44 protein-coding genes and 1 tRNA gene are annotated in these 45516 nt (G+C 74.1%); 22 read left to right on the forward strand and 23 right to left on the reverse strand.

Features of this window, described 5'->3' with window-relative positions; genetic code table 11:
* Nucleotides 1-216 precede the first annotated feature (216 nt).
* The gene (gene cdgB, locus IH54_RS0135860) at nt 217-1878 is read right to left on the reverse strand and encodes a diguanylate cyclase CdgB (protein ID WP_031525218.1); all 1662 of its coding nucleotides are present in this window, start codon (nt 1876-1878) and stop codon (nt 217-219) included.
* A gap of 322 nt (nt 1879-2200) precedes the next feature.
* Between cdgB and IH54_RS0135865 the strand changes: the two genes are divergently transcribed.
* Nucleotides 2201-2713, forward strand: a complete 513-nt coding sequence (locus IH54_RS0135865; protein ID WP_031525224.1) for a flavin reductase family protein — start codon at nt 2201-2203, stop codon at nt 2711-2713.
* Between the two features lie 60 nt (nt 2714-2773).
* Here the strand turns inward: IH54_RS0135865 and arfB are convergent, their stop codons facing one another.
* The gene (arfB, locus tag IH54_RS0135870) at nt 2774-3211 is read right to left on the reverse strand and encodes an alternative ribosome rescue aminoacyl-tRNA hydrolase ArfB (protein ID WP_043183228.1); all 438 of its coding nucleotides are present in this window, start codon (nt 3209-3211) and stop codon (nt 2774-2776) included.
* 133 nt (nt 3212-3344) lie between these two features.
* On the opposite strand from arfB, the gene IH54_RS0135875 reads away from it, so the two are divergent.
* From IH54_RS0135875 to IH54_RS0135900, 6 genes are all read left to right on the forward strand, one after another.
* A complete protein-coding gene (locus IH54_RS0135875) occupies nt 3345-3920 on the forward strand; it encodes a TerD family protein (RefSeq protein ID WP_031525226.1) in 576 nt (191 codons plus the stop codon).
* A 208-nt stretch (nt 3921-4128) separates the two neighbouring features.
* Entirely contained in the window at nt 4129-4617 is a 489-nt protein-coding gene (locus IH54_RS0135880; protein ID WP_031525227.1) for a hypothetical protein, read from the forward strand.
* A gap of 479 nt (nt 4618-5096) precedes the next feature.
* On the forward strand, nt 5097-6224 hold the full coding sequence (locus IH54_RS0135885; RefSeq protein WP_159012279.1) for a hypothetical protein: 1128 nt from the start codon (nt 5097-5099) through the stop codon (nt 6222-6224).
* A gap of 110 nt (nt 6225-6334) precedes the next feature.
* Complete coding sequence (locus IH54_RS0135890) at nt 6335-7306, forward strand: zinc-binding dehydrogenase (protein WP_031525230.1); 972 nt, start codon at nt 6335-6337, stop codon at nt 7304-7306.
* Nucleotides 7307-7667: 361 nt separating this feature from the next.
* On the forward strand, nt 7668-8123 hold the full coding sequence (locus tag IH54_RS0135895) for a tellurite resistance TerB family protein (RefSeq protein ID WP_031525232.1): 456 nt from the start codon (nt 7668-7670) through the stop codon (nt 8121-8123).
* A gap of 226 nt (nt 8124-8349) precedes the next feature.
* Complete coding sequence (locus IH54_RS0135900) at nt 8350-9429, forward strand: helix-turn-helix transcriptional regulator (protein WP_159012281.1); 1080 nt, start codon at nt 8350-8352, stop codon at nt 9427-9429.
* 40 nt (nt 9430-9469) lie between these two features.
* On the opposite strand, the gene IH54_RS0135905 is transcribed toward IH54_RS0135900, so the two are convergent.
* Both IH54_RS0135905 and IH54_RS0135910 read right to left on the reverse strand, forming a co-directional pair.
* The gene (locus IH54_RS0135905) at nt 9470-10363 is read right to left on the reverse strand and encodes a hypothetical protein (protein WP_031525236.1); all 894 of its coding nucleotides are present in this window, start codon (nt 10361-10363) and stop codon (nt 9470-9472) included.
* A 298-nt stretch (nt 10364-10661) separates the two neighbouring features.
* Nucleotides 10662-11897 (reverse strand): hypothetical protein, encoded by a 1236-nt coding sequence (locus tag IH54_RS0135910; protein WP_052398239.1) that lies wholly within the window; start codon nt 11895-11897, stop codon nt 10662-10664.
* A 795-nt stretch (nt 11898-12692) separates the two neighbouring features.
* Here IH54_RS0135910 and IH54_RS0135915 point away from each other — a divergent pair.
* Nucleotides 12693-13478, forward strand: coding sequence for a helix-turn-helix domain-containing protein (locus IH54_RS0135915; protein WP_031525240.1), 786 nt, complete (start codon nt 12693-12695; stop codon nt 13476-13478).
* Between the two features lie 67 nt (nt 13479-13545).
* On the opposite strand, the gene IH54_RS0135920 is transcribed toward IH54_RS0135915, so the two are convergent.
* The 4 genes from IH54_RS0135920 to IH54_RS0135935 all read right to left on the reverse strand — a co-directional run bounded on the left by IH54_RS0135920 (nt 13546) and on the right by IH54_RS0135935 (nt 16504).
* Entirely contained in the window at nt 13546-14451 is a 906-nt protein-coding gene (locus IH54_RS0135920; protein WP_031525241.1) for a MauE/DoxX family redox-associated membrane protein, read from the reverse strand.
* Nucleotides 14452-14464: 13 nt separating this feature from the next.
* Nucleotides 14465-15085 carry a twin-arginine translocation signal domain-containing protein gene (locus IH54_RS0135925; protein WP_031525243.1) on the reverse strand — a complete coding sequence of 207 codons (621 nt, stop codon included), beginning with the start codon at nt 15083-15085 and terminating at the stop codon, nt 14465-14467.
* Between the two features lie 43 nt (nt 15086-15128).
* On the reverse strand, nt 15129-15551 hold the full coding sequence (locus IH54_RS0135930; protein WP_031525244.1) for a hypothetical protein: 423 nt from the start codon (nt 15549-15551) through the stop codon (nt 15129-15131).
* A 500-nt stretch (nt 15552-16051) separates the two neighbouring features.
* The gene (locus IH54_RS0135935; RefSeq protein WP_031525245.1) at nt 16052-16504 is read right to left on the reverse strand and encodes a hypothetical protein; all 453 of its coding nucleotides are present in this window, start codon (nt 16502-16504) and stop codon (nt 16052-16054) included.
* 673 nt (nt 16505-17177) lie between these two features.
* On the opposite strand from IH54_RS0135935, the gene IH54_RS0135940 reads away from it, so the two are divergent.
* Complete coding sequence (locus IH54_RS0135940) at nt 17178-18764, forward strand: TROVE domain-containing protein (protein WP_031525246.1); 1587 nt, start codon at nt 17178-17180, stop codon at nt 18762-18764.
* Nucleotides 18765-18875: 111 nt separating this feature from the next.
* Here the strand turns inward: IH54_RS0135940 and IH54_RS0135945 are convergent, their stop codons facing one another.
* Both IH54_RS0135945 and IH54_RS0135950 read right to left on the reverse strand, forming a co-directional pair.
* A complete protein-coding gene (locus IH54_RS0135945; RefSeq protein WP_052398240.1) occupies nt 18876-19283 on the reverse strand; it encodes a hypothetical protein in 408 nt (135 codons plus the stop codon).
* Between the two features lie 64 nt (nt 19284-19347).
* Nucleotides 19348-19938, reverse strand: a complete 591-nt coding sequence (locus IH54_RS0135950; protein WP_234344204.1) for a DUF4232 domain-containing protein — start codon at nt 19936-19938, stop codon at nt 19348-19350.
* A gap of 195 nt (nt 19939-20133) precedes the next feature.
* On the opposite strand from IH54_RS0135950, the gene IH54_RS0135955 reads away from it, so the two are divergent.
* From IH54_RS0135955 to IH54_RS0135965, 3 genes are all read left to right on the forward strand, one after another.
* Nucleotides 20134-20751, forward strand: coding sequence for a glyoxalase (locus IH54_RS0135955; protein WP_031525249.1), 618 nt, complete (start codon nt 20134-20136; stop codon nt 20749-20751).
* Between the two features lie 151 nt (nt 20752-20902).
* Nucleotides 20903-21133 carry a CopG family transcriptional regulator gene (locus IH54_RS0135960; RefSeq protein ID WP_420711822.1) on the forward strand — a complete coding sequence of 77 codons (231 nt, stop codon included), beginning with the start codon at nt 20903-20905 and terminating at the stop codon, nt 21131-21133.
* Between the two features lie 3 nt (nt 21134-21136).
* Complete coding sequence (locus IH54_RS0135965) at nt 21137-21538, forward strand: PIN domain-containing protein (RefSeq protein WP_031525251.1); 402 nt, start codon at nt 21137-21139, stop codon at nt 21536-21538.
* A 322-nt stretch (nt 21539-21860) separates the two neighbouring features.
* On the opposite strand, the gene IH54_RS0135970 is transcribed toward IH54_RS0135965, so the two are convergent.
* Both IH54_RS0135970 and IH54_RS0135975 read right to left on the reverse strand, forming a co-directional pair.
* Nucleotides 21861-24740, reverse strand: coding sequence for an AfsR/SARP family transcriptional regulator (locus IH54_RS0135970; RefSeq protein WP_043183229.1), 2880 nt, complete (start codon nt 24738-24740; stop codon nt 21861-21863).
* A gap of 329 nt (nt 24741-25069) precedes the next feature.
* Entirely contained in the window at nt 25070-25426 is a 357-nt protein-coding gene (locus IH54_RS0135975) for a MerR family transcriptional regulator (RefSeq protein WP_031525253.1), read from the reverse strand.
* Nucleotides 25427-25489: 63 nt separating this feature from the next.
* Between IH54_RS0135975 and IH54_RS0135980 the strand changes: the two genes are divergently transcribed.
* Nucleotides 25490-25840: a putative quinol monooxygenase gene (locus IH54_RS0135980; RefSeq protein ID WP_031525254.1), complete on the forward strand. Its 351-nt coding sequence runs from the start codon at nt 25490-25492 to the stop codon at nt 25838-25840.
* Between the two features lie 59 nt (nt 25841-25899).
* Here the strand turns inward: IH54_RS0135980 and IH54_RS0135985 are convergent, their stop codons facing one another.
* Nucleotides 25900-26448, reverse strand: coding sequence for a Uma2 family endonuclease (locus IH54_RS0135985; RefSeq protein WP_031525255.1), 549 nt, complete (start codon nt 26446-26448; stop codon nt 25900-25902).
* Nucleotides 26449-26722: 274 nt separating this feature from the next.
* Between IH54_RS0135985 and IH54_RS0135990 the strand changes: the two genes are divergently transcribed.
* A complete protein-coding gene (locus tag IH54_RS0135990; RefSeq protein ID WP_031525256.1) occupies nt 26723-27910 on the forward strand; it encodes a serine hydrolase domain-containing protein in 1188 nt (395 codons plus the stop codon).
* Between the two features lie 15 nt (nt 27911-27925).
* On the opposite strand, the gene IH54_RS0135995 is transcribed toward IH54_RS0135990, so the two are convergent.
* Complete coding sequence (locus tag IH54_RS0135995; protein ID WP_234344208.1) at nt 27926-28624, reverse strand: TetR/AcrR family transcriptional regulator; 699 nt, start codon at nt 28622-28624, stop codon at nt 27926-27928.
* A 119-nt stretch (nt 28625-28743) separates the two neighbouring features.
* Here IH54_RS0135995 and IH54_RS0136000 point away from each other — a divergent pair, with 119 nt between their 5' ends.
* From IH54_RS0136000 to IH54_RS0136025, 6 genes are all read left to right on the forward strand, one after another.
* A complete protein-coding gene (locus tag IH54_RS0136000) occupies nt 28744-29340 on the forward strand; it encodes an NADPH-dependent FMN reductase (RefSeq protein ID WP_031525258.1) in 597 nt (198 codons plus the stop codon).
* Nucleotides 29337-30551 (forward strand): erythromycin esterase family protein, encoded by a 1215-nt coding sequence (locus IH54_RS0136005; RefSeq protein WP_234344210.1) that lies wholly within the window; start codon nt 29337-29339, stop codon nt 30549-30551. The genes IH54_RS0136000 and IH54_RS0136005 overlap by 4 nt, the downstream gene beginning before the upstream one ends.
* 79 nt (nt 30552-30630) lie before the next feature.
* A tRNA-Thr gene (locus IH54_RS0136010) sits at nt 30631-30704 on the forward strand.
* Between the two features lie 221 nt (nt 30705-30925).
* The gene (locus tag IH54_RS0136015) at nt 30926-32050 is read left to right on the forward strand and encodes an ABC transporter ATP-binding protein (RefSeq protein ID WP_031525260.1); all 1125 of its coding nucleotides are present in this window, start codon (nt 30926-30928) and stop codon (nt 32048-32050) included.
* A gap of 225 nt (nt 32051-32275) precedes the next feature.
* Entirely contained in the window at nt 32276-32704 is a 429-nt protein-coding gene (locus tag IH54_RS0136020; protein ID WP_031525261.1) for a hypothetical protein, read from the forward strand.
* Between the two features lie 115 nt (nt 32705-32819).
* On the forward strand, nt 32820-33563 hold the full coding sequence (locus tag IH54_RS0136025) for a nucleotidyltransferase family protein (protein WP_031525262.1): 744 nt from the start codon (nt 32820-32822) through the stop codon (nt 33561-33563).
* 100 nt (nt 33564-33663) lie between these two features.
* On the opposite strand, the gene IH54_RS0136030 is transcribed toward IH54_RS0136025, so the two are convergent.
* From IH54_RS0136030 to IH54_RS0136060, 7 genes are all read right to left on the reverse strand, one after another.
* On the reverse strand, nt 33664-35214 hold the full coding sequence (locus IH54_RS0136030) for a DoxX family protein (protein ID WP_031525263.1): 1551 nt from the start codon (nt 35212-35214) through the stop codon (nt 33664-33666).
* A gap of 185 nt (nt 35215-35399) precedes the next feature.
* Nucleotides 35400-36356 carry a 23S rRNA (guanosine(2251)-2'-O)-methyltransferase RlmB gene (rlmB, locus tag IH54_RS0136035; RefSeq protein WP_031525264.1) on the reverse strand — a complete coding sequence of 319 codons (957 nt, stop codon included), beginning with the start codon at nt 36354-36356 and terminating at the stop codon, nt 35400-35402.
* A 104-nt stretch (nt 36357-36460) separates the two neighbouring features.
* Complete coding sequence (gene cysS / locus IH54_RS0136040; RefSeq protein ID WP_031525265.1) at nt 36461-37852, reverse strand: cysteine--tRNA ligase; 1392 nt, start codon at nt 37850-37852, stop codon at nt 36461-36463.
* A gap of 60 nt (nt 37853-37912) precedes the next feature.
* Nucleotides 37913-38302: a PPOX class F420-dependent oxidoreductase gene (locus IH54_RS0136045; protein WP_031525266.1), complete on the reverse strand. Its 390-nt coding sequence runs from the start codon at nt 38300-38302 to the stop codon at nt 37913-37915.
* An 852-nt stretch (nt 38303-39154) separates the two neighbouring features.
* Nucleotides 39155-39676, reverse strand: coding sequence for a 2-C-methyl-D-erythritol 2,4-cyclodiphosphate synthase (gene ispF, locus IH54_RS0136050; RefSeq protein ID WP_031525267.1), 522 nt, complete (start codon nt 39674-39676; stop codon nt 39155-39157).
* A complete protein-coding gene (gene ispD / locus IH54_RS0136055; protein ID WP_031525268.1) occupies nt 39666-40394 on the reverse strand; it encodes a 2-C-methyl-D-erythritol 4-phosphate cytidylyltransferase in 729 nt (242 codons plus the stop codon). Before ispD ends, ispF begins: the two co-directional genes overlap by 11 nt.
* 330 nt (nt 40395-40724) lie before the next feature.
* A complete protein-coding gene (locus IH54_RS0136060) occupies nt 40725-41207 on the reverse strand; it encodes a CarD family transcriptional regulator (RefSeq protein ID WP_031525269.1) in 483 nt (160 codons plus the stop codon).
* A 628-nt stretch (nt 41208-41835) separates the two neighbouring features.
* Here IH54_RS0136060 and IH54_RS0136065 point away from each other — a divergent pair.
* On the forward strand, nt 41836-42447 hold the full coding sequence (locus IH54_RS0136065) for a hypothetical protein (RefSeq protein WP_031525270.1): 612 nt from the start codon (nt 41836-41838) through the stop codon (nt 42445-42447).
* Nucleotides 42448-42536: 89 nt separating this feature from the next.
* Here the strand turns inward: IH54_RS0136065 and IH54_RS0136070 are convergent, their stop codons facing one another.
* Together IH54_RS0136070 and IH54_RS0136075 are read right to left on the reverse strand one after the other, a co-directional pair.
* On the reverse strand, nt 42537-43217 hold the full coding sequence (locus tag IH54_RS0136070) for a response regulator transcription factor (protein WP_031525271.1): 681 nt from the start codon (nt 43215-43217) through the stop codon (nt 42537-42539).
* Complete coding sequence (locus IH54_RS0136075) at nt 43214-44527, reverse strand: sensor histidine kinase (protein WP_031525272.1); 1314 nt, start codon at nt 44525-44527, stop codon at nt 43214-43216. Before IH54_RS0136075 ends, IH54_RS0136070 begins: the two co-directional genes overlap by 4 nt.
* A 240-nt stretch (nt 44528-44767) precedes the next feature.
* Here IH54_RS0136075 and phoU point away from each other — a divergent pair, with 240 nt between their 5' ends.
* Nucleotides 44768-45448: a phosphate signaling complex protein PhoU gene (phoU, locus tag IH54_RS0136080; protein WP_031525273.1), complete on the forward strand. Its 681-nt coding sequence runs from the start codon at nt 44768-44770 to the stop codon at nt 45446-45448.
* The last annotated feature ends 68 nt before the right edge of the window (nt 45449-45516 follow it).

The raw sequence follows: 45516 nt of genomic DNA on the forward strand, positions 1-45516 counted from the left end.
ACGCGCATTCCGAGGAGGTACCCCCGGAGTGGCCCCCGACCCCACCCACCGAAGCAGAAGCGCGATGCCCCGCCGGGCAACACCAGGGGCGCGTGGGGGCACCTCCCAGGCGCAGCTCTGGGGGAGAACGGCGCGACAAGCCCCCACCGGCGGCAAGGTCGCGCGGGACACCGCAACACGCACCCCCGGAGCGCGAAACGCCCGCCCCCGCAGGGGTCAGCCCGCTCGGCGGTGACTCGGCCGCGGGGAGGAAGAGGAGCGGCTCCGCTTCTCCACGTACATGCGCTGGTCCGCGGAGTGGAGGATCTCCTCCACCGTCATGCCGCATCCGGCCCAGCCGATGCCGAAGCTCGCGCCGACGCGGACCGCGCGGCCGTCGACGCGGATCGGCGGGGTGATCGCGTTGCGCAGCCGCACCGCGAGGTCCGCCGCGTCCGGGGGCGCGAGCCCGTCCGCGAGGACGACGAACTCGTCACCGCCGAGGCGGGCGACCGTGTCGCCGTCGCGCACCGCGCCGGTGAGGCGGCGCGCGACCTCGATGAGCACGGCGTCACCCGTGTGGTGGCCGAAGCGGTCGTTGATGGACTTGAAGCCGTCGAGGTCGCAGAAGAGGACGGCGAGCCCCTTCCCGGGCGCGGGATCGCGCTCGTCGGGCACGGCGACATGGGTGTGCGAGTCGTAGCCGATCGCCCCGAGCGGCGAGGCCAGCTCGTCGGGCCCGTAGCCGTAGCTGAAGGCGAATTCGTCGGGTCCCTGGACCTCCGCGGCGAGCGCGGCCGCGTCCTTGTCGCCGGGGCGGTTGCAGATCCGGGCGGTGAGCCGCGAGCGCAGCTCCGCGCTGTTGGGCAGCCCGGTCAGGGAGTCGTGGCTCGCGCGATGGGCGAGCTGCAGCTCGCGGCTCTTGCGGTCCTCGATGTCCTCGACGTGCGTGAGCAGGAAACGCGGCCCGTCCGTGGTGTCGGCGACGACGGAGTTGCGCAGCGACACCCACACGTACGTGCCGTCGCGCCGCGCGAGCCGCAGCTCCGCGCGGCCGCCCTCCGCGGAGGTGCGCAGCAGCAGGCCGACGTCCTCGGGGTGGACGAGGTCGGAGAAGGAGTAGCGGCGCATGACCGAGGCGCTGCGCCCCAGCAGCCGGCACAGCGCGTCGTTGGCCCGCAGCAGCCTGCCGTGCTGGTCGCCGCCCATCTCGGCGATGGCCATGCCGCTGGGCGCGTACTCGAAAGCCTGCCGGAAGCTCTCCTCGCTGGCCCGCAGCGCCTGCTGGTCGCGTTCCAGCCGGACGAGCGCGCGCTGCATGTTGGCGCGCAGCCGGGCGTTGCTGATGGCGGTGCCGGCCTGGAAGGCGTACATCTGCAGCGCTTCCTGGCCCCAGGGTCCGGGGTGGCGGCCGCTGGAGGGGCTGTCGACGGATATGACGCCGAGCATGTCGCCGCCGCCGCCGAGGGAGGCGTACATGGGGGCGTAGAGGCGGTCGCCGGGGTGCCACTCGTCGGCGAAGCGGGGCAGCGGGCCGTCGGTGTGCCACTGCGGCACGTCGTCGTCGTTGAGGACCCAGCCCTCGGTGTGCGGGATGAAGCGCAGCGAGCCCCAGCGCTGACCCATGGCGAGCCGCCGGTCCCAGGCGGCGCGGGAGCCGACCTTGCCGGTGAGCAGCGCTTCCCCCGCCTCGCTGCCGGCGAAGGCGGCGACGACGAGGTCGCCGTCGGGCCTCACCAGGTTGACGGCGGCGAGGTCGTAGCCGAGACCGGCGACCACACCGTCGGCGACGGCCTGGATGGTGTCGGCGAGGCTGCGAGCGGTGTTGAGGTCCGCCACGACCTGGTGCAGCTGACGCAGGGTCGCGAGGCGGACATACGGCTCCGATTCGGTATCCATGCCCCTCTCCGCGCCCTGGACGGCCAACTCCCGTATTCTCCGCGATACATCCGATGACGCCGCTGGCACCGGGTTACTCCGGCCACTGAATCACAGCGAGCTGTGCGGTCGGTACACAGGGTCAACAATATCTGCCGCTTGTGACTCAAGTCACATCATCGCGTAAGCAGGTCAATACAGAGGGTGCGCCCGGTTCCCGGCCCGTGGGCCTAGGACCGGGGCGGGTCATGACTGCGACCACAGCCCGATCCGCATCCGTCTACCGAGCCGTAACGTGAGGAACGTGCTGCACTCACCGAGCGACCGGCATGCTGGGACCACCATGGCCCACACTGTCGACCCCGATGCCTTCCGCGCCGCGATGACCCGCCTCACCGCGGGCGTCGTCCTCATCACCGCGCACGACCCGGACGACGGGCCGCGCGGCGAGGACGTCGGCATGACCGCGACCGCCTTCATGTCCGTCTCCCTCGAACCGCCGATGGTGCTGGTGAGCGTACGCACAGGGTCCCGGATGGACGAGCTGCTCGAACGGCAGCCGCGCTGGGCCGCGTCCGTACTCAGCGAGAGCCAGCGGCACATCGCCGGACGCTTCGCGCTGCGCGGGCGGGTCAGCGACCGGCTGCTCTTCGAGGACATCTCCTACTACCGCGGCGAGCACTCGGGCGCGCCCGTGCTGGGCGGGGCGCTGTCGATACTGGAGTGCGAGACCGCGCAGCGCGTGCCCGCCGGGGACCACACGCTGGTGGTCGCCCACGTCCTGGACGCGCGCACCCCCAGCGCGGAGGGCGGCCCGCTGGCGTACTTCCGCGGGCGCTACCGCTTCCTTCGCTGAGCCCCGCGGGGCTCCGGAACGGGGGTCCTGGAACGGGGCGCCGCCGGAACGGGCCCGGGGTCACTCCCAGGCGCCGCCGGAGCGGCCCCGCTTGGTCTCGCTGCGCTGCTTCTTCACCCGCAGCCGCCGCTCGTTGATGCCGCGCGGGATCTTCGTCGGGCGCCGGGCCTTGGGCGGCGGCGCCGTCGCCTCGGCCAGCAGCGCCGCGAGCCGGGTCGCGGCCGTCTCCCGGTTGCGCCACTGCGAGCGGTGCTCGGAGGCACGGACCGTGACCACGCCGTTCACCAGCCGGCCGGCCAGCCGCTCCAGCGCGCGCTGCTTCCACACCGGCGGCAGCGCCTCGGTCGCCGCGAGGTCGAACCGCAGCTCCACCTGGCTGTCCGAGGTGTTCACATGCTGCCCGCCCGGCCCCGACGACCTGGAGAAACGCCACAGCAACTCCGCCTCCGGCACGGAGACGGAGCCGCGGATGGTCAGTGGCCCGTACATGCCTTCCATGGTCGCGCGTGCGCCGCCCCTGCGCACCGGATTTAGCGCGAGGTGCGGAACCAGCCGATCCCCGATCCGCGTTCAGTCCGATGACGGTAGTTTCGACGGCAACACCTACGACCAGACACAAAGGGGACTTCCCATGGCGGTAAGCCTGACCAAGGGCGGAAACGTCTCTCTCACCAAGGAGGCGCCCGGCCTGACGGCTGTGACGGTCGGCCTGGGCTGGGACGTCCGTACCACCACCGGCACGGACTTCGACCTCGACGCGAGCGCCATCGCGGTCAACGCGGCGGGCAAGGTCTACTCCGACGCGCACTTCGTCTTCTTCAACAACAAGCAGACGCCGGACCAGACCATCGTCCACACGGGCGACAACCGCACGGGCGAGGGCGAGGGCGACGACGAGGCGATCAACGTCAACCTGGCCGGCCTGCCCGCCGACGTCGAGAAGATCGTCTTCCCGGTGTCCATCTACGACGCCGAGTCCCGCAGCCAGAACTTCGGCCAGGTGCGCAACGCCTACATCCGCATCCTCAACCAGGCCGGCGGCGCGGAGATCGCCCGCTACGACCTGAGCGAGGACGCGGCGACCGAGACCGCGATGGTCTTCGGCGAGCTGTACCGCAACGGCGCGGAGTGGAAGTTCCGCGCGGTCGGCCAGGGCTACGCCTCGGGCCTCGCGGGCATCGCCACGGACTTCGGCGTCAGCCTCTGACGTCCCCGTCCGCACAAGGACCCGACGGCGCCTGTCCCCGCAGCGGGGAGGGGCGCCGTCCCCTTGCCGGGGCTCGGCGGGGGCCGTCCGCCGGGGGGGGCGGTGGCGGGGGCCGTCCGCCGGGGCCGGTGGTTGGGGCCGGTGGTTGGGGCCGGTGGCGGGGCCGTCCGCCGGGGGCGGTGGCCTGGCGGTCTGGGACGATCGACCCGTGATCGACCTCGGCTACGCGCTCTCGCGCCGCTTTCCCGACCCGCCGCAGACGGACTACCGCACGGCGGACGTCCGCGCCCTGCGGCACGACCTCTTCTGCGGGGACGTGTACATCGCCGAGGGCGAGCGCGAACTCGCCACCGCGTGGGGCTGGGTGCCCGTCCTCGACTTCGCGTGGGCGCTGTGCGACATCGCCGAGCAGCTCGACCGCGACCCCGCGGGCAGCCGCGCCGCCCGCCCCCAGCACGCGGAGTTCGACTTCACCGAATCCACGGAGCGGCTCCGCTTCGTGCGCCGCTTCGGCTTCGTCGACGTCACCGCGGACTGGCTCCCCGACGAGCCGCCCCTCTCCGTCCGCCACGCGGACCTGCGCCGCGAGGCCCGCGACTTCCTGCAGGATGTCGTGGCGGACCTCACCGACATGCATGACGGCCTGGCGGCCAACCCCGCGATCTGGACCCTCCTCTCCCGCTATCCGCGCGTCTAGTGCTGTGACCGGGAGGGTTTGCCGGTAGCTTGCGGCGTCCGGTGCGGTGCGTCGCAAGGCGCCGGGTCGGCCTCGTAGTGGGCCCTACTCGGTCGATGCGGCAACGCAGCGAGGTGCCGTGCCGGGCGTCGCAAGCCGGTGAACCCTCCCGGTCACAGCACCAGCCCGAGGGGCACCCGTTTTTCAGCCTGCGGCTGGGCTGCCGGGCGAGCGTTTTGCGCTGCCGCGCCGGGCGAACGTTTTTAGGGGCGTTGCGCGAGCAACCCGCCACCGGCCGGTGGTCCGGATCGGACCGAAGAGACCCTTTGGGTCGGTTGTCGACCCGCTCCCCGGTGGGGGCTGAGCGCGCAGTTCTCCCCCATGGCTTCGCGCGGGGGGTACCCCCACGCAGCCCCTGGGTGTGCCCGGCGCGGAAAGCGCAGCCCAGCCCGGAGGGGCAGCGGTAACGTCGCGGGGTACGCACGGGGGAGGTCACCGACATGAAGACTTCGGCTTACGCCGCAGGCGGGTTGCTGCTGCTCGGAGGCGGGGCCCTGCTGGGCCCTGACGCCTGGGGCCCCGCAGGGGTGCTGCTCGTGATCGGGGCGGTCGCGCCGGTGACGTTGATCGCGTGCCGGCTGATGCTGGGCCTCGGGTTGCGGACCCGCGTCCGCTGGTACGGCTGGGTCCTCGCGGCGGTCGCCGCGCTCGCGCTGCCCGCGGGCATCGTCGGCGCGGTCGCCGCGCACGAGCACGGGTCGCGCGGGTACGTCTCGCGCTACGGGACGCCGGGCCTCGCGGACCTGCCCGAGCATTGGGGCGGCATCACCACCGTGCAGCCGCGCGGCGAGTGGTGGAAGACGATGCAGCTGCACTTCGGGGACGCCGCGTGGCAGCGGTACCACAGCTACTACACGCTGGAGGGCCTGGAGGAGTTCGCGTCGGGCCCGGACCCCAGGGGGGTGCGGGTGGACGTCCTGATCGTCGACGGTGCCGCCTACGACGTGGAGAGCTGGCATACGGACGCGCAGCGCTTCGCCCCGCTGGGCCGCGACCCGCTGCCGCTCCTGCTGTGGGGCCTGCTGCCCGGCATCCTGCTGCCGCTCGCGCTGCTGGTGAGCGTGCCGGTGCGGGTACGCCGCCGGTCTCCCGGCGAGCAGCCGCCGTACCGCGTGCCGCCCTCCCGCGTACCGCCCACCCGCCCGAGCGGCGACGGGCCCACTGCCCGGGGGACGACGCCCGCGGACCGGATCTACGAGGCCGCGACCCGCAAGCACAAGGAGAGGCACCGGCCCTTCCGGCTGACCGTGTCCTCGCCGCAGGTGCGGGTGACCGCGGACGCGGACGGCTTCACCGTCGAGCAGTCGGTCGGCGGCCGCTGGCGCGGCCACCTCGAACTGCCCTGGCGGGACATCGCGGACCTGGTCTTCGACCACGACCACCGGGACCCGGTGGTGTCCCTGTACGTGCTGCCCGCGCAGGGCGGCCGCCGCCACGCCCTGGATTCCTCCCACCTTTCCACCGCCGACTGGCGCGCACTCGCCGACGCGGTCGCCGCCGACACCGACGGCCGGATCCGCCTGGACCTCTCCGCCCGCGACGGCCACTCCGTGAACCCCGACACCTGACCGGCACCAGGCCTCCCGCCCTAGGGCGAATGGCCGATTGGCCGCGCCCGGCGCGCGGGGTTGGCTGGGGGCAGGCGCCGCCGCGGGCGCCGGGAGCGGAGGGCGAGAACGTGTTTGCCGTACGACTGCACGCATTCGGGGGGCCCGAGGAACTGCGGTACGAGGAGGTGCCGGACCCCGAGCCAGGGGCGGGCGAGGTGCGGGTGGCGGTGGCGGCGGCGGGCGTGCACCTGGTCGACACGTGGCTGCGGGCGGGCCGCACGCCGGGCCCGATCCCGCTGCCGGAGCTGCCGACCGTGCCGGGCCGGGAGGTCGCCGGGACGGTCGACCGGATCGGCCCGGGCGCCGACCCGGCGTGGCTCGGGCGGCGCGTCGTCGCCCACCTCGGCACCGCGCCCGGCGGCTACGCGGAGTTGGCCGTCGTCCCCGAGGCGCGGCTGCACGCGGTGCCGGACACGCTGGACCTGCGAGCGGCCGTCGCGATGATCGGCACCGGCCGCACCGCGCTGGCCATCCTGCGGCTCGCGGAGATCGAGCCCGGCGACACCGTGGTCGTACTCGCCGCGGCGGGCGGGATCGGCACGCTGCTCGTGCAGCACGCGCTGTCGCTCGGTGCGGCGGTCGTGGGCGCCGCCGGCGGGCCCGACAAGGTCGCGCAGGTCCGCGCGCTGGGCGCCGCCGCGGTCGACTACCGGCAGCCCGGCTGGACGGACGAGGTGCGGGCCGCGCTGGGCGGCGAGCGCGCGGCCACGGTCGTCTTCGACGGCGTCGGCGGCGACGCGGCTGCCGCCGCGCTGACCCTGCTCGTCCCCGGCGGGCGCCACCTCGTCTACGGCTGGGCCTCCGGCGGCCCCGCGGAGCCCGTGCCGGGCATCGACTCCCGCACCCTCGCCGGGCCCGCCCTCGCGAAGCTCACCGGCACACCGGAGGGCCTGCGCGCCCTGGAGTCCGCGGCGCTCTCCGCCGCCGCGGAGGGCACACTCGTCCCGGGCGTCCAGCCCTTCGCCCTCCAGGACGCGGGCGCCGCGCACGCGGCTCTCGCCGCTCGGGCGACGACGGGCAAGGTGGTCCTGACCCCCTGACCCCCGTCCCGGGGGGGGGTGCGGCTGCGCCGCGGGCGGGCTTCGCGCTGCCGCGCCGGGCGAGCGTTTTCAGGGGCGCGTGGGGGTACCTCCCAGGCGGAGCACCGGGGGAGACAGCAACTGCCCCTTCGGGCCGGTGACTACCCGCGCCACCAGCGTGGCTGGTCGCGCAGATCCCCGCGCCCCTGAAAACGAGTGCCCCGCGGCGCATCCGCAGCCTGGACGCTCGCCCGGCGCCGCAGCGCGAAACGCTCGCCCGGCGGGGCATCCGCAGCCTCCCCGGCAGGGGCCGGGAACTAGGTCGCGGGCTCGCGGAGTTCTCCGGGGGTAAGGAACCGCCCGTACGAGGAGAGACCCCCCGATGGCCCTGTGGGACCGTTTCAAAGAGTCCGCGACGAACATGCAGGCGCAGCTCAACGCCAAGAAGAACGACCTCAAGAGCGGTGCCTTCCGCGACGCCAGCATGGCGATGTGCGCACTCGTGGCGGCCGCGGACGGGTCCGTCGACCCGTCCGAGCGGCAGCGCGTCGCCGCGCTCATCGGCACCAACGAGGTGCTGCAGAACTTCCCGGCGCCGGACCTTCAGCGGCGTTTCGACGACTACCTGGGCAAGCTGACTGCCGACTTCGCCTTCGGCAAGGTGGGGATCCTCCAGGAGATCGCGAAGGTGCAGAAGAAGCCGACGGAGGCCCGCGCGGTGATCCAGATCGGCATCGTCATCGGCGGCGCCGACGGCGATTTCGACGCGACGGAGAAGGCCGTGGTGCGCGAGGCGTGCTTCGCCGTGGGGCTCAACCCGCAGGAGTTCGACCTCTGACGCCGGGCGGCGGGCACCGCCGAAGGGGTGGTGCCCGAGCCGTCCTCGGCCGGGATCCGGCACACTATGATCCGAAAGTGGAGCCGGAACCGTCGGATGCCGCCCCGCGGCGGAAGCGGCCGGCGCGGAACACGCGGGGAGTACGGGGAAGCCCGGGGGCGCGGTGCCCCCGTATCCGGGTGGGCGCCGGGTCGCCCGGGAAGGTGGGGGTGGACGGATGCATCCGGTGCCGAGCGGGGAAGGCTGCCCGCCGGGGAGCGCGGCAGGTGGTGTGGTCGGCACGCAGCGCGACGAGGAAGCGGCGCTGGCGCTGTACGAGGCGCTGCGGGCGCGGAGCAGGTTGCCGGGCGGCAGCCCGCCGTCCCCCGACGAGCTGTACGCGGCCGCGGAGCTGGACGAGGCCCAAGGCGGCCGCGGCTGGCGGCGGTTGGCGGATCTGGGACTGGTGCAGATACGCGACGGGGTCGCGGAGGCCGTCGACCCGGACGCCGCACTCGCCCGGGCCATGGACCGCTACCAGGCCAACGCCACCGAGCAGTTGCGCAACGGGGTGCGTCTGCAGCGCGTCACGGAGGCGCTGATCGCCGTCTACCGCCCCGCGGTTCAGCGCGAGACGCGCGAAACGCGCGAGGTGGCGGTGGAGTTCGTGTCCGAGCCGCGGCGCAAGCAGCGCATCCGGTTGGACCTGTCGGACGCGGCGCGCGAACGCATCGACTCGATGCACCCGGGGCCGATGCCGAGGATCGAGGTCCTGGAGGCCTCGCTCGCGCACGACCGCTCGCTCATGGAGCGCGGTATCAAGAGCCGTGCGATCTACCCGATGTCGTGCCTGGCGTCGCCGAAGTACGCCCGCTGGCTGCACGATCTGGCCGACGCGGGCGTGGAGTTGCGGCTCATCGACCACGCGCCCTTCGACCTGCTGACCTTCGACTCGAACGCGGCTCTGATGGCCGCGGACCCCGAACACCCCTCGGACACGCTGATCGTGGTCCGCGGCGCGGCCCTGATGCGGGCCTTCCGCGCCGTGTACGAGGACTTCTGGCTGCGCGGCCGGCCGCTGGCGCACTCGGCGGGCGGCGGCACGGAGGACGCGGACGCCGTCACCACGCAGGAGCGGGTCATCATCCGCCTCATGGCGTCGGGGCTCAGCGACGACCAGATCGCCCGCAAGCTGGGCGTCCACCGCCGTACGGTGCAGCGCGCTATCGCCAAGCTCATGGAGCGGCTGAACGCCGCGAGCCGCTTCGAGGCGGGCCTGAAGCTCGCGCGCGACGAGGAGTTCGCGGGGCTCTTCACCGGGGTGTGACGGCCCCCGGGCGGTGCGGTGCCGTCCGGGCCACGGCGGCTCAGCGCGGCGCCGCCGGGAGGTGGTCGGCGAGGCGGCGCAGCAGGGCGGCGATCGGGCCCTGGAGGCCGGGCATCGTCGAGATGAGCAGATGGACGAGGGAGAAGCCGAGCGCCGCGGTGTCGGCGGTGTCGGCAGTGCGCAGCCATGCGGTGACGGCGAGGCGGGCGGCCTTGTCGGCGCCGAGCGCGGCGCCCTGGCCGTGCAGCCGGGCGGCGGCGACGGTGGCGTAGTGGGTGGCCGCGGGCCAGTCGCCGTCGCGGGCGGCGTCCCCGGCGGCCCGGCCGAGGGCCGCGGCGGGGTCGGTGTCCGCGCCGGGTGCGAGGGCGCACAGGTCGTGCGGCATGTTCACCGGGTCGCCCCAGCAGGGGTCGGGCGGGCGGCGCGCGGGCACCGGCGGGGCGGGCTGCGGCGCCGGGTGGGCGGTGCCGTCTGCCTCGACGAGCAGCCGCTCGACCCTGCCGTCGGGGTGGCCCACGGCGACGTGCGTGGCCCGGCCGGTCTCGCGCGCCTGCCAGGCCGCCGCGGACCACGCCGGGTGGGTGTCGTCGGTGAGGCCGCGCGCCTGCGACATGACGGTTCCCCAGGTGTGGACGGTGCCGCCCGGCAGGACGGCCACGCTCACCGGCGTGACGGGCGCGGCGTCCGCGGGCCCGGCGCCGAACCAGTCCCCGGTCCACGGCGTGGTGGCGACGGGGATGACCGGCACCCTGACGGGCACCAGCCACTCCGCCCCCGTCCCGCCCCCGCTCCCGGGTTCCCGCCCGCCGTACGGGCCGGGCTCCGGCTCCTGGTCGCCGTACCCGGCGCCGGACCAGGTCCCGTGCAGCCATGGCGAGGCGCCGGAGGCGTGCGCGTCCGGCGTCGGGGGCTCGTACGGGTAAGGGGTGGGCATGTTCAGCCGTCCCGTGGGGAAGGAGCCGCGCCGGTCGCGAGGCCGACGAGGCCGGGACGGGCGGCGCAGGCGGGACAGGCGGGACGGGCGGCGCAGGCGGGACGGGCGACAAGGCCGGGACAGGCGCCGAGACCTGGGCGGGCGGCGCGGGCGGGACGGCGGTGCCGCGGGGTCTGCCGGGCCGGTGAAGGGTGGGCCCGCACCCGCACGTCGCCAAGCGTGCGGGTGCGGCGGCGCCCGGCTCTGCCCGGGCCGGGCGCCGGTCTGAGGGTGTGTGCGGCGTGGCCGGCCGGCGCGGTCATCGGGTCACCCAGGCGGTACAGGGTTCGGAGGCCGGGCGGGGGAAGGGGACGGTCGGGAGGGGGCCGCCGGCGAAGAGGTCGCGGCACAGGGCGTCGACGCGGGCGGGGGTGACGGGCGGGAGGGCGGTCAGGCAGGCGTACGGGCCCGCGGTGGTGAGCCGCCAGCGGGCGCACACGTCGGCGGCGGGGCGGGGGAAGCGGACGGTGAGTCCGTGCCCGGTGGGCACCGCGGGGTAGCCGGCGGCGGTGATGTGCCCGGCGGCGTAGTCGGCGGTCGCGTAGCAGGTGCGGGAGAGCGCGCGCACCCCGTCGTACCCGCGGTCGCGCAGGGCGGCCCACAGCAGCGCGGTGGCCAGCGGGTTGGGGGTGCGGCCGCCGTTGCCGCGGGCGGGCGGGACGGCGCCCGCGGTGAGCAGCACCCCGCTGGGGACGGGCAGGCCCAGCAGCCCGTGCGCGGTGAAGGAGAGGCTGTCGGCGCCGTCCCGCAGGTCCCAGGCGGGGCCGCGGCCGCCGAAGGGCGCGGTCAGGCCGGCGGGCCCGGCCTCGACGTGGACGTGGACGGGCCCCGCGGGCGTGGCGGCGGCCCGTATCGCGGCCAGGTCGTCGCCGCCGGTGCCGCCCGCGGTGTGGGTGGTGGCCAGCACGATCGCGCCGCCGGGGCGGGCCGCCGTGAGCTGGGCGAGCGCCGCGGTGTCCATCACGCCGTCCTCGCCCTGCCGGACCTCGACGACGTCCAGCCCGAGGCGGTGGGCGTGCCGGGGGGCGGCGTGGTGCGCGGCTGCGGTGACGTACAGCGGCGCGCCGGGCAGCGCGCGGCGCGCCGCCCGCAGCCCGCCGAGGACGCCCTCGGCGGCCCCGCCGGTCACGTGGCCGTGGACGCGGCGGCGGTCGCCGAGCGCGAGGTCGGTGCAGAAGTCGACGACGGCCCGCTCCAGGCCCAGCACGGTCGCGACGGCCTCGTCCGCGCCGGGGCGGGGGCCGCGCGGCTCGTCGAGGTCGGCGAAGGCGGCCAGCAGCGCCGCGTAGTCGCCGCCTTCGGCGGACGCGGGGAAGTCCATCGCCGTGTTCTCCGGGCCCGCGGCGGCGGCGCGTTCGGCGGTGGCGCGCAGGGCGGCGACGAGGGCGGTGAGGCGGCCGCGTGTGCCCGCGGGGTCCGCGCCGGTCACGCCGACCCGGTCCCGCGGCGGGGGCGGCGCGGACGCGGACGCATCGGCGGGCGGCTCGTACGCCATGACGACCTCCAGGAGACGGCAGCGCGTGACGTGGTGGGGGGCCGGCGGGAGACGCCGGCCCCCCACGCGACTCGCCGAAGACTCCCCCCCGAACCGGACAGCGCGGACCGGTGGCCTTCGGCGCACCCCTGCCGCGGCCACGGGGGCCGGAGCCGGGAGCGAGGTGGTGCGGGATCCTGCAAGTGGTGCGGGCACTACGGGTGTTGCCGGTCCAGCGAGCACTGCGGGTGTTGCCGGTCCAGCGGGTGCAACGGGCGCGACGGGTCCAGCGGGCCTTGCGGGTGCTGCGGCACGGCAAGCGGTTCCGCCGGTACCACCCGCGCCCCGTCGCCGGGCCGTGGTGTGTACCAACGGGAGAATTGGTACCCGACGCGCCGCCCCTTCCGCCACGAACGCTGGCGTACGCATCCACACCTCCCGATCAGGCATTTTGTTCCCCTGTCAGCTCTCGGCAAGCCTGTGAGCTGGTAATTGACCCTTCCCGTCGATCCATTGTCCAAAATGGGACACGTACCAATGTGGACAGACCCGCCGTACACGGCCGCGCAAGTGTGCGGATTCGGCCCCGCGGCACAAAATCCCAGCTCGGCGGGCCGGACCGGCCCGGTCCGACGGAGTGTCACTTCCCGCCATTTCTCGAACCATGCTCAGATCCGCTGGTCATCTGCCCCGCGAAGGGCCCCGGTTGACACCCCTCGCGGCCGGCGCGGAGCATCGGAGCGCCGGTCGCCGCACGGTGCCGCGCACGTGCCGCCACCCACCGTGGCCGGAAGTCGGGGATCGGAGGAGATGCGCATGGTGGCTCACCGCGAGGGTCCTCCGCCGCTCATCCACGGCTTCCTCCGCCAGGCGCGCCGCGCGCACGGCGCGTTGAGCCAGCACGACGTGGCCGGCTGCGTGGGTGTGTCGACGCGGCTGTACCAGGGCTGGGAGAGCGGCGTCCGGAGCATCCCGGTGCACCGGCTGGACGCGCTCGCCACGGCGCTGGGCCTGGACGCGGAGCGGCGCGACGAGCTGTGGGTCATCGCCAGCGGGGACTTCCCGCCGCGCGGCCCCGGCCGCCCGGACCCCGGGGCGGTGAGCGGCTGGACGTCGTACCTGCGGCTGCTGCCGGTGCCGGCGCTCGCGGTGGACGCGGGATGGCGCATCGAGGAGAGCAACACGGCCTGGCAGGGGCTGTTCCTGGCAGCGGGGCAGCCGGCGCCCGCCAACCTGCTGCGCTTCGTGCTGTTCAGCCCGTACGCGCGGCGGTTGTGCGGGGACTGGGCGGCAGGCTGGGCCACACCGTTCCTGCGGCAGTTGCGGCTGGAGGCGGAGACCCGGCGGAGCCCCGAACTACGGGCCGTGGTCGCGGAGATCGCCGGGCGCGACGACGCCGATCCCGAACTCGCCGCGCTGTGGCGGGGGGTGCACACGTCGAGCCGGGTCGCGCTGCACGACGACGGCCAGGTGCGGCTGCTGGTCCCGCCCGCGGGCGGCCCGCCGAGTTACGTCCGCACGCTCGTCTCCTCCCCCGCGCACGATCCGCGCCGCCGCATCGTGACCTTCCTGCCGACCACGCGGGCCGCCGACGCGGCTTGAGACGGCGGGACCTGACGCGCCGCGCCCCCGCCGGGCAGCTGCCGGGCGGGGGCGCGGGCCGGGCCGGTCAGGTGGCCATGGGGAGCGGTGCCCGCCCTGGGACAGGGGTGGGCACGGCGGACGGGACCACCTCGCCGGTCACGTCGTCGATCACCGAGACGCGCACCGCCGGGTGCGGCGCGGAGTCCACGGTGAGCGTGAGGTCCAGCGCGAACAGCACGCTCGCCGGGTGCGAACCGCGGGCGTCCCGGTACGCGCCGGTGTAGTGCAGCACCCGCCAGCCCTCGTCGTCCCAGTGGTCGAGCAGGCCGGAGCGGACGATCGGCATGGCCGACTGCCAGGCCAGCGAGTTCTCCAGCAGCTCGACGCTCGCGGCGACCGGCACCCGGTCGCCCGCGCCGCCGCCCGGCGGCAGCGGGTGGCCGAACAGCCGCAGCCCGGCCCGCCGCAGCGGCACCCGCAGCGTCCGGTCGAGGTCGGCGACGAGCACCGCGAGGACCGCGGCGGCGAGCACGAGGACGCCCGCGGAGCCGGCCGGGCGGTCGGCAGCTTGCGACCACCACGGGGCGTCGGCGGTCGCGGCCACGACCCCGCCGGCCACCACCAGCCCGGCCCGGGTGAAGGCGCGCACCCCGATCGGGCCCTCCGCGCGGGCGCTGCACCCGCACGACGACTCCGGCGCGGTGGCGCGGGCGTAGGCCAGGTAGCCGGTGAAGCCGGCCCCGAGCGCGGCGGTCGCGGCACCCGGCGCCACCGCGTCGGGCGCCGCGAACAGCGCGGCGGCCAGCGCGAGTTCGACCGCACCGACGGCCCGCAGCGCGAGCGTGGCACGGCGCCCGTCGTTCAGCACCCGCACCAGAACGGTGTTCGCGGCCAGTTGGGCGGTCTGCCGGCCGAACGCCTTGCCGGCGCCCGTCATGACCAGCAGCACCGCGCACACCAGCGGCGCGAGGTTGGAGACCAGCGGAATCATGGCGCGCCTCCCGTCAGTGGCCGAGCGAGACGCGGGCCATGTCGATGTGGCCGTCCGCGGGCCGCCAGGCGCCGAGCACCTGCGCCTCCTGCCCGATCCGGGTACGCGACAGGTCCGCGGTGAGCGCGCCGCCGAGGTAGGAGGCGGTCGTGGTGTCGGGCACGATGTGGCCGACGACCTCGTTGCCGCCGTGGTTGAGGTGCAGCCGGTCCTTGGCGATGCCGCGGATGGTGACGTAGACGTTGACGATGTTGACCCACACCGCGTCGGCGGCGATGGTGCCGTCGGGCATGGCGGCGCCCCGCGCGTAGAGGCCGTCGCCGGCCTCGATGGCCTCGGCGGTGGTGGTGCGCAGCTTCCAGATGCTGGTGGCGTTGGTGAGCTGGACGAGGTGGCGCTCGCCGTGCGAGCCGGCGACGTCCAGGACGTTGCGGTTGATGGCGACGACGCGGCCCTCGGCGAAGGCCGCCGGGATCGCGGCGTCGAGCGAGGGCATCGGCTCGGCGAAGGCCGCCTCGGCGTCGAGGCCGCCGAGGGCGGAGGCGCCGACGATGGTGGCGCCGCCGATCGCGGCCGTGGTCAGGAAGCGCCGGCGGTCCAGGTGGCGCCCGCCGTTGTCGTGGCTGTTGCTCATGTCGTCCTTTCCTGGGGGGAGTCGGGGGCGGGGGGCGCCGCGGTCACTCGTAGATGTAGACCGGGAGCTTGCCGGAGCTGAGGCTGCCGATCGCGGAGAAGGCGGACGGCGTCAGGTCGATGACCCGGTTGGTGCGGCAGGTGCCGTTGCAGCAGGTGGCCTCGCCGCAGAAGCTCTTGGTGCGCGGGCCGCAGTCGGCGAGCGTCACGCAGACGGTCGCGCCGGAGCACTGGTGCTTGACGTTCATGGTCGCGCCGCAGGTGCGCCGCGGGATGCCCTCGCCGCACAGGTCGGGGCGGGTGATGTCGTAGCAGGCGGCGGAGAGGTTGGGCCAGGCCGCCATGTGCTGGCTGGACTGGCAGGTGCCGCAGGCGCCGGTGCCGGCGCTGCCGCAGGAGCCCCAGGCGTTGCCGCAGCAGAACCAGGTGGCTTCACCGCGCCAGAGGTAGGTCGATCCGCAGGCCATGTCGCGTTCCCTTCGGAGGTGGCGCAGATCTTTGTGACCTGCGCATGACAATGCGATCAACGGGGGTGTGCGCATCCCGGCGGCGCGGGAATGGGTGTACGCGAGGACGAATAAGCATGCCCATGACAAGGTCGGTTACGTGCCCGCGCCGTTGCGGTGACGTGCCGGGGGGGTACGGCGGAGGGGTGCGGTGGAGCGGGTGCTGCCGTGTGCGGTTTCCGCGTACGAGTGCGGTTCCGTACGGGCGCGGTGCGTTCCGTGCGGATGCCTGGCGGTGCGCTTGCGGGCGAAGCGGTCTCGTGCCTCGTGCGGGCCTGCCCCGGGCTGGGCCGGATGCGTCTGATGTGCCGGCAGTGCAAGGTGGAACACCGCAATGATGCGGGATTCTACGCGCGTACGGAAGAGCCCGAGCGCTCTCGTTCGCCGTACGGCACACGGCCGGGACGCGCGCCGCCGGCGCGAGGACGGCCGTCAGGAGCACGCCGGGCGGGGCGGGGGGCTCAGTCCTTGCGCGGGTGCAGGTGGCCGTCGACCGCCGCGGCGACCACCGCGAGCAGCGCGACCACCGTGCCGACCGCGAGGAGCGACTCCTCGTAAACGGCCGAGCCGGAGCGGATCAGGTGCAGCGCGTGGCCGGCGTACACCGAGCGGTGGTCGTGCAGCAGGTTGGCGCCCGACAGGACAGCGAGCAGCGTGCCCAGCAGCGGGGCGGCGATGTGGCCCTGGCGGGCGCGCAGCCACAGCAGGGTCGGGACGCCGACGCAGACGGCCGCGGGGAAGGCGGCCACCATGCCCAACCGGACGTCGTAGCCGACAAGTTCGGAGCCGCCGGCCGACCCGCCGGCTATGAGCGCCACGGCGAGGACGAACAGGACCGCCGCGCGCCACGTCGTACCGCCCGGGGTGCGCGCCGCGCGGGCCGCTCCCCCGTCCCCCTCCGCCACCGCCGTCATACGGCCAGTATGCCAAGTCCCCCTGGCGGCGCGGAAAAAGGCTTGGAGAGGCGCGGCCCTTCCGCCCTACAGTGAGGACTGCCGCGAAGCGCGGCCGGGGGCTCCTTCGAAACCATCGAATAGCAACAGCCTCCGGTTCACGGGTACTCGCAGCACCCTTCGGGGTCGACAACCGGATTCAGGTGGCAGGCGAAGCGCAGTACGGGCTTACTTCCCTGGTATTGAGCAGTTGCGGGTTCGAGTCCCGCCGGAGCCTTCAGGCTCCGTCGCTCGGTAGCTCGTACGACCTGCACTCGCCTGCTTCCTGGCTCCGGTCGGCGCCCCGATCCGGTCGCCTCGCGGCCGGGCCGGCGCATCCGCGCACGGTGGGGTCACGACAACTGCACAGGCGCCGCGAAGCGCAGTGAGGGCATACTTCCACTTCTAATGGGGAGGTCGCGGGTTCGAATCCCGCCGGAGCCGCCCATGGCTCCGTAGCTCAGTGGCAGAGCACCTACGTAGCTCTTGCGACCGGTACTCGCGGCGCCTTGCAGGTCGTCCCTCCGCCGACGGCCCGGACATTTCCGTCCAGCCGGTCCACCGGATCCGCGGATTCCGGATTTCCGCTTTCACTGCGCGAAGTCCCGTATTCCCGCGAGCCGTCGGACCGCGCATTCTCGAAAAGGCAACCGAGATGGCGAAGTTCGCCCGCGCCCGTTCCGCACCCACCAGTCCCCTCGGCACCACCGGCGCCACGACGACATTCGAGGGCGGCGCCGCTTTCCGGCGCAGCGTGAAGAGCGAGCTGTTCCTCTTCGCCGCGGTGAACATGGTCGGCGAGGGCTCCTTCTACGAGTCCGGCGACGAGCGCGACACCCGTTTCCGCGAACTCGTGCACGCCGCGACGAAGGCCGACCCCGACTGGGTCGCGCGCTTCGTGCCGTATCTGCGCGGCGAGATGAACATGCGCTCGGCGGCGATCGTGATGGCCGCCGAGTCCGCGCTCGCCCGCCGCGCCGGCGGCCTGCGCCGCGAACCGGCCGTGCCCGTACGGAAGATGGTCGCCGACGCGATGCTGCGGGCCGACGAGCCCGCGGAGTTCGTGGCGTACTGGAAGGCGCGCACCGGCAAGGTGACGCTGCCCGGCGGTGTGCAGCGCGGTGTCGCCGACGCGGTGACCCGCCTGTACACCGAGCGCGCGGCGCTGAAGTACGACGGCGCCGGGTCCGCGTGGCGGATGGCGGACGTCGTCGCGCTGGCCAAGCCCACCCCTGCGGGCCCGTGGCAGGCCGACCTCTTCGACTACCTCGCCGACCGGCGCTGGAAGCGGCCCGAGGTGCGGGTGACCGGCCGGCTGCCGGTGCTGGACGCCTACCGGGCGGCGGCCGGGATGCCGGAGGCGGAGCGGCGCGCGTGGTTCCTCGCGGACCCGGCGCGGCTCGGCACGGCCGGGATGACGTGGGAGCAGCTGTCGAGCCTCGGTCCGATGGACGCGGCCGCGTGGTCGGCGATCGTCCCGCACATGGGCCTCATGGCGCTGACCCGCAACCTGCGCAACCTCGACGAGGCGGGCGTCGGCGACGACGTCGCCGCCTCGGTCGCGGCGCGGCTGTCCGACCCCGAGCAGGTGCGCCGGTCGCGGCAGTTCCCGTTCCGCTTCCTGTCCGCGTACCGCGCGGCGCCGTCGCTGCGCTGGGGCCAGGCCCTGGAGCAGGCACTGACCGCCGCGACGGCCAACATCCCGGCGCTGCCGGGCCGCACGCTGGTGCTCGTCGACACGTCCGGGTCGATGGAGGCCCGGGTCTCGGCGAAGAGCACGGTGCGGCACGTCGACGTCGGCGCACTGTTCGCGGTCGCGCTCGCGGCCCGCGGCTGCGACGTCGACCTCGTGGGCTTCGCGACGGGGACGTTCACCCACCCGCTGGCCAGGGGCGGTTCGGTGCTGCGGCAGGCCGAGGCGTTCTGCGCGCGGGTCGGCGAGGCCGGCCACGGCACGGAGACGGTGGCCGCCCTCCAGGCGGCCTACCGCGGCCACGACCGTGTCGTCCTCTTCTCCGACATGCAGGCCTTCCGCCACCCCGGCAGGAGCGGCGGCCTGACCGTCTCCCGCGCGGTCCCGCCCCAGACCCCCTTCTTCGGCGTCAACTCCGCCGGTTACGCCCCCGCAGCCCTCGACACCAGCACCCCCCACCGCTACGAGATCGGCGGTTTCAGCGACAAGCTCTTCACGATGATCGCCCTTCTGGCCCGCGGTCGCAGCACGGCCTGGCCCTGGGAGTAGCCCCCGTCGGCGGGGGCGGTGCACGCTGCCGCCCCCGCCAGGCCGTGTCTGACAAATCCCGTCTGGCTGGCGGCGCCCTGCGGGCGGACGACGCCATTTGTCAGACACGGCCTAGCGCGGCCAGTCCACCGTGCCGCGGAAGACGAGGAAACCCGTGACGACGAGGACGGGGGCGGCCAGGGCGAGGAGGGCGCGGGCGGGGCGGAGGCGTTCGCGCGGCGGCAGGAGCCAGCTGGTGAGGAGGACGGCTGCCGCGGCGCACAGGGCGGTCTGGAGGAGGTGGAAGCCGTGGGTGAAGCTGCGGTCGAAGGCTTCGGCCTCGGGGCCGTCGAGCGGGTCGCCGCTCATCGCGGACATGGCGGCGTAGAGCCGGACGAGGGCCGCGAGGGGGAAGGTGACCAGGGTCGAGATCAGGGGGGCCGGGCCGTAGGGGCCCGGGGCGCGGCGGCGCGGTTCCGGGGGGCCGGGGCAGGACTCGGCCTCGTCCGGACCGCCGTACGGGACAGGGTGGTTGTCCATGCCCTCCACCCAACTGCGGGCGGGGGCCGCCCGCATGAGTGCGCGTACTCATCCCCCCGGTGGGTCAGGCGCTCATGACGGGGTCGACGGTGACCGGGTCGGAGGTCTCGCCCGCGCCCAGGTTGACGGTGAGCGGGACGGTGAGCTGGGCCGTGGTGTCCGGCGGGGTGACGCTCAGGGTCGTGAAGGTCACGCCGCTGCCACCGGTCGCGTTGGGCTTGTAGTGCAGCGTGAAGGACGCCGTCCCGCCCGCCGCGACCCGCACCGTGGCGGGCGCCAGGGTGCTGCGCCCGGCGCTGACCGTGCCGTCCTCGCCGTTCAGGTCCACGCCGGGGAAGCCGTACATCGTGCAGGCGCTCGTCCCGGTGTTGCGCAGCACGACGACCGCCGCCCCGCTCCCGGCGCCGTGCGCGCTGCCGGACAGCTGCGTGGCGCGGCACGGCGCGCCCGACGCCGAGGCCGACGCCGTGCTCGCCGCGGGCTGCGCGGTCGACCGGCCGGTCGACGACCCGGAGGAGCCGTAGTGCGACATCGACCGCGACCGCGACTTCTTCGACTTGTGCGTGCCGTGGCTCGTACCGCTCTGGCATCCGGCGAGCGTCCCCGCGGCCACCACGGCGACGAGGACGACGACCGGCATTCTCCAGCTGCGCATGGCTTCTCCGTGACATCGACGGGCCCGCCCACCTCGGGCCGGCACTCCCCCGCACGGACGCGCCCGGCGCCCCGGGCCGTTCGCGGACGGGCGCGATCAAGACATTCCTGTGACACGCCCGCCACGCACGGTCGCGCCCCCGACCGGTCAGGTTTCGAGAAGCGCGCAGGTGGGGGGCGTGGTTACGGTCGAAGCATGAACTCCATCGAAGCTGTCATTCTCGACGCCGCGGACCCGGCGGGCGCCGAGCGGTTCTACGAGCGGGCCTTCGGGCTCGGGGACCGGGTCCGGGTACGGGCCGCGGATGAGGGGGCCGGGAGCGGCTTTCGCGGCTACACGCTGTCGCTCGTGGTGGCGCAGCCGTCGATCGTGCGGGGGCTGGTCGGGGCGGCGGTCGACGCGGGGGCGTCGGAGGTCAAGCCCGTGACGAAGTCGCTGTGGGGGTACGGCGGGGTGGTGCGGGCGCCGGACGGGGCGCTGTGGAAGGTCGCGACGTCGGCGAAGAAGGACACCGCACCCGACAGCCGGACGGTCGACGAGGTGGTGCTGCTGCTCGGCGCCACGGACGTGCTCGCGACCAAGCGCTTCTACGTGGAGCAGGGGCTCACGGTCGGCAAGAGCTTCGGCCGCAAGTACGTCGAGTTCGCGACCCCCGGCAGCGGGATCAAGCTCGCGCTGTACGGCCGCCGCGCACTGGCGAAGGACGCCGGGGTGCCGCCGGAGGGCGACGGCCCCCACGGGCTGACGATCGCCGCGTCCGGCACCGGCGCCTTCACCGACCCGGACGGCTTCACCTGGCAGCCGGCGGCCTGACGGCGGGATCCGCGGCCGCCGCGTGCGGACCCGCGGGCCCTGGCCCGGCAGCAGGCGGCACCGGCGCGGGCCCCACGCCGCGGCACCCCGCGGGGGCATCCGCGGTAGCTTGAGGAGCGTGAGCAGGTCCACCCGCAGGTATTCGATCACGATGCCCCGGGACATCGCCGAGGCCGCCCGGGCCCGCAGCGGCCCCTCCGGCCTGTCCGCCTACGTCGCCGCCGCCGTCGCCCGGCAGATCGAGCGGGACAACCTCAACGAAATCGTCCAGGTGGCGGAGGCGGAGCACGGCCCCGTCACCCACGAGGAGGTGCAGGCCCTGCGCGATCAGCTCCACCAGGCACGCGCGCCGCACACCGGCGGGGAGAAGAGCCCGGCCTGACGTATTCCGCCCGGGGGCGGCACCCTGGTGCTCGACAGCGAGGGGCTCGCGAAGGCCGTCCTGCGGGACCGGACGGTGACCGCCTGGCTCACCCTCGCGCGCGCCGACGACCTGCGCGTGATCACCTCCGCGGCCACCCTGGTCGAAGTGGTCCACCCGCGGATCAACCGGCCCGCACTGCAATGGACGCTGTCCCGCCTGGTCGTGGAGCCTGTCACGGAGCCGACCGCCCGCCGTGCCGCCATGCTCCTGGCAGATGCCGGCCTGCACGGCCACAAGTACGCGATCGACGCCATGCTGAGTGCGACCGCCCTCGCGGCACCCGCGCCCGTCACGATCCTCACGTCCGACCCCGAAGACCTGACCGCGCTGTGCGGCCCGGGTGCGACGGTCATCAGGATCTGACCGCCCGCACCGCGGGCAAGGCGGTGCCGGAGCCCTCCGGGACCGGGCCCGTTGGTGAACCGTTGGTGGTTTGTTGCCGCCGCTTCCTAGCCTCTTCCCGTCCACACACCACGGGTGCGGACGGGCCGGGGCCTGATCACGGGGCAGGCCCGGGGCCGCCCGCACCCGGGAAGCACCAGGGGAAGCACCGGGGGACCCCGCCGGTGGGCGCGCCTGTCCGGGCGCCCACCGGCCCACAGGTCTGCGGATCGCGCGGTCCGCGGTCACACCCCCGCGAGATGGGCCTCGCGGGGTGGTGCGCAGGTGCGGCGGGCGGCGGCCTTCACCGGAGGTCGCCCGCCGCGCAGGCGTCCTCCAGTGCGGCGAGCCCCGCCAGGCACTCCTGCTCGCGCTGCGGCAGGAGGTGGAAGCGGGCCAGGTCGAGGCAGGCCTGCCAGCACTCGCGGGCGGCCTCCCACTCGCCGAAGTGGTGGTGGACGCGGGCGGTCGTGGCCAGGCAGTCGGCCTCGCCGCCGTGGTCGCCCAACTGCCGCCGGATGGCGAGGGCTTCGTCGAGCGCGGCGAAGGCCTCGGCCCGCTCGCCGAGGTGCTGGAGCGCGGCGCCGTAGTTCGTCAGCAGGGTCGCCAGCGCGGTCGGCCGGCCCAGCGCGCGCAGCAGCCCCAGGCGGCGGCGCTGGTGTTCGACGGCCCCGGCGTAGTCGCCGGCGAGCTGGAGCGCGTCGGCGATCCGGCCCAGGACCAGGGACTCGCTGCCGGGCACGTCCACCTCCCGGTAGAGCTCCTGGGAGCGCAGCGCGTACGCGAGCCCGGGCCCGGCCCGTCCGGCCTGGACGTGCAGCGCGGAGAGGTTGCCGAGGATGGACGCCTGGGCGGTGATGTCCCCGGCCTGCTCGAAGAGTTCGAGGGCGATGCCGAGGTTCTCCAGGCACTCCTCGTTGCGGTAGGCCATGCCGTGCGCGACGGCGATCCGCCGGTAGAGCCAGGCCTGTCCCACCGTGTCGCCCTGCGCGACGGCGATGTCCAGCGCGCTGCGCAGTGCCGCGTCCCAGATGCCCGTCCACCAGTAGGTGTCGCCGTAGCCGAAGAGGCCGACGGCCAGCCGCCAGGCGATGTCGGAGCGGCCGAGGGCGCCCGCCCGGGTGATCGCGTGCTGGATCGCGGGGAGTTCGCGGACGTACCAGGCGAGCGCCTCGTGCGCGTCGGCGAAGGGCGGCGGCAGCGCGGTGGGCGGTCCGGGCAGCGGCGGGGGCGGCTGCGTCTCGCCGACGGATATCGCCGAGGCGCTCTCCACCGCCGCCACGTACCAGGTGAGCAGCCGCAGTTCGGCCCGCGTGCGCGACTCGGCGGGCTCCTCCGCACGCAGCCGCTCGGCCGCGTACTCGCCGAGCAGGTCGTGCATGCCGTACCGCTCGGGCGCCGGGCTCTGCAGGAGGTGGACGTCGGTGAGCTGGTCCAGCAGCCGGGCGGTGTCGCGGACGGGCAGGGCGAGCAGCGCGGCGGCCGAGTGCGGGGTCACCTCGTGCTCGGGCCAGACGCCCAGCAGGCGGAAGGCGCGGGCGACGGCCCGCTCGGGCGGCAGGTCGCTGTCGCGCATCGCGACGTAGCTCATGCCGATCGTGGCCTCGACGTCCAGGCTGCCGACGGTCAGTTCGGGCAGCCGCCCGGTGCCGGACGACAGCCGGCGGGCGAGCAGCGACAGCGGCCAGCCGGGCCGGGAGGCGAGCCGCCCGCCGACGACGCTGAGCGCGAGCGGCAGCCCGCCGCACCGCGCCAGGATCTCGGCGGCGGCCTCCGGCTCCTCCAGGACGCGCTCGCTCCCGCACAGCGCGGCCAGCAGCACCTCCTGGTCGGCGGAGGTGAGCGGCGCCAGCGGCAGCAGCACCGCGGCCGGCAGGTCGGTGAGGGTGTGCCGGCTGGTGACCACGACCGCGCAGCCGCCGCTGCCCGGCAGCAGCGGCAGGACCTGCGCGGCGTCCCGCGCGTTGTCCAGCACCAGCAGCATCCGGCGGTGGGCGAGGACCGTGCGGAAGAGCGCGGCGCAGTCGTCCATGTCGCCGGGCAGCGACTCCTCGCGCACCCCCAGGTCGGACAGGAAGCGGACGAGCAGGTCGCGCGGGCTGCGGCGGCCGCCGGGGCCGAATCCGCGCAGGTCGGCGTAGAGCTGCCCGTCGGGGTAGTCCGCGTGCAGCAGGTGCGCGACGTGGACGGTGAGCGCGGTCTTGCCGACGCCGCCCATTCCCGAGACGACGACCGGGCGGGGTGCCCTGCCGGGAGCGTCCCCGCCGGGGGCGGCGCCGGGGCGCAGCAGCGCGGTGAGGCGGGCGACCTCGGCGTCCCGCCCGGTGAACAGGCCCGCGTCGGCCGGGAGTTGGTGCAGCGGCCGGAAAGCGGGGGCGGGCGGCTCCGCGGGCTCCCGCGCCGGTACGGGCGGGGGTACGTCCGCGGGGGCGTCCGCGGCCAGCACCTCCTGGTACGCCGCCCGTACCGCCGCCGACGGGTCGACGCCCAACTCCTCGGCGAGCGTGGCCCGCAGCCGCGCGTACACCTCCAGCGCCTCCGCCTGCCGGTGGGCGCCGTGCAGCGCCAGCATCAACTGCCGGTGGAAGGCCTCGCGGAGCGGGTGCTCGGCGGCAAGTGCCGTGAGCCGGCCGATGAGTTCGGAGCGGCGGCCCAGCGCGAGCTGCGCGTCGAAGCCCCACTCCAGCGCCTGCAGCCGGGCCTCGGCCAGTTGCCGCACCACCGGCAACTGCGGTTCCGCGTCGGCGAATTCGGGGAGGTCGGCGAGCGGCCCGCCGCGCCACAGGGCGAGCGCCGCGGCGCTCTGCTCCGCCGCCGCGTCCCAGTCTTGCCGCAGGTGCGCGGCGCGGGCGGCGTCCACGTGCCCCTGGAAGACCTCGACGTCGAACTCGCCCTCGGCGACGTGCAGCCGGTAGCCGTGCGGCACCGCGGTGATGCGCTGCGGCTCCTCGCCGAGGAAGGCGAGCTGCCGCCGCAGCCGCGTCAGATGGTTGAAGAGGGAGGCGTCGGCGGTGGCCGGCGGGCGGGCGCCCCACAGCGCCTCCTTGAGCGCGTCCTTCGACACCGTCCGGTTGGCCGCCAGCAGGAGTGCGGCGAGCAGGATGCGGACCTTGTGGCCGCCGACCGCCCGCTCCTGCGTCCCGTCGTGCACCAGCAGCGGCCCCAGCAGCCCGAACGTCGGCATCGTGCCCCCTTACCTGCGGACATTCTAGGCGCACCGGCACCCGCCGCCCCGGTGGCGCCGCAGCGGCCCGGCCCCGGTCCGCCCGCGGCGCGGGCGGGGCGGGCGCGAGGGGGGCCGCCTTTCGCGGGGCAGCGGACGGCAGGCTTCCGCGCAGCCCGTGCGCCAACGGCACCGGCGGCGTCAACGCCCGCGTGGCGGCGGGCCCGCGCCGGAACACCTAGTGCTGTGACCGGGAGGGTTCACCGGCTTGCGACGCCCGGCACGGCACCTCGCTGCGTTGCCGCATCGACCGAGTAGGGCCCACTACGAGGCCGGACCCGCCCCCCGCGTCACCCGACGAGCGCGCGGGCCGAGGCGTCGAGGATGCCGCCGAGGGCGGCGCGGGCGCGGGTGAGGTCGTCGATGCGGGAGTCCATGGCGGTGAGCTGGTCGCGGAGGTGGTCCAGGACGCACGCCTGGACCTCGGTGCCGTCGCCCGCGAAGCACGGCATGAGGTCGCGGATGACGCGGGTGGGCAGCCCGGCGGCGAGCAGCGTACGGACCCGGGCCACGGCGGCGGGGGCCTCGGGGCCGTAGTGCCGGTGCCCGCCGCTGCTGCGGCGGGAGGCGAGCAGGCCCTGCTCCTCGTAATAGCGCAGCAGGCGTACGGCCACGCCCGTCTCACGGGAGAGCTCGCCGATCCTCATGTGACCCACCTCACGGCACCGCGGCTTGAACCTCACACTGATGGCACATTCTACGGTGGCCGCATGACGACCTCAGCGAACGCCCAAGTCCCCGTCTCCCTCTACGGATTCCTCACCCCGAAGCCCGGCCACCACGACACCCTCGGCCGGCTCCTGCGGGATCTCGTCGAGCCGTCCCGCACACACGCGGGCAGCCTCGAATACCACCTGCACACCCAGGACGACGGCCGCTTCTTCCTCTATGAGGTCTGGCGCTCGCAGGCCGACCTCGACCGCCACAACGCGACCCCCCTGCTGCGCGCCTTCCTGACCGCACTCCCCCAGCACCTCGCCGCCCCGGTCGAGGGCTACACGGGCACGATGCTCAGCCCCTACCCCTCCCCGGCCGTGCCGCAGACGCCGGTCAGCCGCTGACCGGCGCCGCGCGCAGGACGGCGAATGCCGCGTCGACCAGCAGGGCGAGCCGCACCGCCTCATGCGCAGGGCAGCAGCCCCGCCGTCTCCAGCCCGAACCCGAAGGGCTCCGGAATACGAAGCCCCTCACCGAAGTCGGCGTCCTCCCGGCGGTGGTACTTCCCGCCGCCGGGAAGGCTGAAGAGGGTGACGGTCTTGAGCCGGGCGTCGACCACGAGATACAGCGGAATCCCCATCACCGGATAGTCCCTGACCTTGCCCACCCAGTCGTTCTCCGGATTCGACGGCGACACCAGCTCGACCGCGACGATCGCGGCCTCGGCGGGCACCTGGTTGTCCGTGGTCTCCAGGACCTCCGCCGGCAGATAGGTCAGATCGGGATTGCGGCTCTTCCCCACACCGGGCGACACGAGGTCCGTGTTCTCGCTCGGCACCAGGTCAGCCGGGCAGTGCGCGTCGAACTGCCGCCGCACCACGAGGAGATTGCGCTGATGGATCCCGGACGGGCCCACCATCATGACGATGGTGTCGCCGGAGATCTCCGCCTTGAACCCCTCCGGCAGATTCCGGCGGGCCTCTTCGAGCAGTGCGAAACGCTGCGGGTCCATACTGCCGCGCCTCCCAGGAGCGAGCCGAGCGGTCTCCCAGCGTAACCGGCCGCACGCGGCCGGACCGGGCGGCGGCGACGCGCGGCCGGGTGCCCGCGGGGACGAGCCCCGCGGGGGGTTACCCCCACCCCCTTTCCGGTTGGCCGCCCCAGCGCCCCGGGCCGTGCCGCTGGGGCATCGTGAGCTGCGCGGGAGGGAGGTTCCGGCCCCCCGCTACCGGTGGCCGCACGCCGTGGTTGCCGGGCTCATGGCGGGACGGACACGGGGAGAAGACATGATCACGCACAGGCGCGCGCTGGGTGGGGCCCTCGCACTGGCCGTGGCGGCCGGCATCGTGGCGGGCACGCTGCCGGCGAACGCCGCGGCCGCCGCACCGGCGGGCCGAACGGCGGCCGCGCAGTCCGGGCGTGCCGCCGGGGACGCCGAACTGCGGGCGATCCTGCAGCGGCTGACGACCGTCGACGGCGGCCCCGGCGCCCTCGTCGAGGTGCGGGACCGGCGCGGGCGCTCGGTGCTCACCAGCGGGGTCGCGGACGTGCGGACCCAGGCGCCGATGCGCGGCGACAGCACGTTCCGGATCGGCAGCATGACCAAGCCGTTCGTGGCGACGGTCGTGCTGCAACTCGTGGGCGAGCACCGCGTGGTGCTGGACGCCCCGGTGGAGCGCTACCTGCCCGGCGTGGTCCGCGGCCCGGGTGGCGACGGGCGGGTGATCACCGTACGGCAACTGCTCCAGCACACCAGCGGACTGCCCGACTACCTCGACTTCCTCGATCCGCTGAGCATCCTGAGCGACCCGCTCGCCCACCACGACACCCGGGACCTGGTGGACCTCGCCCTCGCCCAGCCTCCGGCCTTCCCGGCCCCCGGCGGCGGCTGGGACTACTCCAACACCAACTACCTGCTGGCCGGCATGATCATCGAGAAGGTGACCGGCCACCCCTACGGCGAGGAGATCCGCCGCCGCATCATCGCCCCGCTCGGCCTGACCGCGACCTCCGTGCCGGACGACGCCTCGGCGATCCCCGGCCCGCACCCGCGCGGCTACGTGCGGCCCGGCGCGGACGCCCCGCTGCTGGACGCCACCGCGATCAACCCGTCGGTCGCGGGCGCGTCCGGCGCGATGATCTCCAGCGCGGGCGATCTCGACCGCTTCCTGGCCGCGCTGCTGGGCGGCCGTCTTCTGCGGCCCGCGCAGCTGGCGGAGATGACGGCGGTCCGCGCCACCGGGGACGCCGGCCGCGCGTACGGCCTCGGCCTGGAGCGCCGGACGCTGCCCTGCGGCGGCACCTACTGGGGCCACGGCGGCGACATCTTCGGCTACGAGACCGCGGGCGGCGCCACCGCCGACGGCCGCCAGGCCACCGTCATGGTGAACGTCGACCCGGGCGGCACGGACGCGCAGGACGACGACATGCGGGCCGCCGTCGAGACGGCCCTGTGCGCGGACCCCCGCGCCTGACGGGCGCGGGGCGGGTCAGCCCGCCGAGCGCGGGGCGTAGCCGTGGAGGAAGCACCGCACCCCGGCGGTGACCATCGCGCGGCAGGCGGCGGGGTCGGCCAGGTCCGTGTGGTCGGTGAAGTTGTCGGCGGAGACGAGCAGCATGAGGTGGCCGGCCGCACGCAGGGGGTCGTCGATCGTCAGGTCGCCGCGGATGGCGAGGGCGCTCAGGCGGTCGGCGAGGGCGCGGCGGGTGCGGAGGGGCCCGGTCTCGAGCCAGAGGTCCAGCGCGGCGGGCGGGATGTGCTCGGTCTCGGCGCGGACCTGGCGGACGAGGGCGAAGTGCGGGGCGAGGTCGGAGGAGAGCACGCCGAGCCAGGCCAGCCCGAATTCGGTGAGGTCCTGTTCGAGGTCGGCGACCTTGCCCAGGTGGCGGTCGATGAAGTCGATCATCGTGTCGGCGGCGCGCCGTGTGCTCTCCTGGATGACCGTCCGGAAAAGCTCGGCCTTGTCCGTGAAGTGGTTGTAGATGGTGCGGTTGGACACGCCCGCCTCCGCGGCGATCGCGTCCAGGCTCGCCCGCGTGTAGCCGTCGCGGGCGAACAGCGTCAGCGCGCCCGCCACGATCGCCCGCCGCTTGTCGGGCTGCCCGGCCGGCTTCCTCCTGGTCACCGCCCCACCCGCGGATCCGGCGGAGCCGTCCTCCGCCGCACTCGAACTCTTCTTCTCCGTCACGCCGCCGAGGCTACTCCACCCGCAGCATCGATTACACCGATCGTTGCAATTAATGCGGCAATCGATGTAGCGTCTACACCGATCGGTGCAACACCATCCCTCCGCTGAGGAGCCCCGCCATGACCAGGATCGGCATCATCGTCGGCACCACCCGCCCGGGCCGCCGCGGGCACGCCGTCGCGGAGTGGGTCGCCGCCGCGGCCGCCCGCCGCCACCCCGGGGTGGACTTCGAGATCGTCGACCTCGCCGGCTTCGGCCTGCCGCTGCTCGACGAGGAGCTGCCCGCCATGGCCGGCCGGTACGCCCACCCGCACACCCGGCGCTGGGCCGAGGCGATCGCCCGCCTCGACGGCTTCGTGTTCGTCACCCCCGAGTACAACCACTCCGTCTCCGGTGCACTGAAGAACGCCCTGGACTTCCTGTACGCCGAGTGGAACGACAAGGCCGCCGGTGTGGTCAGCTACGGCGTGCAGGGCGGCACGCGCGCGGCCGAGCACCTGCGGCTGGTCCTGGCCGAGCTGCGGGTCGCCACCGTCCGCTCCCAGGTCGCGCTGTCCCTCCGGGACGACTTCACCGCCCCCGACCCCGCCGCGCCCGCCGTCGCAGCCGGGGTCGCCGCCGACCCGCACGCCCACGGCCCGCTCGGCGCCCTGCTGGACGACGTCCTGGCCTGGTCCCGGGCGCTGGAGCCGCTCCGCGAGGGGGTGCCCGCGTGACCGCCGCCGACCCCGGCCGTACGACAACGGAAACCCTCTCCCCCGCGGAGCTGGACGCGCTGGCCGCCGCCGTCGCGTCCGGCGCTCCCCGCGTCGCCGGGCTCGGCGAGTCCACCCGCTTCGCCCATGACACCTCGGCCCTCCGCGACCTGCTCTTCCGCCGCCTGGCCGGCGAGCACGGCTTCCGCGAGCTGGCCGTCCAGGACGACGCGGCCGCCGGCGCGCGGCTCGACGCGTACGCGAACGGCGGGCCGGGCACCGCCGCGAGCGCGCTGGACGGCGCCTGGCGGCCCTGGCGCACCGCCGAGACCGCGGCGGCCCTGGAATGGATCCGCGGCTTCAACCGGGCCCACCCCGACGACCCCGTCCGCATCTTCGGCGTCAAGCCGGTCCAGGCGGGCCCGGCCGACTACGACGCCGTACTCGGCCACGTCAGCCGCACCGCCCCGGGGCGGCTGACCGAACTGGCAGCCCACCTGGAGCCGATCCGTACCGCCCACGACATCGACGAGCACGTGCAGCGCGCCCGCGGCCTGCACCCCGGCCGCCCCTTCGCCGAGCACGCCCGCGACGCCCTCGCGCTCGTCACGGACCTGACAGCGGACGGGCCCGCCGACGAGCCCGCGGACGAGCCAGAGAAGGAGGCCGGAAAGGAGGCCGCCGCCCGCATGCGGCTGATCGCCGACTTCCACGAGCGCAGCGTCGCCGGCCGCGGCAACTACGCGGGCGACGCCGCCGCCTGGGCCGCGGCGATCGCGGAACGGCAGCGCCGCACCGGGCGCCGCGTCGCCTACTGGGACGGCATCGCGCACACCTCCGCCGCCCCGGTCACCCTCGGCACGGCCCCCGAGCGGGGACCCGAGCCCACCGTCGGCAGCGCCCTGCGCGAGCGGTACGGCGCCGGCTACGTGTCGGTGGCGATCGGCTTCCACCACGGGGACCTCGGTGTCGCCGAGGTCCCCGCCCCGGCCCCGGAACGGCTCGACGCCCGGCTGTCCGCCGCGGCCCCCGGCAGCCCCGCGCACTGGCTCGACCTGCGCGCGCCGCACGAGCGCCGGGCGTGGTCGGGCCCCGCGACGGCCCGGGTCATCAGCGGCGTCTACACCCCGGCCCGCGACGCGGCCGAGCACCTCGCCGTCGCGTCGCTGCCCGACGCCTTCGACGTCCTGGTCCACCTGCACCGCGTCTCCGCGGTGCGGCGTCTGCCCTGACGGGCCGCCCCGGCCGCAATCCCCGGGCCCCGGCCGGACCGAGGCGCTAGAGTACGGGTGTGCGCCGCCAGGCCCGCCCGCCCTTGTAGCTCAGTCGGCCAGAGCACCTGTCTTGTAAACAGGGGGTCGTCGGTTCGAATCCGACCGGGGGCTCGTACAGGAGGTTCCGCCCCACGCGGGCGGGGCCTCCTTCTGCGTCCGGGGGTGACGAAAAAGGCGCCCGGGGCCTGGTGACAAAAGGTGGAACGTGCAGGTAGCGTCACCGGGGAGTCCGCGTACCACCGGGCTCGACCATCGAAGCGGCACCGAAAAATCTGCTTCCTTTACTCGGATCGTCCGGCACGTTCCTGCCGGTGAAGGGATTGCGTACAACCATGGCTACTGTGACGTTCGACAAGGCGACCCGGATCTACCCGGGTGGCGACAAGCCCGCCGTCGACGGCCTGGACATCGAGGTCGGGGACGGCGAGTTCCTGGTCCTCGTCGGCCCGTCCGGCTGCGGCAAGTCGACCTCGCTCCGCATGCTCGCGGGGCTGGAGGACGTGAACGCCGGCGCGATCCGGATCGGCGAGCGTGACGTCACGCACCTGCCGCCCAAGGACCGCGACATCGCGATGGTGTTCCAGAACTACGCGCTGTACCCGCACATGACCGTCGCCGACAACATGGGCTTCGCGCTCAAGATCGCCGGCGTCAACAAGGCCGAGATCCGCAAGCGGGTCGAGGAAGCCGCCAAGATCCTGGACCTCACCGACTACCTGGCCCGCAAGCCGAAGGCGCTCTCCGGCGGTCAGCGCCAGCGTGTCGCGATGGGCCGCGCCATCGTGCGTGAGCCGCAGGTCTTCCTCATGGACGAGCCGCTGTCGAACCTCGACGCCAAGCTCCGTGTCCAGACCCGTACCCAGATCGCCAGCCTGCAGCGCCGCCTGGGCGTCACCACGGTCTACGTCACCCACGACCAGACCGAGGCCATGACGATGGGCGACCGCGTCGCGGTCCTCAAGGACGGTCTGCTGCAGCAGGTCGACACCCCGCGCCACATGTACGACAAGCCGGCCAACCTCTTCGTCGCGGGCTTCATCGGCTCCCCGGCGATGAACCTCATCGAGGTCCCGATCGTCGACGGCGGCGTGCGCTTCGGCAACGCGCTGGTCAACGTCGAGCGCGACGCGGTGCAGGCGGCGGCGGACAAGGGCGACACCACGGTCACCGTCGGTGTCCGCCCCGAGCACTTCGACATCGTCAGCGGTGACAGCGAGGCCAAGTCGCTGTCCAAGGACGCCCCGGCGGGCCTCGCCGTGACCGTCAACGTCGTCGAGGAGCTCGGCGCCGACGGCTACGTCTACGGCTCGGCGAAGGTCGGCAACGAGGACAAGGACGTCGTCATCCGCGTCGGCGGCCGCGAGATCCCGGAGAAGGGCTCCGTGCTGCACGTCGTGCCGCGCGGTGGCGAGACCCACGTCTTCGCGACCTCCTCCGGCGAGCGCCTGAGCGACTGATCACACGACGCCCCCTCCCAGGGGGAGTTCCGCGCCTGTGACGGCCGGGCGGTGCGTATCCGTACGCACCGCCCGGCCGTTGGCGTAGGCGCACCGGACGGATACCCGCACAAGCGGCAGTTCGGGCCCGTTCGTCAACCTTCGAACGCCCGGCCCGGCGATTTCACTCCCCCGCAAGAGTGACTGAATGTCGCCAAATCATCACCAGTCGCTACGATCCGAACCGTGAACCAGGTAGCTCGCCGTCTCGGCAAGACATTCGCGCTCGTCCTCCCGGTGGTTCTCGTGCTGTCGGGAACACTCGCCGTCACCCGCGTCTCGTGGGCCGGCTCCCCCTCCGACGCCCAGGTGCTGACCGCCTCCGCCACGTCACGGGACGGAGCGGCCGCCGGCCAGGCGGCGAAAGCCCCGCAGGAGGCGCTGCGCGCCCGGCTGCTGGACGAACTCCAGCAGAAGGACCCGGGGGCCGCGCTGACCGACCTCCAGGTCGCCATGGCCCAGCAGCCGTCCCTCGCCCGGTACTGCGTGTCCATCGCCCGCTCGCTGGGCCGCGCCGCCGTCGCGAAGTACGACGGCTCGGTGCGGCGCGCGCAGGCGTGGTCGCGGCCGGTGTGCGACACCGCGTTCGCGACCGGTGTCGCCGCCATGGGCTGACCGCCCCCGCCGACCGGTCCGGGCGCCGTCAACGAGCGCGTACGGCCGGCAGCCCCGCAGGGTGCGGGGGTTGCCGGGCGTACGCGCTCGTTGACGTTCGCATAAGGTGCGCTGCATGACGCACGACACCACCGCGCACGAGACCGTCCCGGTCACCCAGGCCGTCATCCTGGCCGGCGGCCAGGGCTCAAGGCTGCGGCCCTACACCGACGACCGGCCCAAGCCCATGGTCGAGATCCCCGGTACGGGCACGCCCATCATCGGCCACCAGCTCGCCTGGCTGGCCGCGGAAGGGGTCACGGACGTCGTCGTGTCGTGCGGGCACCTCGCGGAGGTGCTCCAGGAGTGGCTGGAGAGCGCACCGCTGCCGCTGAAGGTGACAACCGTCGTCGAGGGCGAGCCGCTGGGCCGCGGCGGCGGGCTGAAGTACGCGGCCGCGTCGCTGCCGCGCACCGACGAGCCGTGGTACGCCACCAACGGCGACATCTGGACCCGCTTCTCGCTGCGCGGCATGGCCGCCTTCCACGAGGAGCGGGACGCCGTCGCGACCCTCGCGCTCGCCCGGCCGCGCATCCCGTGGGGCGCCGTCGAGACCAACGAGTTCGGGCAGGTGCTGGACTTCATCGAGGCGCCGCCCTCGCCCTTCCTGATCAACGCGGGCGTGTACGTCTTCGCGCCGTCCTTCACCGCGATGCTGCCGGACCTGGGCGACCACGAGCGCACGACCTTCCCGCGGCTGGCCCGCGAGCGGCGCCTGGCCGGCTACCCGATCCCGCAGGGCGCCTACTGGCGGGCCATCGACACCGCCAAGGACCTCCGCGAGGCCGCCCGCGAGCTGGCCGCGGGGCCCGCGATCTGAGCCCGCGGGCCGACCGCGAGGCCCACGCAACTGAGCCCGCGGGCCCCCTCGGGGACCACGCGGGCTCAGATGCGTGCGCTGTCTCAGGACGTGCGCGGCCTCAGGCAGTCGGCGTCGGCTGGGCCGGGGCGCCCAGCAGCGCCGCGCCCAGCAGTCCGCCGATCGCGCCGCCCTGCGTGGGCCGCGGGGCGGGCGGCGGAGGCGGGGCCGCACGGGTCGGCGGGGCGGGGGGCTGCGACGTACCGCCCGAGCCGCCGGACGAATCGCCGCTCGACCCGCCGGACGTACCGCCCGACCTCCGCGCGCCGCCCGGGGTGTGCGAGCCGCTCCCCGGCGTGCGCGTGGCGGAGGCACCGTCCTCCGTCCCGTCGGCCGGCGGCGTCGAGGCCGAGGGCTGCGGCTTCTCCCGCTCCTGCGCCGGCTGCGTGGGCGCCCCGCTCCCCGGCACGGACCCGTCGTCGCCCCCCGAGACCTCGGGCAGCGGCTGTCCCGGCAGCTCGTTGACCGGCGGCGCGGCGGGCCCGTACCGGTGCGTGCCCGGCGTGCTGCCGGCCCGTACCGCCGCGCCCAGCACGGAGCCGATCAGCAGCGCGCACCCCACGATGAGCGTGCCCAGCACCACACCGCGGCGCAGCACGTACTGGCGCAGCCCCCACAGGCCGACACGCGGGCCGAGCCGGCGCCAGGCGTCGGCGGCGAGCTTGCCGTCGACGGAGTAGACGGGGGCGCCGGCGATGATCAGCGGGCTCCACGCGGCGAGGTAAATGAAGTCGGGGGCGTCGTAGACGGGGACGGTGCGCCAGCTCACGGTGACCAGCAGCGCGACGGACAGGGCCGCTCCGAAGACCGCGGCGACCCGCTGCCACAGCCCGAAGACGGTCAGCACGCCCACCACGACCTGGAGGAAGGCGATGGAAAGGCCCGCGCCCACCGGGTGGTTGAGGGCGGCGTCGCGCAGCGGCTCGGCGGCGCCCCAGGGGTGCAGCGAGTTGAGCCAGGTGACCATGGAGCCACGCTTGCCGCCGTCGAAGTAGACGCGGTCGCACAGCTTGCCCATGCCCGCGTAGATCGACACGAAGCCGAGGAAGATGCGCAGCGGCAGCAGCACGATGCCGAGGTTCATCCGGCGGCCGGGGTACCAGGCGTGCTTGACGAAGTCGCCGCCCTTGGGCACGGGCCGCTCCCGCCGGGGCGCGGTCTCGTAGAGGTCGTCGTCCTCCTCGCCGTAGTCCGCGTCCGCGTCGTAGCTGGCGACCGGCGGCCGATCGTCGAAGGCGCCGCGGGCCGGGCGTACGCCGCCGAGCAGGCCCGTGGTCGGGGCCTCGCCGTTGCGGGGGCCGACGACGGTGGGCGGGACGGGCGGCACGAGCGTCTCGCCGATCCGCGGCAGCACCTGCGTGGTCGCGCCCGCGGAACCGTCCGGGGACCCGGCGCCGCGCACCGTCTGGAACAGCTCGCCGGCCAGCGCGTCGCCGGGCTCGGACCACACCACCGGGGCGAGCCTGCGGCGGCCGCCGGTGTGCGGCTGCGCGGTCGTGCCGTGACCGTGGGACGCGCGCGCGAGGGAGCGCGCGGACGTCCTTCCCAGCTGCACACGGAAGCTCGCGTGAGTGACGATGACCTGGGCGGGGTCGCTCGGCACGCGGGCCATGGTGAAGGGCGGCCCGTCGGAATCGGGCGTCCCTCCCCCCGGGGAGGGGCGGGGTGTTCTGGTGTCCACGCTCATCTAACCGAGTGACGGTCCTTTAGGACACTGCCGGACACCGCCCTCGGTGTCCGAGACGCGTCAATCGCACCGGACCCGTATGATGCCCTCCCGCACCTGCCCCGGGCGGGTCACGAGCGGCGCCGGGCTGCCTCGTAGAGCACCACACCCGCGGCCACGCCGGCGTTCAGCGACTCGGCCGCGCCGCCCGGCATCGGGATGCGCACCAGCAGGTCGCACGTCTCGCCGACCAGCCGCGACAGGCCCTTGCCCTCGCTGCCCGCGACGATCACGACCGGCCCGTCCAGCGCCTCCAGGTCGTACAGCTCGACGTCGCCGTCCGCCGCGAGGCCGACGACGGTCAGGCCCGCCTTCTTGTACGCCTCCAGGGCGCGGGTCAGGTTGGTCGCGCGGGCGACGGGGACGCGGGCAGCGGTGCCGGCCGACGTCTTCCACGCACCCGCGGTCATCCCGGCGGCCCGCCGCTCGGGCACCACGACGCCGTGCCCGCCGAAGGCGGCGACCGAGCGGACGACGGCGCCGAGGTTGCGCGGGTCGGTCACCCCGTCGAGGGCGACGATCAGCGCGTCCTCGCCCCTGTCGGCGGCGTCGGCCACGAGGTCCTCGGGGTGCGCGTACTCGTACGGCGGGATCTGCAGGGCGATGCCCTGGTGGTTCAGCCCGGACGTCATCCGGTCCAGCTCGGCCTTGGGCGCCTCCATGAGCGGCACCCCGCGGTCGGTGGACAGCCGCAGCGCCTCGCGCACCCGGTCGTCGTTGTCGATGAACTGCTGGACGTAGACGGCCGTGGCCGGGATGTCCGCGCGCAGCGCCTCGACGACCGGGTTGCGGCCCACGACCAGCTCGGACGCCGACCGGCCGCCGCGCCCCATCGGGCGCTGCTGGCGGCCCGCGCTCTTGCGGGCCTGGGCGGCGGCGACCCGGCTCTTCTTGTGGCCCGGACGCATCTCGGCGGGCGGGGTGGGCCCCCTGCCCTCCAGGCCCTTGCGGCGCTGCCCGCCGCTGCCGACCGTCGCGCCCTTCTTGTTGCTCGTACGGCGGTTCCTGCGCTGGCTGTTGCCGGCCATGGGGACTCTCACTTCTTCTGTCTACGTCACGTCGGGGGGCGCGGGCCCGGAAAGCGGCGAGGGGTGCGGGGGCCGGAACGCCCGCACCCCCCTCATGTCTCCGGTCAGCCGCGCAGCGTCCAGCGCGAGCCGGTCGGGGTGTCCTCGATCTCCAGACCGGACTGCACCAGCTGGTCGCGGATCGCGTCGGCCGTCGCGTAGTCCTTGCGGGACCGCGCCTGCTGCCGCTGCTCCAGCACCAGCCGGACCAGCGAGTCGACGACGCCGTGCAGGTCCTCCCCGCGGTCGGCGCCCGTCCAATGCGGGTCCAGCGGATCCAGGCCCAGCACTCCGAGCATCGCACGGACCTCGGCCAGACGCGCGACCGCCGTCTCCTTGTCGTCGGCGGTCAGCGCGCTGTTGCCCTGCCGGACGGTGGTGTGCACGACGGCGAGCGCCTGCGGCACCCCGAGGTCGTCGTCCATCGCCTCGGCGAAGGCGGGCGGCACCTCGCCGGCCGGCTCGACCGGCCCGGCCTTCTCCACCACCCGCTGCACGAAGCCTTCGATCCGCGCGAACGCGGCCTCGGCCTCGCGCAGGGCCTCCTCGCTGTACTCGATCATCGACCGGTAGTGCGGGGTGCCCAGGTAGTAGCGCAGCACGATCGGCCGCCAGCGCTGCACCATCTCCGAGACCAGCACGGAATTGCCGAGCGACTTGCTCATCTTCTCGCCGCTCATGGTGATCCACGCGTTGTGCACCCAGTAGCGCGCGAACTCGTCGCCGTACGCCTTGGCCTGCGCGATCTCGTTCTCGTGGTGCGGGAAGATCAGGTCGATGCCGCCGCCGTGGATGTCGAAGGCCTGGCCGAGGTACTTGTGCGCCATGGCCGAGCACTCGATGTGCCAGCCGGGCCGGCCGCGGCCCCACGGGGTCTCCCAGGACGGCTCGCCGGGCTTGGCGGCCTTCCACATCGCGAAGTCCCGCTGGTCGCGCTTGCCGGTCTCGCCCTCGCCCTCCGGCTGACGGAGGTTGTCCAGCTCCTGGTTGGACAGCGCCAGGTAGCGGGGGTAGGAGCGCACGTCGAAGTACACGTTGCCGTCGGCGACGTAGGCGTGGCCGCCCTCGATGAGGCCGCGCATCATCTCGATCATCTCGGGGATGTGCCCGGTCGCCCGCGGCTCGTACGTGGGCGGCATGCAGCCCAGCACGTCGTAGCCGGTGGAGAAGGCGCGCTCGTTCTCGTAGCCGATCGCCCACCAGGGCCGATCCTGCTCCGCGGACTTGCGGATGATCTTGTCGTCGATGTCGGTGACGTTGCGGACGAAGGTCACGTCGTAGCCGCGGTAGCGGAACCACCGCTGCATGATGTCGAAGTTGAGCCCCGACCTGATGTGGCCGATGTGTGGCGCCGCCTGCACGGTGGCGCCACACAGGTAGATAGAGACACAGCCCGGCATGAGCGGGACGAAGTCACGTACCTGGCGCGCGTTTGTGTCGTACAGGCGAATAGTCACGCCTCAAGGGTAGTGGGCCCGGCGCCCTTCGCGGACCGCCGGGCGCAAGACGTCGCCGCGTCAGATCCGCTCGACGACGCGCTCCGGGGTGACCCGCACGATGAGCCGCACGGTGTCGGGTCCGTCGTTGCTGTAGGGGGCGCCGGTGTACTTGCGGCTGACGGAGTCGACGAAGCCGCGGTCCTCGTCCTCCGTGACGCTCGCGGTGCCGCGGATCTCGACGTACGCGAAGGGGTTGCCCTCCGGCATCGCCAGGACGGTGACCCGTGGGTTCCGCGCCAGGTTGCGGGCCTTGCGGCGGTCCCCGGTGGTGGAGAAAAGCACGTCGTCGCCGTCCCGCGTCACCCAGACGACCGACAGCTGCGGCGTCCCGTCGGGCTCGACGGTGGCGACGGTGGCATAGGTCTTCGCATCGAAGAGCGCACGAGCGTTGTCCGAGAGCTGAGCCATGGCTGGCTGCCTTTCTGCCGTGGGGGCTGCGTCCCCTCAACGCCGGGGGCGCGCCGATTCATCCACACCGCAGGTGCGAATGCGCTTGCCGCGCCGGGCACTCGTTTCTCCGGGGCGCGGGAGGATGCGCCTGCCGCGCCGGGCTAGCGTTGCGCGCTGCCGCGCAGGGGGCGAGCGGCTTGCGCTACCGCGCTGGCGAGCGACTTTGCGCGGCCCCGCCGGGCGAGCGTTTTGCGCTACCGCGCAGGGGCCGACCGTTTTGCGCTACCGCGCCGGGCGACCATTGCGCGCTACCGCGCAGGGGCCGAGCGACTTTGCGCTGCCCCACCGGGCGACCATTGCGCGCTACCGCGCAGGGGCCGAGCGACTTTGCGCTGCCCCACCGGGCGACCGTCTTTGCGCTGCCCCGCCGGGCGACCATTGCGCGCTACCGCGCAGGGGCGAGCGACTTGCGCTACCCCGCCGGGCAAGCGGCTTTGCGCGGCCCCGCCGGGCGAGCGTTTTGAGGGGCGCGGGGAACTGCGCGGCCAGCCACGACGGTGGCGCGGGTCGTCACCGGCCCGAAGGGGCAGTTCGGTTTCGTACCGGACCACCGGCCGGTGGGTGGTTGCTCGCGCAGTTCCCCGCGCCCCTCAAAACGCCCACCGCCCCGCGCGGCGGAAAACGCTCACCCCCCGCAGCAGCGGAAACGCTCACCCCGCGCGGCAGCGCGAAGCGCTCACGACGCCGCCGGCGGCAGCACCATCGCCGTGGCCAGCCGCGCCCCCGAAAACGCTCGGCCCGGCGCGCAGCGGAAACGCTCACCCCCCGCGGCAGCGCGAAAGGCTCACCCCGCGCGGCAGCGCGAAGCGTTCAGGACGCCGCGGGCGGCAGCACCATCGCCGTAGCCAGGGCGGCGAGCCCCTCGCCGCGGCCGGTGAGGCCGAGCCCGTCCGTCGTGGTGCCGGACACCGAGACCGGCGCCCCCACCGCGGCGGCGAGAGCCGCCTCCGCCTCGGCGCGCCGGGTCCCGATCTTCGGGCGGACCCCGATGACCTGGATCGCGACGTTCCCGATCGTGAAGCCGGCCGCCCGGACGATCCGCGCCGCCTCCGCGAGGAGCGTCACCCCGGACGCCCCGGCCCACTCGGGCCGGTCCGTGCCGAAGTGCGCCCCGAGGTCGCCGAGCCCGGCGGCGGAGAAGAGCGCGTCGCACGCCGCGTGCGCGGCCACGTCGCCGTCGGAGTGCCCGGCGAGCCCGTGGGACGCGCCCTCCCAGTGCAGGCCCGCGCACCACAGCTCGCGGCCCACCGCGAAGGCGTGCACGTCCGTTCCGACGCCGACCCGGGGCAGCGGCACGGAAGGCGCCTCCCCGGCGGGGGGCTCAGTGCCCATTGGCCCTCCTGCGGGCGAGTACGGCCTCGGCCAGGACGAGGTCCAGCGGCCGGGTGACCTTGAAGGCCTCCTCGTGTCCGGGCACGACGAGGACGGGGACGCCGAGCTGCTCGACCATGCCGGCGTCGTCCGTGACGGGGCCGGACACCGAGGAGTGCGCCTTGGCCAGCACCGCCCGGTCGAAGCCCTGCGGGGTCTGGACGGCCCGCAGCAGCGCCCGCTCGGGCGTGCCGGTGACGGCGCCGGTGTCCGGGTCGACGCTCTTGACGGTGTCGGCGAGCGGCAGCCCCGGCACCACGGCGGGCGCCCCGCCCCGTACCGCTTCGACGACGGCCTCGACCGTCTCGACGGGCACCAGGGGGCGGGCGGCGTCGTGCACGAGCACCGTGCCGACGTCGTCGGGCAGCGCCGCCAGGCCCAGGCGGACGGAGTCCTGCCGTTCGGCACCGCCGGGCACGACCCTTATGTCGGTGGACTCGGGCAGCCCGTTCGCGTCGAGCAGCGCCCGGACCTCGGCGGCGCCGTCGGGCGGCGCGACCACGACGATCACGGAGACGGCGCGGGCGCGGGCCATCGCGCGCACCGCGTGGACCAGGAGGGGGACCCCGCCGAGAGTGCGCAGCGCCTTGGGCGCGCCGGGGCCGAGCCGGACGCCACGTCCGGCGGCGGGAATGACGGCTGCGGTACGCAGGTTTGTGTCCTTGTATGAGTTGGGTATCGCTTGGAGGTGCGCCCGGGGTGATGTCCCGGGCGGTTGCAGGGCACGGGCTCCCCCTCAGGACCCCTTCCGTGAAGTCCTGGGGATGACCGTATCGCCCTGCGGGACGGCAGGCGTCGGGTTCGGCGTATGCGCAGGCGGCAGCTGTGCTCAGCCGCCGCCTGTGCCGGGCCGCGCATGCCGCAGCACCCGGCCGTGGTGCTGGGCCGGGTGCCGCGGCAGTGTCCCCCGGTGGGTGCCCGGGGTGCGTCTGCGTAAGTCAGTACGTCACGGCAGCGTGGGTGGGCGCTGGAGTGGACGTGACACGAGAACGTCCGGAAAGGGACGGTCTTACGACGCGAGGACTTCGTCGAGCAGGGCCTCGGCCTTGTCCTCGTTGGTGTTCTCGGCCAGAGCGAGTTCGCTGACCAGGATCTGCCGCGCCTTGGCGAGCATGCGCTTCTCACCGGCGGACAGGCCGCGCTCGCGCTCGCGCCGCCACAGGTCACGAACGACTTCCGCGACCTTGATGACGTCGCCGGAGGCGAGCTTCTCCAGATTTGCCTTGTATCGACGGGACCAGTTGGTGGGCTCCTCGGTGTACGGCGCGCGCAGCACCTCGAAGACCCGATCCAGCCCGTCCTGACCGACAACGTCGCGCACGCCGACGAACTCCGCATTGTCCGCGGGTACGCGCACCGTCAAGTCGCCCTGGGCGACCTTGAGCACCAAGTAGGTCTTGTCCACGCCTTTGATCTGGCGAATTTCGATAGCCTCGATCAGCGCGGCCCCGTGATGGGGATAGACCACGGTGTCGCCAACCTTGAACGTCATGTGACAGGTACCCCTTCCGTGGCTATCCAGGGTAACACGGGAACGCCCTCATCTGAATGGCGTTTTCGCAGGTCAGGGCATATCTCGGGGCTTGACAAGCGCCCCTGGAACGTGCTGGAGGGTGCCACGGACACCCGGTATTCGCAGGTCGGAGCGGGTATACGGGGACCCGGAATCACCGCCGCCGGAGGCGCGGCGACCGCCGAACACCGGGCGATACGTCCGGATTTGTCACTCCCGCACGAGTGGATCTTCGCTACTCCGTTCGGGTTCACGGCACGGAAGACGCGGCCGAAGATCCAATTGCCCGGCGATCACGGAAATCCCCCCGGTCCGCCGCGTCACGTCGACCGGCCGGTAATCACACCGTGGTAATGCCGGAATACATTGCGGGCATGTTGCGCGCGCGTACCGCACGGGGACCCGTTGACGTCGAGATCCGGCCACCGGCGCGACCCGCGTACACGACCGCTCGGGTGAGGGACTGTCACTGAGGGGACACCCGGTGCGCGGCCGATACCGGGGCTCGGTAATCTTAGGCCGCTGGAAGATCGTCCGAGCCTGCCAAGCCGGCTGCCCGCCACAGCCGGCCGGGCCGTCAGTCCGAGTCATAGGAGATGCCGCCGCCGTGGTCCGCAGCTTCCGACGCGGCGCCCTCGCCGCCGCCGTCGTCGCCCTCTCAGCCCTCTCGCTCGCCGCCTGCGCCGCGGGGAACGAGGCCGAGACCCTGAAGGTCAAGCCGGACAACCCGGCGGGGGCCAAGGGCGACATCCAGGTGCAGAACGCTTTCGTCCTGACCGACCCGAACGGCCCGGCCGCGGTCACCGCCCGGCTGTTCAACAACGGCGACACCGACCAGACGCTGGACAGCGTGAACATCGTCAGCGGCCCGTCGGCGCAGCTGTCCGGCGCGAACGGCACCGGCGGCATCACCGTCCCCGCGCACGGCACCGTGCTCGTCGGCGGCAAGGGCAACGCGAGCGGGGTCATCAGCAGCGGCCAGGAGCAGCTGCAGAACGGCGGCTTCCAGAACGCGGTGTTCACCTTCAGCGGCGCCGGTCAGATCCCGCTGAAGATCCAGGTCATGCCGGCCGCGAGCTACTTCGCGCCGTACGGCCCGGGCTCGCTGCCGACGACCGAGGCCCCGACCCCGACCGCCACCTCGACGGAGACGCCGGGCGGCACCGCGAGGCCGACGGACACCGCGAGCCCGACGGGCACGGCGACCGCGACCTCGTGACCGCGTAACACCCGCACGTACTGCCATGTGCGAAGGGGCCCGGCGCCATGGCGCCGGGCCCCTTCGCACATGCGGTGGATCCCCGCGGTCTACGGCTCGAACTTGTAGCCGAGGCCGCGGACCGTCACCAGGTAGCGCGGGGCGCCCGGGTCCGGCTCGATCTTGGCGCGCAGCCGCTTGACGTGGACGTCGAGGGTCTTGGTGTCGCCGACGTAGTCCGCTCCCCACACCCGGTCGATGAGCTGCATCCGGGTGAGCACCCGGCCGGCGTTGCGCAGCAGCATCTCCAGCAGGTCGAACTCCTTGAGCGGCAGGTCCACCTTGCCGCCGCCGACCGTCACGACGTGGCGGTCCACGTCCATGCGCACCGGCCCCGCCTCCAGCGCGGCCGGGGAGATCTCCTCGGGCTCGCCGCGGCGGCGCAGCACCGCGCGGATCCGGGCGACCAGCTCCCGCGACGAGAAGGGCTTGGTCACGTAGTCGTCGGCGCCGATCTCCAGCCCGACGACCTTGTCGATCTCGCTGTCCTTGGCGGTCACCATGATCACCGGGACATTGGACTTGAGCCGCAGCTGGCGGCACACCTCGGTGCCGGGCAGCCCCGGCAGCATCAGGTCGAGCAGGACCAGGTCGGCGCCGTTGCGTTCGAACTCGTCCAGCGCGTCGGGCCCGGTCGCGGATATGGCGACCTCGAAACCCTCCTTGCGGAGCATGTACGACAGCGCGTCGCTGAAGGACTCTTCGTCCTCGACGACGAGTACGCGGGTCACGGAAGGACCTCCGGAGCGGGGATGTGTTCGGGGAGGGTCTGGAAGAGCTGTTCGTCCGACGGCTCGTCGGCCGGCTCTGCGTCCGCCTCGGCATCGGGATCGGTGCCGGGCGGGAGCGCGCGGTCGCGGGCGATCCCGGCCTCGGGAAGCCGCAGTGTGAAGGTGGAGCCCTGTCCTTCGACGCTCCACACGGTGACCTCGCCGCCGTGGGTGGCGGCGACGTGCTTGACGATGGAAAGGCCGAGCCCGGTCCCGCCGGTGGCCCGCGAGCGCGCCGGGTCGACCCGGTAGAAGCGCTCGAAGACCCTTTCGCGGTCCTTCTCGGAGATGCCGATGCCCTGGTCCGTGACGGAGATCTCGATGAGGTCCCCGCCTCCCCCGTAGCCTGCGGCACGGGAGGCGGGCCCGGCGGCGATACGGCGTCCGGCGATGCCGACCCGGGTACGGGCCGGACTGTAGTTGACGGCGTTCTCGACGAGGTTGCCGAGCGCCGCCGCGAGCTGGCCCCGGTTGCCCCATATGAAGAGGTCGGGGGTGTTTCCGGTGGCCATGGTGATCTGCTTGGTGTTGGCCTGGTGGCGGCAGCGGTCCACGGCCTCGGCGACCAGGTCGTCGACCGCGACCGGCTCCGCGTCGTCCAGCAGGTCGTCGTCCTGGACCCGGGAGAGGTCGATGATCTCCTGCACCAGGCTGGTGAGCCGGGTCGCCTCGATCTGCATGCGGCCGGCGAAGCGGAGCACCGCCTCGGGGTCGTCGGAGGCGTCCATGACGGCCTCCGACAGCAGCGAGAGCGCCCCGACCGGGGTCTTCAGCTCATGGCTGACGTTGGCGACGAAATCCCGCCGGACCGCTTCGATCCGCCGGGCCTCGGTGAGGTCCTCCACGAGCAGCAGCACCAGGCGCGAGCCCAGCGGTGCCACCCGGGCGGACACGGCGAGGCCTTCGCCGCGCCCGGCGCCGCGGCGCGGAAGGTCGAGTTCCACCTGGCGTATCTCGCCGTCCCGCCGCGTCTCGCGGGCCATCTGCAGCATCTGGTCGACGGAGAGCCTGCCGCCGCGCACCAGTCCGAGGGCATATGCCGCCGAGCTGGCCTTGACCACCGTGTCGCCCTCGTCCAGGACGACCGCGGAGGACCGCAGCACGGACAGCACCGTGTCCACGCCGGGCGGAAGCACGGCTTCCGTGTGCAGCGCGGTACGGGTCGGGCGGGCCTGCTCCCGCTCGCTCCAGCGGAACGCGAGCACGGCGATGACACCGGTCGCCAGACCGGCTATCGCGCTGGCTGCGGCGACTGCCGCGTTCACGTCCATGGCTCCAGGTTAGGTGGCCTGCGCAGGCGCTCCACAGCCCTGAGAGATACCTCTCGGCCGCACGTTGCCAAGAGTTCACCTTCACGTAGGAGGTGATTCACTCCGGGTGCGCGGCCGGTACTCCACGCTCCACGAGCGTGGAGCGTGGAGGAGAAGCCTCTTGTGCCGGCCCGTGCACCCTGTGTACAGACCGCTCACCAGCTCACGGAAGCCCATGAAGAAGCTCTTGGAAGGAACGCGATGCGGGACGCATACCACGAGGAACTCGACTCCATCGGCGACGGCCTCGTCGAGATGGCCCGGCTCGTCGGCTCGGCGATAGGCCGCGCCACCACCGCGCTGCTCGACGCCGACCTCAACGTCGCCGAGAGCGTCATCGGGGCCGACGAGAAGGTCGACGACCTCCAGCGCGAGCTGGAGACCCGGGCGATCAACCTGCTGGCCCGCCAGCAGCCGGTGGCGACCGACCTGCGGATCGTCGTGACCAGCCTGCGGATGAGCGCCGACCTGGAGCGCTCCGGCGACCTGGCCCGGCACGTCGCCAAGCTCGCCCGGCTGCGCTTCCCCGCCTCCGCGGTGCCGCAGGACCTGCACAGCACCATCCTGGAGATGGGCCAGCTCGCGCAGCGCCTGATGGCGAAGGCCGCCGAGGTCATCATCACCAAGGACGTCGACGACGCGCTCCAGCTGGAGGCCGACGACGACCGCATGGACGAGCTGCACCGCACCCTCTTCCAGCACCTGCTGGACGACCGCTGGAAGCACGGCATCGAGACCGCCGTGGACGTCACCCTGGTCGGCCGCTACTACGAGCGCTTCGCCGACCACGCGGTGTCGGTCGCCAAGCGCGTCGTCTACCTGGTGACGGGCGAGCACGTGGACGAGCTGTCGCCGGTCCCGACGGACGTCGAGTCGGCGTAGGGCGTACGGCTCGCGCGTACGGGCTGCGCCCGGGGGCAGCGCGTGGGGGGGGCGGGGGCGCGCGGCGG

This window comes from Streptomyces sp. NRRL F-5123, assembly GCF_000721495.1.
Taxonomy (GTDB): domain Bacteria; phylum Actinomycetota; class Actinomycetes; order Streptomycetales; family Streptomycetaceae; genus Actinacidiphila.

Excerpts from the sequence above, each read along its gene's own strand:
- cdgB (WP_031525218.1), bottom strand. The coding sequence starts at position 1,878 with ATGGATACCGAATCGGAGCCGTATGTCCGCCTCGCGACCCTGCGTCAG.
- IH54_RS0135865 (WP_031525224.1), top strand. The coding sequence starts at position 2,201 with ATGGCCCACACTGTCGACCCCGATGCCTTCCGCGCCGCGATGACCCGC.
- arfB (WP_043183228.1), bottom strand. The coding sequence starts at position 3,211 with ATGGAAGGCATGTACGGGCCACTGACCATCCGCGGCTCCGTCTCCGTG.
- IH54_RS0135875 (WP_031525226.1), top strand. The coding sequence starts at position 3,345 with ATGGCGGTAAGCCTGACCAAGGGCGGAAACGTCTCTCTCACCAAGGAG.
- IH54_RS0135885 (WP_159012279.1), top strand. The coding sequence starts at position 5,097 with ATGAAGACTTCGGCTTACGCCGCAGGCGGGTTGCTGCTGCTCGGAGGC.
- IH54_RS0135895 (WP_031525232.1), top strand. The coding sequence starts at position 7,668 with ATGGCCCTGTGGGACCGTTTCAAAGAGTCCGCGACGAACATGCAGGCG.
- IH54_RS0135905 (WP_031525236.1), bottom strand. The coding sequence starts at position 10,363 with ATGCCCACCCCTTACCCGTACGAGCCCCCGACGCCGGACGCGCACGCC.
- IH54_RS0135910 (WP_052398239.1), bottom strand. The coding sequence starts at position 11,897 with ATGGCGTACGAGCCGCCCGCCGATGCGTCCGCGTCCGCGCCGCCCCCG.
- IH54_RS0135915 (WP_031525240.1), top strand. The coding sequence starts at position 12,693 with ATGGTGGCTCACCGCGAGGGTCCTCCGCCGCTCATCCACGGCTTCCTC.
- IH54_RS0135920 (WP_031525241.1), bottom strand. The coding sequence starts at position 14,451 with ATGATTCCGCTGGTCTCCAACCTCGCGCCGCTGGTGTGCGCGGTGCTG.
- IH54_RS0135925 (WP_031525243.1), bottom strand. The coding sequence starts at position 15,085 with ATGAGCAACAGCCACGACAACGGCGGGCGCCACCTGGACCGCCGGCGC.
- IH54_RS0135930 (WP_031525244.1), bottom strand. The coding sequence starts at position 15,551 with ATGGCCTGCGGATCGACCTACCTCTGGCGCGGTGAAGCCACCTGGTTC.
- IH54_RS0135935 (WP_031525245.1), bottom strand. The coding sequence starts at position 16,504 with ATGACGGCGGTGGCGGAGGGGGACGGGGGAGCGGCCCGCGCGGCGCGC.
- IH54_RS0135940 (WP_031525246.1), top strand. The coding sequence starts at position 17,178 with ATGGCGAAGTTCGCCCGCGCCCGTTCCGCACCCACCAGTCCCCTCGGC.
- IH54_RS0135945 (WP_052398240.1), bottom strand. The coding sequence starts at position 19,283 with ATGGACAACCACCCTGTCCCGTACGGCGGTCCGGACGAGGCCGAGTCC.
- IH54_RS0135950 (WP_234344204.1), bottom strand. The coding sequence starts at position 19,938 with ATGCGCAGCTGGAGAATGCCGGTCGTCGTCCTCGTCGCCGTGGTGGCC.
- IH54_RS0135955 (WP_031525249.1), top strand. The coding sequence starts at position 20,134 with ATGAACTCCATCGAAGCTGTCATTCTCGACGCCGCGGACCCGGCGGGC.
- IH54_RS0135960 (WP_420711822.1), top strand. The coding sequence starts at position 20,903 with ATGCCCCGGGACATCGCCGAGGCCGCCCGGGCCCGCAGCGGCCCCTCC.
- IH54_RS0135970 (WP_043183229.1), bottom strand. The coding sequence starts at position 24,740 with ATGCCGACGTTCGGGCTGCTGGGGCCGCTGCTGGTGCACGACGGGACG.
- IH54_RS0135975 (WP_031525253.1), bottom strand. The coding sequence starts at position 25,426 with ATGAGGATCGGCGAGCTCTCCCGTGAGACGGGCGTGGCCGTACGCCTG.
- IH54_RS0135980 (WP_031525254.1), top strand. The coding sequence starts at position 25,490 with ATGACGACCTCAGCGAACGCCCAAGTCCCCGTCTCCCTCTACGGATTC.
- IH54_RS0135985 (WP_031525255.1), bottom strand. The coding sequence starts at position 26,448 with ATGGACCCGCAGCGTTTCGCACTGCTCGAAGAGGCCCGCCGGAATCTG.
- IH54_RS0135990 (WP_031525256.1), top strand. The coding sequence starts at position 26,723 with ATGATCACGCACAGGCGCGCGCTGGGTGGGGCCCTCGCACTGGCCGTG.
- IH54_RS0136000 (WP_031525258.1), top strand. The coding sequence starts at position 28,744 with ATGACCAGGATCGGCATCATCGTCGGCACCACCCGCCCGGGCCGCCGC.
- IH54_RS0136015 (WP_031525260.1), top strand. The coding sequence starts at position 30,926 with ATGGCTACTGTGACGTTCGACAAGGCGACCCGGATCTACCCGGGTGGC.
- IH54_RS0136025 (WP_031525262.1), top strand. The coding sequence starts at position 32,820 with ATGACGCACGACACCACCGCGCACGAGACCGTCCCGGTCACCCAGGCC.
- IH54_RS0136030 (WP_031525263.1), bottom strand. The coding sequence starts at position 35,214 with ATGGCCCGCGTGCCGAGCGACCCCGCCCAGGTCATCGTCACTCACGCG.
- rlmB (WP_031525264.1), bottom strand. The coding sequence starts at position 36,356 with ATGGCCGGCAACAGCCAGCGCAGGAACCGCCGTACGAGCAACAAGAAG.
- IH54_RS0136045 (WP_031525266.1), bottom strand. The coding sequence starts at position 38,302 with ATGGCTCAGCTCTCGGACAACGCTCGTGCGCTCTTCGATGCGAAGACC.
- ispF (WP_031525267.1), bottom strand. The coding sequence starts at position 39,676 with ATGGGCACTGAGCCCCCCGCCGGGGAGGCGCCTTCCGTGCCGCTGCCC.
- IH54_RS0136060 (WP_031525269.1), bottom strand. The coding sequence starts at position 41,207 with ATGACGTTCAAGGTTGGCGACACCGTGGTCTATCCCCATCACGGGGCC.
- IH54_RS0136075 (WP_031525272.1), bottom strand. The coding sequence starts at position 44,527 with ATGGACGTGAACGCGGCAGTCGCCGCAGCCAGCGCGATAGCCGGTCTG.
- phoU (WP_031525273.1), top strand. The coding sequence starts at position 44,768 with ATGCGGGACGCATACCACGAGGAACTCGACTCCATCGGCGACGGCCTC.